48 protein-coding genes and 1 pseudogene (1 of these 49 cut by a window edge) are annotated in these 57,671 nt (G+C 43.5%); 40 read left to right on the forward strand and 9 right to left on the reverse strand.

Features of this window, described 5'->3' with window-relative positions:
* Positions 1-6 precede the first annotated feature (6 nt).
* The 10 genes from R8O70_RS06545 (at position 7) to tssG (ending at position 12,278) form a co-directional block, all read left to right on the forward strand.
* Positions 7-1,326 (forward strand): hypothetical protein, encoded by a 1,320-nt coding sequence (locus R8O70_RS06545; protein WP_017633761.1) that lies wholly within the window; start codon positions 7-9, stop codon positions 1,324-1,326.
* Positions 1,307-2,299 (forward strand): DUF2169 domain-containing protein, encoded by a 993-nt coding sequence (locus R8O70_RS06550; RefSeq protein WP_017633760.1) that lies wholly within the window; start codon positions 1,307-1,309, stop codon positions 2,297-2,299. Before R8O70_RS06545 ends, R8O70_RS06550 begins: the two co-directional genes overlap by 20 nt.
* The gene (locus R8O70_RS06555; protein ID WP_017633759.1) at positions 2,292-3,236 is read left to right on the forward strand and encodes a hypothetical protein; all 945 of its coding nucleotides are present in this window, start codon (positions 2,292-2,294) and stop codon (positions 3,234-3,236) included. Before R8O70_RS06550 ends, R8O70_RS06555 begins: the two co-directional genes overlap by 8 nt.
* A gap of 237 nt (positions 3,237-3,473) precedes the next feature.
* Positions 3,474-5,474 carry a serine/threonine protein kinase gene (locus tag R8O70_RS06560; protein WP_258480599.1) on the forward strand — a complete coding sequence of 667 codons (2,001 nt, stop codon included), beginning with the start codon at positions 3,474-3,476 and terminating at the stop codon, positions 5,472-5,474.
* Positions 5,461-7,035 carry a type VI secretion system protein TssA gene (gene tssA / locus R8O70_RS06565; protein WP_318184092.1) on the forward strand — a complete coding sequence of 525 codons (1,575 nt, stop codon included), beginning with the start codon at positions 5,461-5,463 and terminating at the stop codon, positions 7,033-7,035. The genes R8O70_RS06560 and tssA overlap by 14 nt, the downstream gene beginning before the upstream one ends.
* A 26-nt stretch (positions 7,036-7,061) precedes the next feature.
* Positions 7,062-7,568 carry a type VI secretion system contractile sheath small subunit gene (gene tssB / locus R8O70_RS06570; RefSeq protein WP_005373381.1) on the forward strand — a complete coding sequence of 169 codons (507 nt, stop codon included), beginning with the start codon at positions 7,062-7,064 and terminating at the stop codon, positions 7,566-7,568.
* A gap of 8 nt (positions 7,569-7,576) precedes the next feature.
* A complete protein-coding gene (gene tssC / locus R8O70_RS06575) occupies positions 7,577-9,052 on the forward strand; it encodes a type VI secretion system contractile sheath large subunit (protein ID WP_005373378.1) in 1,476 nt (491 codons plus the stop codon).
* 61 nt (positions 9,053-9,113) lie between these two features.
* On the forward strand, positions 9,114-9,524 hold the full coding sequence (gene tssE / locus R8O70_RS06580) for a type VI secretion system baseplate subunit TssE (protein ID WP_033906409.1): 411 nt from the start codon (positions 9,114-9,116) through the stop codon (positions 9,522-9,524).
* 10 nt (positions 9,525-9,534) lie between these two features.
* Complete coding sequence (gene tssF / locus R8O70_RS06585; RefSeq protein WP_042523535.1) at positions 9,535-11,283, forward strand: type VI secretion system baseplate subunit TssF; 1,749 nt, start codon at positions 9,535-9,537, stop codon at positions 11,281-11,283.
* Complete coding sequence (gene tssG, locus R8O70_RS06590; RefSeq protein ID WP_182015868.1) at positions 11,280-12,278, forward strand: type VI secretion system baseplate subunit TssG; 999 nt, start codon at positions 11,280-11,282, stop codon at positions 12,276-12,278. Before tssF ends, tssG begins: the two co-directional genes overlap by 4 nt.
* A gap of 54 nt (positions 12,279-12,332) precedes the next feature.
* On the opposite strand, the gene R8O70_RS06595 is transcribed toward tssG, so the two are convergent.
* Genes R8O70_RS06595 through R8O70_RS06605 form a run of 3 tightly spaced genes read right to left on the reverse strand, consistent with a single transcriptional unit; the run spans position 12,333 to position 17,547 of the window.
* On the reverse strand, positions 12,333-12,785 hold the full coding sequence (locus R8O70_RS06595) for an Lrp/AsnC family transcriptional regulator (protein ID WP_005373369.1): 453 nt from the start codon (positions 12,783-12,785) through the stop codon (positions 12,333-12,335).
* A gap of 31 nt (positions 12,786-12,816) precedes the next feature.
* Entirely contained in the window at positions 12,817-16,206 is a 3,390-nt protein-coding gene (tssM, locus tag R8O70_RS06600; RefSeq protein ID WP_005373365.1) for a type VI secretion system membrane subunit TssM, read from the reverse strand.
* 27 nt (positions 16,207-16,233) lie between these two features.
* Positions 16,234-17,547, reverse strand: a complete 1,314-nt coding sequence (locus R8O70_RS06605) for a type VI secretion system ImpA family N-terminal domain-containing protein (protein WP_005386112.1) — start codon at positions 17,545-17,547, stop codon at positions 16,234-16,236.
* A gap of 503 nt (positions 17,548-18,050) precedes the next feature.
* Between R8O70_RS06605 and R8O70_RS06610 the strand changes: the two genes are divergently transcribed.
* From R8O70_RS06610 to R8O70_RS06655, 10 genes and pseudogenes are all read left to right on the forward strand, one after another.
* A complete protein-coding gene (locus tag R8O70_RS06610; protein ID WP_132937161.1) occupies positions 18,051-18,650 on the forward strand; it encodes a hypothetical protein in 600 nt (199 codons plus the stop codon).
* A gap of 9 nt (positions 18,651-18,659) precedes the next feature.
* Entirely contained in the window at positions 18,660-20,153 is a 1,494-nt protein-coding gene (locus R8O70_RS06615) for a type VI secretion system-associated FHA domain protein (protein ID WP_151515686.1), read from the forward strand.
* Positions 20,146-20,646, forward strand: coding sequence for a type VI secretion system lipoprotein TssJ (gene tssJ, locus R8O70_RS06620; protein ID WP_005386118.1), 501 nt, complete (start codon positions 20,146-20,148; stop codon positions 20,644-20,646). The genes R8O70_RS06615 and tssJ overlap by 8 nt, the downstream gene beginning before the upstream one ends.
* Positions 20,647-20,657: 11 nt before the next feature.
* The gene (tssK, locus tag R8O70_RS06625; RefSeq protein ID WP_005373357.1) at positions 20,658-21,983 is read left to right on the forward strand and encodes a type VI secretion system baseplate subunit TssK; all 1,326 of its coding nucleotides are present in this window, start codon (positions 20,658-20,660) and stop codon (positions 21,981-21,983) included.
* A complete protein-coding gene (icmH, locus tag R8O70_RS06630; protein WP_005373354.1) occupies positions 21,980-22,771 on the forward strand; it encodes a type IVB secretion system protein IcmH/DotU in 792 nt (263 codons plus the stop codon). Before tssK ends, icmH begins: the two co-directional genes overlap by 4 nt.
* A 147-nt stretch (positions 22,772-22,918) precedes the next feature.
* A pseudogene (locus R8O70_RS26480) lies at positions 22,919-23,366 on the forward strand (DUF4150 domain-containing protein); the annotation flags it as partial.
* A 1,022-nt stretch (positions 23,367-24,388) separates the two neighbouring features.
* On the forward strand, positions 24,389-26,545 hold the full coding sequence (locus R8O70_RS06640; RefSeq protein WP_318184093.1) for a hypothetical protein: 2,157 nt from the start codon (positions 24,389-24,391) through the stop codon (positions 26,543-26,545).
* Positions 26,538-27,296 (forward strand): hypothetical protein, encoded by a 759-nt coding sequence (locus tag R8O70_RS06645; protein WP_005373345.1) that lies wholly within the window; start codon positions 26,538-26,540, stop codon positions 27,294-27,296. The genes R8O70_RS06640 and R8O70_RS06645 overlap by 8 nt, the downstream gene beginning before the upstream one ends.
* Positions 27,297-27,327: 31 nt before the next feature.
* Positions 27,328-27,831: a hypothetical protein gene (locus tag R8O70_RS06650; protein ID WP_005373343.1), complete on the forward strand. Its 504-nt coding sequence runs from the start codon at positions 27,328-27,330 to the stop codon at positions 27,829-27,831.
* Between the two features lie 203 nt (positions 27,832-28,034).
* Entirely contained in the window at positions 28,035-28,445 is a 411-nt protein-coding gene (locus R8O70_RS06655; protein ID WP_318184095.1) for a hypothetical protein, read from the forward strand.
* Positions 28,446-28,559: 114 nt separating this feature from the next.
* Here R8O70_RS06655 and R8O70_RS06660 read toward each other — a convergent pair whose 3' ends face one another.
* The gene (locus R8O70_RS06660; RefSeq protein WP_318184096.1) at positions 28,560-29,696 is read right to left on the reverse strand and encodes a multidrug effflux MFS transporter; all 1,137 of its coding nucleotides are present in this window, start codon (positions 29,694-29,696) and stop codon (positions 28,560-28,562) included.
* A 99-nt stretch (positions 29,697-29,795) separates the two neighbouring features.
* Between R8O70_RS06660 and R8O70_RS06665 the strand changes: the two genes are divergently transcribed.
* Positions 29,796-30,569: a helix-turn-helix transcriptional regulator gene (locus tag R8O70_RS06665; protein ID WP_318184097.1), complete on the forward strand. Its 774-nt coding sequence runs from the start codon at positions 29,796-29,798 to the stop codon at positions 30,567-30,569.
* A gap of 90 nt (positions 30,570-30,659) precedes the next feature.
* On the opposite strand, the gene R8O70_RS06670 is transcribed toward R8O70_RS06665, so the two are convergent.
* Positions 30,660-31,568, reverse strand: a complete 909-nt coding sequence (locus tag R8O70_RS06670) for a LysR family transcriptional regulator (RefSeq protein ID WP_005373334.1) — start codon at positions 31,566-31,568, stop codon at positions 30,660-30,662.
* Between the two features lie 135 nt (positions 31,569-31,703).
* Between R8O70_RS06670 and R8O70_RS06675 the strand changes: the two genes are divergently transcribed.
* The 9 genes from R8O70_RS06675 (at position 31,704) to mnhG (ending at position 39,770) form a co-directional block, all read left to right on the forward strand.
* Positions 31,704-32,423: an SDR family oxidoreductase gene (locus tag R8O70_RS06675; RefSeq protein ID WP_005373333.1), complete on the forward strand. Its 720-nt coding sequence runs from the start codon at positions 31,704-31,706 to the stop codon at positions 32,421-32,423.
* A 393-nt stretch (positions 32,424-32,816) separates the two neighbouring features.
* Complete coding sequence (locus R8O70_RS06680) at positions 32,817-33,752, forward strand: universal stress protein (protein WP_005373330.1); 936 nt, start codon at positions 32,817-32,819, stop codon at positions 33,750-33,752.
* 109 nt (positions 33,753-33,861) lie between these two features.
* On the forward strand, positions 33,862-34,053 hold the full coding sequence (locus tag R8O70_RS06685) for a hypothetical protein (RefSeq protein WP_005373328.1): 192 nt from the start codon (positions 33,862-33,864) through the stop codon (positions 34,051-34,053).
* Between the two features lie 164 nt (positions 34,054-34,217).
* Positions 34,218-36,887: a hydrogen gas-evolving membrane-bound hydrogenase subunit E gene (mbhE, locus tag R8O70_RS06690; RefSeq protein ID WP_017820361.1), complete on the forward strand. Its 2,670-nt coding sequence runs from the start codon at positions 34,218-34,220 to the stop codon at positions 36,885-36,887.
* On the forward strand, positions 36,887-37,240 hold the full coding sequence (locus R8O70_RS06695; protein ID WP_017633704.1) for a Na+/H+ antiporter subunit C: 354 nt from the start codon (positions 36,887-36,889) through the stop codon (positions 37,238-37,240). The genes mbhE and R8O70_RS06695 overlap by 1 nt, the downstream gene beginning before the upstream one ends.
* Complete coding sequence (locus tag R8O70_RS06700) at positions 37,237-38,733, forward strand: Na+/H+ antiporter subunit D (protein WP_318184098.1); 1,497 nt, start codon at positions 37,237-37,239, stop codon at positions 38,731-38,733. The genes R8O70_RS06695 and R8O70_RS06700 overlap by 4 nt, the downstream gene beginning before the upstream one ends.
* Positions 38,730-39,206, forward strand: a complete 477-nt coding sequence (locus R8O70_RS06705) for a Na+/H+ antiporter subunit E (protein WP_054865529.1) — start codon at positions 38,730-38,732, stop codon at positions 39,204-39,206. Before R8O70_RS06700 ends, R8O70_RS06705 begins: the two co-directional genes overlap by 4 nt.
* On the forward strand, positions 39,199-39,477 hold the full coding sequence (locus tag R8O70_RS06710; RefSeq protein ID WP_005373317.1) for a cation:proton antiporter: 279 nt from the start codon (positions 39,199-39,201) through the stop codon (positions 39,475-39,477). Before R8O70_RS06705 ends, R8O70_RS06710 begins: the two co-directional genes overlap by 8 nt.
* On the forward strand, positions 39,477-39,770 hold the full coding sequence (gene mnhG, locus R8O70_RS06715) for a monovalent cation/H(+) antiporter subunit G (protein ID WP_054865530.1): 294 nt from the start codon (positions 39,477-39,479) through the stop codon (positions 39,768-39,770). The genes R8O70_RS06710 and mnhG overlap by 1 nt, the downstream gene beginning before the upstream one ends.
* A gap of 19 nt (positions 39,771-39,789) precedes the next feature.
* Here the strand turns inward: mnhG and R8O70_RS06720 are convergent, their stop codons facing one another.
* Complete coding sequence (locus R8O70_RS06720) at positions 39,790-40,497, reverse strand: GntR family transcriptional regulator (RefSeq protein WP_053307578.1); 708 nt, start codon at positions 40,495-40,497, stop codon at positions 39,790-39,792.
* Between the two features lie 180 nt (positions 40,498-40,677).
* Between R8O70_RS06720 and R8O70_RS06725 the strand changes: the two genes are divergently transcribed.
* Both R8O70_RS06725 and R8O70_RS06730 read left to right on the forward strand, forming a co-directional pair.
* The gene (locus R8O70_RS06725; RefSeq protein WP_151515680.1) at positions 40,678-42,006 is read left to right on the forward strand and encodes a 6-phospho-alpha-glucosidase; all 1,329 of its coding nucleotides are present in this window, start codon (positions 40,678-40,680) and stop codon (positions 42,004-42,006) included.
* A gap of 55 nt (positions 42,007-42,061) precedes the next feature.
* Complete coding sequence (locus R8O70_RS06730; protein ID WP_258625199.1) at positions 42,062-43,612, forward strand: alpha-glucoside-specific PTS transporter subunit IIBC; 1,551 nt, start codon at positions 42,062-42,064, stop codon at positions 43,610-43,612.
* 178 nt (positions 43,613-43,790) lie between these two features.
* On the opposite strand, the gene R8O70_RS06735 is transcribed toward R8O70_RS06730, so the two are convergent.
* The 3 genes from R8O70_RS06735 to R8O70_RS06745 form a co-directional block, all read right to left on the reverse strand.
* Complete coding sequence (locus R8O70_RS06735; protein ID WP_258625202.1) at positions 43,791-45,821, reverse strand: acetoacetate--CoA ligase; 2,031 nt, start codon at positions 45,819-45,821, stop codon at positions 43,791-43,793.
* An 87-nt stretch (positions 45,822-45,908) separates the two neighbouring features.
* Complete coding sequence (locus tag R8O70_RS06740) at positions 45,909-46,835, reverse strand: electron transfer flavoprotein subunit alpha/FixB family protein (RefSeq protein ID WP_017820355.1); 927 nt, start codon at positions 46,833-46,835, stop codon at positions 45,909-45,911.
* The gene (locus R8O70_RS06745) at positions 46,832-47,584 is read right to left on the reverse strand and encodes an electron transfer flavoprotein subunit beta/FixA family protein (protein ID WP_318184099.1); all 753 of its coding nucleotides are present in this window, start codon (positions 47,582-47,584) and stop codon (positions 46,832-46,834) included. The genes R8O70_RS06740 and R8O70_RS06745 overlap by 4 nt, the downstream gene beginning before the upstream one ends.
* A 155-nt stretch (positions 47,585-47,739) precedes the next feature.
* Here R8O70_RS06745 and R8O70_RS06750 point away from each other — a divergent pair, with 155 nt between their 5' ends.
* From R8O70_RS06750 to R8O70_RS06785, 8 genes are all read left to right on the forward strand, one after another.
* Positions 47,740-49,377: an electron transfer flavoprotein-ubiquinone oxidoreductase gene (locus R8O70_RS06750; RefSeq protein ID WP_064354685.1), complete on the forward strand. Its 1,638-nt coding sequence runs from the start codon at positions 47,740-47,742 to the stop codon at positions 49,375-49,377.
* Between the two features lie 242 nt (positions 49,378-49,619).
* Entirely contained in the window at positions 49,620-50,420 is an 801-nt protein-coding gene (locus tag R8O70_RS06755) for an ABC transporter ATP-binding protein (protein WP_005373297.1), read from the forward strand.
* Positions 50,420-52,372: a long-chain fatty acid--CoA ligase gene (locus R8O70_RS06760; RefSeq protein ID WP_213885482.1), complete on the forward strand. Its 1,953-nt coding sequence runs from the start codon at positions 50,420-50,422 to the stop codon at positions 52,370-52,372. The genes R8O70_RS06755 and R8O70_RS06760 overlap by 1 nt, the downstream gene beginning before the upstream one ends.
* Positions 52,372-53,265: a branched-chain amino acid ABC transporter permease gene (locus R8O70_RS06765; protein ID WP_005373295.1), complete on the forward strand. Its 894-nt coding sequence runs from the start codon at positions 52,372-52,374 to the stop codon at positions 53,263-53,265. Before R8O70_RS06760 ends, R8O70_RS06765 begins: the two co-directional genes overlap by 1 nt.
* An 11-nt stretch (positions 53,266-53,276) precedes the next feature.
* Entirely contained in the window at positions 53,277-54,344 is a 1,068-nt protein-coding gene (locus R8O70_RS06770) for a branched-chain amino acid ABC transporter permease (RefSeq protein WP_005382737.1), read from the forward strand.
* 45 nt (positions 54,345-54,389) lie between these two features.
* Positions 54,390-55,634 carry an ABC transporter substrate-binding protein gene (locus R8O70_RS06775; RefSeq protein ID WP_005373285.1) on the forward strand — a complete coding sequence of 415 codons (1,245 nt, stop codon included), beginning with the start codon at positions 54,390-54,392 and terminating at the stop codon, positions 55,632-55,634.
* 80 nt (positions 55,635-55,714) lie between these two features.
* Positions 55,715-56,536 (forward strand): ABC transporter ATP-binding protein, encoded by an 822-nt coding sequence (locus tag R8O70_RS06780; protein ID WP_005373283.1) that lies wholly within the window; start codon positions 55,715-55,717, stop codon positions 56,534-56,536.
* 9 nt (positions 56,537-56,545) lie between these two features.
* Positions 56,546-57,671, forward strand: partial view of a phenylacetate--CoA ligase family protein gene (locus R8O70_RS06785; protein ID WP_170890151.1) — the 5' portion only. 77 nt of this gene lie beyond the right edge of the window; 1,126 of the gene's 1,203 nt are visible here — the first part of the coding sequence; its start codon is at positions 56,546-56,548; its stop codon lies off the right edge, out of view.

Below are 57,671 nucleotides of genomic sequence, written 5' to 3' on the forward strand. Positions count from 1 at the left end.
AACTAGATGCGACAAAGAATCGGTGTCGAGCACCTAAAGGCACCCATAACCAATCAAGAAGTCGAAGGCGCGTTAGCAAAAGCTGATCGCGCTGTGAATGACCTTTCCCAGTTGCCAGTAACATGGCTGGATTTCTGTAATGAAAAGCTGTCCATTGCTTCTGAAAGTATCGGGTTTTTAATCAGGCAGCGAGTTCAAATTCACAAAAGGGGTTATCCAAGTCGTGAGTTGGCGTATCTCAAGCTGATCGAACGCCAAATTGAAGAACTGAAGCAGGTGTACTTGTCGTTTTATCGGCTAGCACCGGGGTTGATTCATCAGTTAAGAGGCCAGGAGCCAGAAATCTACAGCTGGCTGATGCTACAGGGCGAGTTGGGCTCAGAGTTGGATAACCTTTTGTGCGGATTGAGTTTACTCGAAGATATTGACGCTAAAACCGCAATGGTCATTGCCGTACAATCTCCGGTTGAATCTATGGATAGCACGCTTTCGGAGCTTATTGAGGGCAATGCGACATCCAGTGCGTTTTACTTTGAATGCTTACGTGTACGTCAAACATTAAGTGTTTCTCTCATCAAGCGCTGGCACAAAGCCAGCATCATTAGCTCTCAAGTTGCTTTGCCACTGCTCGTTTTACAAGACGTAAAAGAGGGGATTGATTGGCTTAATGACAATGCAGGCAGCGAACAATATCTATTTGAACGTTTGATTACCAAACGTGACAGAGGCACTTGGTTCCGTCAGTGCTTTGGCATCGAACCAAATAGATTACCATCAGCGCAAGTGCTCACTTACGCCAAGTTGCTTGAGTTAAAAGAGTTTGAGGCGTTTGATATCTCTTCTTCATTAGCACCTGTTGATTTTGCGCTGAGTGGTGATTGGAAACTGGTGCCCCAAATCATCGAGCACTTGGAAAGTCTGGAGGAAGCTGAAGGTGAAATTTGGCTTCAAGCCTTGTATGTCGTCTACGGAAAGCTTCTTCCTCTGACTCCGCAAGATGTTGGTGTCGAGTATGAATGGGAAGAGATCGTCGATCTGCTCAATGAGTGGGTGGAAGATGAAAAATATATCCAAAATCTACCAAGCCGCTTGGGTTACGCATTGAGCTTCGAGTCTACGTTAGCTGCGATGCAAGATTCTAACGTTGATGTGCTGTTCCGCGACTGGCTATGGCGCCAAATCTGTATTCAATCCAGAGCCTACGTGCCTTGGGATATGGCAATGCCGATTCATCAACAAGACTGGAACTTTAACAATTTAAAGGCCGCACCTTCTGCGAGCGAACGATTCAACTTAAGGAATAGCAATGCAGTTATGGGATATTGAGGCGCACCCTGAGCTATCACTTAAAGGTCGTTTTCAACGTGACGAAAACGGCGATGAAGTGTGGGTTGTGGTCGCCAAACGCACATGGCAATTCGATGGTGTGGTTTGGCACGAATTAGGTGAAAGTGAAATCTTCGATGATCCCCAATATTTGGGCGAAGAAGGCTTCTCTGCGATGAAAGTTGACCACGAGTTCGCGTATACCAAAGACAACACAGATGTACTTGTTTACGGCAAAGCGCGCAGTTACGCGAAAAAGCCAGTGACATACCAAGAGTGTCGCGTGTTGATTGATGGTCATATCGATAAGATTCTCGCTATTCACGGGGAACGCGTATGGGTTGAGCATGCTGGCAGTATCACGCTGAGCAATCCAGTCCCATTTATTGAAAAAGACATTGATTACACTTGCGCGGTAGGCGGTGATTTACGTAACCGAATAGGTGGTGGGGTTGCCGACTCCAACAAAGAATTGCTTGAACAGAAAGTACCCTCGATTTTTTATCCCCGAGAGGACTGGAGTGCCGCCGCGAAAAAGCTACGCGTTGCGGGGTTCGGGCCTGTGCCTCCGTTCTTTGAGTCGCGCCAGAAGCTGGCCGGCACGTTCGATGACGATTGGATTGAGAATCGCAAGCCAATGTTGCCACTCGATTTTGATAAGCGGTTCTTCCAAAGCGCGCCTATTGATCAACAGTGCAAAGGCTTCCTTCGTGGGGGGGAGCGTTTGATGATGAGTGGTTTTTGTCATGATGACACGCTTTCATTTCGAATTCCTAAAGAAAAATACCGTGCGATCGCGACGTTCAAAGATCAAAGTTATCAAGCTGATATGGCGATGTACACCTTATTCGTTGATGCGGAAAAGAAAACTATATCAATCAGTTACACCGCTGCGTTTCCTTGTCAGGGCAAGGAGCATTTGTTGGTGTCGACATCCATCACTAAGTTGGAAGAGGTAAGCGAGCATGCATAATTCAACAGGCCGTTACGTGCTAGGGATGGAAGTGATGACGCCAACCGGTATGAATTTAGATATTGCTAGTGCAGTTTCGTATGCTGACTTAGGAAGATTCGACCAATGTGTAGGGGATGATGGTATCGAGCGTTTTACTTACGCCAAAATCGAATACACCAAAGAAAGTGAGCAGTTTGAAAAAACGTGTGAGTTAATCACCCACTTGCTTGATTCATTATTAGCACAGTTACCACGTTCATTGAGACCAATACCTTTGCTTATAGCGGTGCCTGTGTCTGTTTCTCTAGTAAAGGTGCAAGAATGGCTTGGTGAAAGTAACTATGCTGAATTTCTCTCTGTGGTGAATGCTGTTCATGCCAGTGGGCCCAGTTTCGTTCTCCAGGCCATGAAATCATTGGATAAATATGATGCTATGATGTGTATCAGTGTCGATTCCTTGGTGAGTTCGATGCAAACACTCATCGACGATGCGATGGTAATGAGTACCAATAATCCATGGGGCGTTATTCCGAGCGAGGGTGGGGCGGGTTTAATTCTTTGTCGAAAAAACACCGTAGAAACATTGAAACTTAAGCCTCAAGCGCAGCTTGGCTACATTGATACGGAATTAAACACTTCAGACCGAAGAGGCATGTTTCGACTTGTTCAACGTGCGAGTAAAAAGCTCGATTCATTTGGTGAAGTGTATTCCGATATGACGAACCTGCGCATGCATTCGGAAGATTACGGCTTTGCTCTGGGGGCGAAAGCAGAACGATTCACGAACCCAGAACAACCGCAGCTTATCAATGAGTTGTGGGGCACAATGGGTAGTTGTTCTTCTCTCGCTTTAATTGCCTTTGCGGTCAGAGAGCACCACTTTAAGCAACCAACTACATTGTTAATGTTCGACTTTCATGGTGACAAAGGAGTTCTCCAATTACTGCAATGTTAGTGGGCACTCATCGATCAAATGGCAATGAAAATATACTCATATTATTAGGTTGAAGTTTGTAACACGAAAAAGCGTATAACTCATGCAGTGAAAGCGTAAGTAAAAAGGTCTAATAAGTTAGTAATAATAACTAAAATAATAGGCTTACTGTTTGTTTTAAATACCAACCTTGATACAAGTACGTTCAAGAAAATATTATTCAACTCTAATAATATTTATTCTATGAAAGAGTACTAAGTGTCTAATAATCAGAGTACAGCCAAAGGATATATCGATCAGTTGGTTGTTAAAGCTATTGAGAAAAAGAAACTGAATGAGCAAAGGCTAGCAGAAAAAAATAAGCCGAAGCTTGAGTACGTGCTTTTTTCACAGTTTGATGTATTAGACAAGCTTCCTTCTAAAAATGGTAAGACAACGGTTTACCATCTTGCAAAAAAAGGGCAGCCAGAGAAGCAAATCTGTTGCAAAGTTATCAATGATGACTCGCCAGAATTTGCGAGCAAAATGTTGATTAACGAAGCGAGCAGGCTGGAGCTTTCTCAACACCCTAGCGTGGCTAACTTTGTAAAAATCGGCAACGAATTCGAACGCCCATATTTGATGTACGAGTGGATCCAAGGTGAATCACTGGCAGAAAAAATGGAGCGTCATTCTTCTAAAGGCTTTCGCCACGACCACATCGCTTGGTTGGTGTATCAACTCGCTGGCGCTCTAGAGTTTATGCATACAAGAGGTATCTGCCATCTTGATATTAAACCATCTAACGTATTAGTGAGTGAAGGCGATTACGTTAAGCTCATTGATTTCGGCGCTGCTCGTTACATTGGAGAGACAGAACCTTACGCAGAAGCAAGCTTGAGCTACGCTTCCCCTCTTTATATAGAAACTGGCATCGCGGAACCGCAAGATGATGTTTACTCTCTCGCTTTGCTCGCTGGACACCTATTTTTAGGATCAATATTTGGTGATGCATGGAATAAGCAGTTAAAAGATCGAAAGCGTCCGGCTTTGATCCCGGCTCATATTTGGAAATTGCTGAAAGAAGTCATCAACAAACCAAGAGGGCATAGCTATACCGCTATTTCTTTTGCTCAACAGTTAGCGCGAATCGATACGCAATCAATTAGCTCAAATTCTAACGCACCAATTTTCAGTAGCTTGCGTAACGCGGACTTGCTGCTTACACACTGTAAGCCAAATGATAAAACGGCGTATGGTCGCTTTAAAATATTAGAGGCGAGCTTAGTGTTGAGTGTGCTGGCAACAGCAGGAAGTTATTTATATCAACAGAATAAAGATCAATTGGATGCCATTTTTTCCCGAGGTGTCACTACTGTAACTCACGTTATTACGCCCTCTGAAACGGCTTCTTTTTTGGCTCAGCCTCCATGGAAAATCAAAGAAGAACTGTCTCAAGCTACTCAGAGTATTGATATGACAGAAGCTTATCGAACAGCATATCAAGCTCAGCAGTTAAGCCTCTCGAGTTTATATGAAGAAAAACAGGCTCAGTTAACGTCGTATCAATCGTTAGCGGATGGCTTACCAATGGCATTAGTCGAATTACGTAAGGAGCTTGTCACCTTGCGAGAAACCCTTGTTCGTGACGGTGCTCTGTTTCCATATGCGGATGAGGCGTTGACTAAAGTGATGTCTGGATTAAATGTCGCGTCTATCGATTCCATGAAAGTATCTGCCATAGCTGGCAGTCGAGATAAGCAGATTGCTCGCTTAATTTTAGATGGTGAAGCTAAGCTCGCAGAAAATGAAATGAAAGAGGCATGGTTGTTAAACCAGTCACAAGCCTATTTCTACAACCAAATCTTACCAAAGGCTGTGATGGAAAATATTAATGACTCCATCGATAAACATGCAGAGGCGCACTTTTACACCAAAGCAATTGAAGAAGCTGAATTAGCCAAAGCCTACTTCGGTAATACGCCAGAACTAGACAAAAAAATAAAGGATTTAATCGTCGCAAGAAGCGAATTTATTTTGTTTAGCACCGTGATGGAGCAATCCGTTTACGACAAACAAAAGCTACATGAATCCCTTGCCGATTTAGAACGGAATGCACCAAGTAAATTTACGGAAATCACGAAAATTCTAGATAGCATGGCGTCGGATGCGATAGAGCAGAGCCATCGATTATCTAAGCCAGCAAATGGCGCAATTGCGGTAGCGCGTGCGTTGAGAGATTACTTGACTGAAGGAGACGTGAATTTTGTCCAACATTGATATCGACCGTCTGCTTAATCCTATTTCTGATGAATCTCCAGTGGGAAACGATGCCCGTTACGAGTTTTGCTATGAAATGATGGAGTCCGAAGTGAAGAAATTCGGTTCCTTGTTTGGCGAAACAGTAGATTGGAGCGTGGTAAAAACGCACGCGACCGAAGTTCTAGAGCACCACAGCAAAGACTTAAAAGCCATTTGTTACTTCGTTCGCGCGCTAACAGAAGAGTTTGGTCTGCAAGGCTTTGAACAAGGTCTAAAGCTGCTTAGTGAGGCGTTAAGTCGCTTTGGCGTTGAATTGTATCCTTCCCGAAAGCGGGGTCGAGATGGCGCGGTCGAATGGTTGAACCATCAGTTTAAACTGGTCAGCAGCAAGTTAGCGGAAAGCGCTCAGTCATGGGATTTGGTATCAAACTGCATTTCGACTATTGAAGAAGTGCAGCGTCAATACGACGAGGTTTATCAAGACTCAGAAGCGGATTTCTTTGAGATTCGCACTCAACTCAATGTTTTATCTCAACAAGCGGCGGCTGATGAGCAGAGCGATGATGCAGTCGTTAACGTCGAACAAGCGGCGCCTGCACCAGCTACGCAGTCTGCTGCCGAAGAAACGCCAGCGCAGAGTGAAGTGCAAACCGCACCGGTGAAGGCGGTTCCGCCGGCCCCTAAACCTGCGCCAGTTAAGAAAGCGGTGGCAAAAGAAGTGGATGTCGATACGGACTTCTCTTCGCCGACGGCTTCTAAGCGCACCTTGAAGAAGGTTGCGGAAGTCATGCTTCATGCGAACCCAAGTGATCCGCTGGCTTACCGGATTTATCGTCATCTGACTTGGGATGACATTGATGGTCTACCCGACCACCAAAATAATCAAACGCCTTTGAGCTTGGCAGTGTCGTCCGATCAACAAGCGGAATACCGAGATAAAGCTGACCAAGAAAGCGACATCGACACCATTAAGCGTTTGGAGCGCACATTAACGGATGCGCCGTTTTGGCTGACGGGCCATTACTTCGTGTATTCGATGCTTAATAACTTGGGCTTTGATGATGCAGCGCTTGCTGTGAAACAAGAAGTGACGCGTTTTGTTGAATCGCTAGAGGGCATCGAGCACCTCTCATTTAAGAATTCTATACCATTTGCAGATGAAGCGACCTTGAGCTGGTTATCGACTCAAGATACTACTTCTTCGACTTCTCAACCCGTTGTTCAAACGGTTGTGATTTCGCAGGAAGACTCGCTGCCAATGGAGGATATCACTCTAGAAAATCTAGGGGAATGTGCCGCAGAGCTTGCCCGCAAACTTGAGCTGGATAGCTCGGGACGTGGGCAGTTCATGCTGTATTTGCAATTGATAGCAGCTTACCAGTCTGTTGGATTATACCCGTTGTGTTTGCCGTATCTTGAGAAGGGGTGGGAAGTACAAAAAGCGTTTAATCTCGCGAGCTGGGAACCCCACTTATCGTCACAGTTAGAAGACCTAATTCGAAAAACACTCCATCGGTTATTTGGAAGCAAGGATCTTCTACCTGAGAAGTATGAAGAGTGGAAAGCAATTTACGACTAATTAAAGAGTTAGATAAGGAACGAATTATGTCACGTGACGGCTCGGTGGCTCCTAAAGAGCGAATTAATATCCGTTATGTTCCAGCAACTGGCGATACGCAAGAAGACGTAGAGCTGCCGCTAAGCATGATGGTAGTTGGCGACTTTACTGCGCGTGCAGATGAGACACCAATTGAAGAACGTACTCCAATTAACATCGACAAAGACAACTTTAACGAAGTGCTAGAGGGCATGTCTCCAAACGTTAAAGTCAACGTTGAAAACCGTCTTTCTGATGAAGAAGGCGGCCAGATTGGTGTTGATCTGACCTTCCAAAACATGAAGGACTTCTCTCCTGAAGCGATCGCGAAAAGTGTACCTGAACTAAACAGCCTACTTGAGCTTCGCGAAGCCTTGGTTGCACTTAAAGGTCCTCTAGGAAACGTGCCTGCGTTCCGTAAGAAGATCGCATCGGTTCTTCAAGATGAAGAAGCGAGAAAGAAACTGTTGGATGAACTAAGCATTGGCAACGACCAAGACGCGAAAGAAGAGTAAGGGATATCATGTCTGCAGAAGCACAAGCGCCAGAACAAGAAGCAGCCTTAGTTGAATCAGGCTCACTTCTGGATAGCATTCTTAACGAAACACGTTTAAAGCCAAGTGATGAAGGTTTTGACGTTGCAAAACGCGGCGTAGAAGCATTCATCAGTGAGCTACTAAGCAGTTCGAACACAGAGAAAGTCGACCAATCTCTGGTTGATCTGATGATCTCTGAAATCGACCAAAAATTGTCTAAGCAAGTTGATGCAATTCTTCACAACGAAGAAGTTCAAGCGATTGAATCAACGTGGCGTGGCCTTAAGTACCTGGTTGATCACACTGACTTCCGCGAGAACATTCAAATTGAACTGATCTCTGCGAAGAAAGACGAAGTTCTTGATGACTTCGAAGACGCTCCAGAGGTGGTGAAGTCTGGCCTGTACAAGCAAATCTACACACGTGAATACGGCCAGTTCGGTGGTAAACCTGTTGGCGCCGTCATTTGTGATTACGCTATGTCTGCCTCTTCGCCTGACATCAAACTGATGGAATACATGGCGAACGTAGGCGCAATGTCTCACGCACCATTCATCACGTCGGCATCGGCTAAATTCTTTGGCCTAGACAGCTATGAAGAGCTGCCAAACCTAAAAGATCTGAAGTCTGTATTCGAAGGTCCACAGTACGCGAAATGGCGTGGTCTGCGTGAGCACGAAGATGCACGTTATTTAGGTCTATGTACGTCTCGCTTTATGTTACGTACGCCTTACTCTGTAGAAGATAACCCAATTAAGGCGTTTGACTACGATGAGCAAGTGACAGACAGCCATGATAACTACCTATGGGGCAACTCAGCGTACGCGATGGCGTCTAAGATCAGTGAATCATTTGCTAAGTACCGTTGGTGTCCGAACATTATTGGTCCTCAAAGCGGTGGTACTGTACAAGATCTACCGGTTTACAACTTTGAAGCTATGGGTCAAATCGAGACTAAGATCCCAACCGAGATCCTGGTTTCTGACCGTCGTGAGTATGAGCTAGCAGAAGAAGGCTTCATTGCGCTAACCATGCGTAAAGGTTCTGACAACGCGGCGTTCTTCTCTGCAAACTCTGTTCAAAAGCCGAAAGTGTTTGCGAATACGCCGGAAGGCAAACAAGCAGAGATGAACTACAAGCTAGGTACTCAGCTTCCTTACATGTTCATTATCAACCGTTTAGCGCACTACATCAAAGTGCTACAGCGTGAGCAAATTGGTTCTTGGAAAGAGCGTTCTGACCTAGAAATCGAATTGAACAAGTGGATTCGTCAATACGTTTCTGACCAAGAGAACCCGCCAGCGGAAGTTCGTGGTCGCCGTCCGCTTCGTGCTGCGAAGGTTGAAGTATCAGACGTAGAAGGCGATCCAGGCTGGTACAAAGTATCGATGTCTGTACGTCCTCACTTCAAGTACATGGGCGCAAGCTTCGACTTGTCTCTAGTTGGTAAGCTAGACCAATAACCCATTACTGAAACCATCAAGCAGCCAGTGAAGACTGGCTGCTTTTTTCGTAGGACCGCATATGGAAAAAGGTTACCGTCTTTTAGAGCGGATCGAGCTAGGAGAACCAAAAAACTGCTACGAGAAAGTGGTGTCTCATAAGCATTTGATTGAATCCATTCACTCGCATCTCGCTGACTTGTTGAATACGCACTCCGGCAACGCAATGATCGACAATGAGTATGGTCTGCCAGATTTTAACGACGTACTTTCTAACAACACAAACCTCGTTCGCCATATTCAAAAAAACATCACGTCAACCATAGAACGCTTTGAGCCCCGACTGTTTAATGTCGAGGTTCATTACCGTGAAGACCACCATAATCCATTACAACTCGGCTTTGGTATTCGCGGCGAAGTTTCCCATAACGGCGGTAAAGTCCCAATGTCGATCGATGTCTACATGGGAACCGACGGCCAATTTAACGTTTAGTAGGTGCCACTTGAGTAACAGTAAATACTTTCAAGATGAACTCACGTATTTACGCGAGTCGGGTAGTGAGTTTGCCAAATATCATCCGAAGTTAACTCACTTTCTCTCTGAAGGAACTTTTGATCCAGATGTCGAACGACTGCTGGAAGGTTTTGCTTTTTTGACCGGACGCATCCGCGAAAAGATTGACGATGAACTTCCTGAGCTAACGCAATCTCTGATGACTTTGCTGTGGCCACATTACATGCGTTCGATTCCGTCTTTGTGCATTAGCGAACTAAAACCGCATACCGGAAGTGTTACTGAGAAAACCGTGGTGAAACGTGGTGCGGAAATGGCCAGCGAACAGGTAGAAGGCACGCAGTGTTTGTTCCGTACTTGTTATGACGTCAATCTATACCCAGTTACGATTACTAACATCGAACAAACTAACAGCCGCACCAGTTCGATGATTGATGTGACGTTATCGACGGAGCATGGCCTGGAATTGTCTCGTATCGGTTTAGATACGTTGCGTTTGCACCTGCATGGTGAGATTCATATTACTCGCACTGTCTTCTTATGGCTGTTCCGTTATCTAGATTACGTCGAGTTGGATGTTGGTGGCGGCTACAAACATCGTTTAGGGCCAGAATACGTTAAGCCAGTCGGGCATGAAGAGGACGAGGCGCTGTTGCCTTACAGCAAAAATTCCTTTGCAGGCTACCGTTTGCTGCAAGAATTCTTCTCTTTGCCAGATAAGTTCATGTTCTTCGACATTAAAGGCTTAGAGTGGCTAAAAGGCATTCCGCAACGCAGCACGGTCAAAATCAAATTCCACTTTAAGCGTGCTTTGCCTTCAGAAGTGGTACTTAAAGATAAACACTTAAGGTTGCACTGCACACCTGCGGTTAACTTGTTTGAAAAAGACGGCGATCCAATCCGTTTAGAGCATCGACGAAACGAGTACAAGGTGCGTCCACAAAGTAACACTCAGGAGCATTACGAGGTTTATTCCATTGAGCAAGTGGAGAGTTGGAGTAAAGACGAGCGTCGCCGAAAACCACTGATTGAATTTGAATCGTTTGAGCACCAAATCAACCAGCGTGATAAGCGAGAGTTCTACAAATCCAAAGTGGGCGAGCGAGTAAGCGGAAGAGGGTTAGAGCGCTATATCTCATTCCATACTCACAATGGCGACATTGCGGATTTAGGGACTGAAACAGTATTGATGAAACTGCAATGCAGTAACGCGGACTTAGCGGAGCGCCTGTCAGTAGGAGATATCACGTACGCGACGCACAAGTCGCCAACGTATGCGACGTTTAAAAACATTACTAAGCCAACACAGTCAGTAAGTCCTCAGGTTAATGGTGAACTTCAATGGCAGTTGATTGCCAACATGTCGCTCAACTACTTGTCTTTGGCCAATATCGATGTGTTGAAAGTGTTGCTCTCGACTTACGACTTCCACTCTCGAGTCGATAGACAAGCCCACCGCGCGTCGATTCATCGACTTGATGGCATTATTTCTTCAGAGATGAAACCAATCGATCGCGTATTTCGTGGTGTATCTGTGCGTGGTAACCAATTCAAGCTCGTGACGGACTCTAAGTTCTTCGTAAATGAAGGCGATATGTTCCTTATGGCCACGGTATTGAATGAATTTATCCGTTTGTATTCGAGTGTGAACTCCTTTACCGAACTAGAGGTGTTCGATGAAGCGACGGGCGAGGTTTACAACTGGGCAAGCCTAATCGGGCAGCAGACGATACTATGATTAACACACTTTCTGATAAGTCGAATGAGTTTAGTTTCTACCAAGCGGTGTTGCTGTTAGAGAAACACTACCAGTTGGAGCCAAACTCAAATTTTGTTGCCGTGGGCGAGAACAAATACTTCCATCAAGAGCGAATTGAGTTCAGCGTGTCGCCAAACCTGTGCTTTCCAAAGAGTGATATGGATTTTATTACTCATATGGAAAGAAACGGACAGCAATATTCACGTATTGAGACGAACTTTCTTGGCTTGCATGGTTCAAGCTCGCCCCTGCCAGCGTCTTACACTGAGAAACTCGTCGGTCGTGATCCCGATGATAACCCAGTGAAGGATTTCTTCGACTTTTTCCACAACCGCTATACAAGCTTACTGTATCGTGTTTGGAAGAAATACCGATATCACGTGCAGTACAAAAGCGGGGCAAGCGATGCTTTTTCTGGGCGCATACTGCATTTGGCTGGTCTTTCTAGCGTTATGCAAGATTGTGAAGTAGCGGAGTTAGATCGAGCGAAGGTTCTGTCTTACGTGAACCAGTTATCTACGCGTACACGTTCACCTAAGCTTATTTCCGGTATTGTTTCGCACTACTTTTCACTGCCGAATGTGCGAATCGAAGAATGGGTTTATAGACGCGTAGAAATCGCTGAAAGCCAGCGTAACAAACTCAATCGTTCCAATTGTATATTGGGGCAAAGCTTACACTTGGGACAAAGCATTGCGGATTTGAACGGCAAGTTTAACTTGTGTATCGACAACATTGATTTTGAAACGTTTAAGCAGTTTTCCTACGATGGTGAGTTACATAAGACGCTGGTGGGCTTGATGCGCTTTATTCTGCGTGACCCAATGTCGTGGGACCTAAAGTTGGCAGTTAACCTAGACAGTATTCCAGAAAACAAACTGGGTAATGGAGAAGGGAACCAACTAGGTCAAACGTTCTGGCTAGGCAACCCAGGGGATAAAGACGCCAAAATTCGACTTATCGGAAGCATATAAGAAAGCCGCTCAACGAGCGGCCCTTTATGTTTTCCTCAAAGAGGTCAGAAAAGCTTAACGACTGATCGGCTGGTGCAGTACAACGGTAGTATCAAGCCTTTGAATGCCGTTAAATGATTCAATTTCATTACAAAGATGATGAATAGACTGCAGGTCGGGCGCTTCAATTAGGGCAATAATATCAAAGTTGCCACCAACAACGCTCGTTAAGCGAACCTCAGGGATTTCTTTAAGTGCATTCGTTACATCATTCTTCTTACCCTTTTCACAAGAGATCAGTAGATAACTAGCGGCTTTTCGCCCTTCATTTTCTACACGAATCTGTGCGGTATAGCCTTTGATAATACCGGTCTTTTCTAAACGATTAATTCTTTCTGCTACTGCTGTTCGAGACAAACCAATGTTTCGGGATAGATTCGCAATCGACTCTCGCCCATTCGACAATAGACTTGAAAGTATTTTTCGATCTAATTTATCTAAACCTTGTAAAGTCATGTTTGAAATCATGTGTTCTGCCTATTTTGTTTTTATATTGTTATTAAATCGACTCTGGGAGCGTAAAGTTATACAGCTCAGCAAGAGTGAATGGGTTTTTCTGTGTCAACGGAGTGATGCGTAAGCTCAAGTCCCTCCCTGACACTTTTATGTCACTGACAAAGCTGCCGTTATGAGTGTTTGTCAAGGTCGAGTCACCTAGCAATCTGTATATCGCCCATTGACCACTCTTATTTAAAACGTGCTGTCTGCCTTCATCGGTTACATCCTGGAGTGTGATACTAATATTGAAGTCACCATTTTGCGGTGGCCATGCCATTTCACGAATGCGGCTTGGACCGTGGTAGTAACTTATATTGGTATCTGCAATTTTTAAGCTCGCTCTAATCGCACTAGAATCAAGATCGAGTACTCTTGCACTAAACGGAATATGAACGCGGTTAGTGCTTTTATTAATTAATGTGTCTCGAATAACGTTATAGTTACGCAGTTGCACTAACAGAGCCGGAGAGATTGGCATCGTCTCGCCATCCACCTGTTTTGGCGTCCACAAATTGGTATCGTAGAACGGTGCAAAATTTTTCTGAATAAATGTGTCTAACAAGCCACCTGAAGCAAACAGTAATTCAAAATCTTCAATTGAGATTTCCTCGGTCGCTGTTAGATCAAATGGGTATCGTCCTAGCCCTATCTCTTTAAACTTGGTGTAAATCTCGCTGTACCATTGGGTTTGAATGCCTTTAGCGGACTCTTTAATCATGACTGACCAGCTTTGTTGAACCACATCTAACAACCAGCTACGAACGGGTTCCGGTGATTTTTGGGCAATCTGTTTAAGTTTTATTAATGGGTCAGCTTCACTGCTGTTCATTCGATGCTGAGCTGCCGCTAGCGCCGCCATTTGCGGGTCAGGTGCATCAGCAATGTCTTTCATATACGTGCGAACACGGCTTAGCGCTGTTACGGTCTCATCCCAAGGAGTAGGGGAGTTTGGTGTTTCACTGACCTGAAGTTGGTTTAATAAGTGAAAAGCTTGTTCAACACGTTTCATCAACAAGTAATCAGGCTTAACTACTTCCTCTACTGCGTCTGATGCGGAGTCTGCCGCTGCCACGAGTTTCGGGTCTAGCTTTGAAATCAGAGCATTTTTTTCACCAACGGGTGAAAATTGTGTGTTGGCATAGACCTGCTTCAGTACGGTTGTCATTGGTGAAGAAGGGCCTGAGATTAAGTCTATCGCGTTCGTTAGATCGCCGACATTGTCATAGTTCTGGACTTTTAGTTCACTCAGCGCATTGCGCCAATTACTGATGTAGTCGTCAGTATATTTTTTACGTACTTCCTCTTTGAAGGCTTCTTGTTCTTCACTAGTAGGAATAACGTGTTGTGACAGACCTAAAACCCAGTTGTCACTGATGACTTGTTGTGACATTAGGTCCACGCGTGGTCGATAAAAAGTGCTAAAACCAGTGGAGGTATAGATCTTATCTACGATCAAGCGTTCGCTATCGATTGGTGTGTTGAACACATTGCTAAACTCAAAACCCACAGCTCGTTGCAGATCTAGGGTTCCTAAATCAATCGAATTTGCTTCGTTTAAAATGCCTGCATAAACGAGATCAACATTCGAATTTGCTAGCAATGAGCGACGTGTTGCGCGAACAAGATCCATATTGATATCAATTGGATCAAACTGTGTGCGAAAGTAAGCGTCCAAATAGCGCATCGCCTGATTGACGACGTCATTTTGGTTGCTCAAGTCGTTCATCATTTGGAGAGTTTGATGACGCAAAAAACGGATATCACGCTTTGTTGGATCGTTTAGCATTAGATACCCCTTCAATAGAGGTAAAGCGCGTGTAAAAGTGTTTTGATTTTGTGTCAGTTGTAGACGGTAACCTTTCTCAATGAGAGGTATCAACTGTTGAGCAACGTCCTTAAGTAATGCTTCGTATGCGATGCGAGTGCTTTGATCCAAACGGCTAATGTTGAGTGGTAATATCTCTTCATCCAAAGCCTTAGAACCTTTAAGCCACGCCCCATAAGAAGGCTCTATTGCTTTCGTCGCCTTCGCTAAAAGCTCATTGAATCTTGCATCTTGCTCCACTTGCGATTTGTCATCGATACTCAAGAGTTGATTCATCACATGTAAGTTACTGTCTAATGTCGTGAAAAAGAAGTAACTGCCCCCAGTAAGCAGGATAATAGAGCCGAGTATTGCCAAACGGCTTTGTCTCTGAATTAGACGAAGATACGTCTTGTTTTCGCCTGCAAAGTCGCTTTCCGGCAATATTTGTGAATCAATCAGAAAGCGAGAGAAATAAGGCGTTTCTGTTAACTGTGTATGCTCTGACGCGATAATAGGTAAGTTGAAGTAATTACTACAACTTTTTGCAAGTAAATTGTACTTGCGACCGCCTTGCAGACTCGAACTAAAGAAAATCTCACGGATGTCTAGTGAATAGACACCGTTGTTAACATCACATAGACGCTCAAGCACATAGCTGACTTCAGACTGACATAGCTCAAACTGCTTAGGGAAAGCGAGTATTGCTTGTTTCTCATCAATGTCCGTTGAATTAGCGGATGCATCTAGCGCATTACTTTCAAGCACTCTCACTAGATTTCGATAGCTATCGCGGTAGTACTCTGCAAATACACCCTTGGCTTCTTTTAGTGGGATAGAGAGGAACTCAACACGTGTCTTGAGAGAGCTAAAGTGCATGTATTCTTTAAAGCCATCTAACTTGTCTAGCTTTGACATAATCAAATAGATTGGCAATGCTGAAGACGTTTTAGAGTTGATGGTACTCAAGCGCGCCAATAACGACGAAATGGTGTACTCTTTTTGTTCTGGTTCAGAGACGATCATGAACTCGAAATCGATGAAGAATAGACACCCAGAAAATGGCTTTCTAGGTCGATGATGAATAACTTCTTCAATGAACGTATTCCATAAAGAAGCATCACTGCTTGATACTTCCTGGAACACTAAGCGTTGGTCTGGTTTGATGTATACAGCGCTGTCAGATTCGTACCATTCAAAAAAGTCATTCTTAGCGGTTCTAGTGCGATCCATCGGTTTGATTGCACTAGAATTAAATAAAAATTGACGTCGCCCTGACCCTTTATTACCAAGCATCAGGTAAATTGGTTTCTTGCCTGAGTTAGCAAGAAGAGGCTGGATAACCATAGAAAGTGCTTCTTCCTCGGTTTCCAAATGTTGAGCTTTAGCGTTGTTCTTTTTCTTCAACCATAATGTGAATTGAAAAATGACGTAAACAATGGCGATAGCACCAAGGGTCAGCCAAAGATAAAGTTGATCGATTTCGTCAAGAAAAAGCAGATAAATAGTGGTGATAATTGCAGCCACTAAAAACATTAATATGGTAGAAATCACCACTGGATTTCTAAACAGTTTTTGTTTGAACATAAGCCTAAAACTTCTTTAATTGTATTGTTATTTATTGTCAGTTTTTTCAGCTTGTAGCTGACTCAATTTATATAGGTAGATGTTCAGTAAAAGGGTTGCGCGGTCAATTTCCTTCTGCTGTGAATACTTTTCAGCGTATTCAATACGACCTAAAAGCGGGAATAACGAGTTACTGTATTCGTACGCCTTTTCAGAGTTCTTATCTACATTCTGTCTAGCTACGTTGGCAAACACCGTTCTTGCGTCTGAGAATCGCTTATAAACATCCATAAACTGGTCTTCTAAATGGGCGCTCTGTGTCAAAAAGTTTTGACGTAGCTGCTGTGCAGAAGACGAATCCGGATAGATCGCGATTAATTCATTGGTCAAGCTATCGAGCTCGCTGACGTTACTTACTTTTGCCGAGTCCAAAAACCAGTTATTCATCATAATATCGACACGATTAATCGCCTGCGTTTTCAATGACTGAGCATATTTTTTATTTTCGTAATCTAACGAGGCGACCAAATTTACAAGTTCATTAAGTGAAGCTTGATTAATTTTTTGTTCCAATGTTCGATAACGTTGTTGCTCGTACATGAAATGTGAACATATCGCAGTAACAATCAAACCAATAACGAAGTAGATCATAAATCGACCAGACTTTGCCGGTGATGCTTTCTCTTGGCTATTTAGGTTGGGTGATGACACCGGTGCCGGAGAGGGAGACACATTCACTTTAATTTCAGGTGCCTTCTGCGTTGCTGCAGGAGCGCTAGTGTTGGCTTGTTTTTTCTCGCGTAACTCAGCCGCAATTTGTTGTTCTTTTATCTGCTCAATCCATTGATTCAAAATACGGCGAATGCGACCTAATGACGGTGCTTCAATACCGTAATGAAGACGAAGCTCTTCCTCAATCCTCAAGCATAATTGATGTGCTGCCTCTATCAATGGAAGCTCTTCTGGTAACGCTCGATGCTTATTAATTCGTTTTTCAGTATGCTCTACCATCCATTCAATAGCGCTCATTCGTGCCTTTGACTTTGAATGCTCTGGATACGCGTTGAACCAATATACGACACACACATCAAGTATTGAGTTTAACCCTTCAACAAGGCCTCTTAAGCCGTCGTTATAGGTTGACGCAACGGTAAAGTAACAGCAACAACGTAGGTCTTTCGCTTGGGTACTCAAGATCTTTTTTGAGAGTGTTTGAACCGTTTTCCACGAGACTCTCCCTGTGACTTTATTCAGGTTGTTTATTTGACGTTTAATTTCGTCAAAATCCTCAGAACCATTAGGATTAGAGCCGCTTGGGTTATTTTCATCGATTGGTCTTCGAGCGAAGTCGGTAAAAAACATAAGGAAAGTTCCAACTGATCATATAGAAGTATTAAGTTATATAGGATTTCACTACTGTTATATTAAATTATAAGCAGTGCACATCTGTCGCAATTCTATAGACAAAATAAGCGGATTAGATAATAAAAATTCATTAAAAGAAATTAAATTACTTTTAGTGTGATCTTTGTTCATAATATTAATATCAATAGTTAAGTCTATTTATAAGAAGAAACTTATATATGAAGATGAGAACGTTGATTAAAAAGTAACTAAATTGTTATCGGAGATTACGTTTTGTCCAATTAGCAATCAAATTCTGTTACTTCTATTTAAATAGAAAGATTTACTGTCTCGTCACTTAATCTGTAGTCGGTTCTTTAGTTTTTGTTTGTAGGTAAAACAACCAACCTGATAGTTGAAATGTATTAAATTATAGGTGTTTTTTTAGGCTTATTGAAAAAGAGAATATAATTGATATCTTTCGCCTCTAAGTAGAATATCGGTTTTCCTAGAGGGACGAAATGCTAAAACCAAGTCAAATTGGGCTGATTTCAGCCATGTGTCTATTTTCTTCTGTTGTAATGGCAAAAGGGGAGCGATATGGACTCTCTACCAGTATGTTGACTATCGATAGCATTAAATACGATGAAGGTAAAAGTGGTGAGCAGGATACGCTTAGGTTCGGCTTGGTTCATACTCGTCCTATTGATGAAAACAATAACCGTTGGCGTTGGTGGTTAGGGCTAAACTATCTAGCAGAAGATATTGAAGCGCCAGCAAACGGCTTATATCAAGAAGCGACGAACTATGAACTTCGTGTTGTTCCTCAATATGCGTTGACTTCTTGGAGTGTTTTCACGCCATATGTTGGTGCGGGCTTGTCTGTCGGTTACTCGCAATATTCTAATCGCTGGCAAGTAGACCAAGAGGGCTATCGTTATGAGAGTGTTGAAGACATCGACCAGTTTGAGTTAGGTGCGGTTGTGACCCTTGGTACTGCTATAAAGTTAGGCAGTAATCCTGACGCCCATATACAAATTATCCCGCAGGCCTCTTATATCCTTCCGGTTGTAAATGATGGAATTGGTGGGCTTGAACTATCAGTTTCTTTGCTCTTTTGAGGTTCGTAAATGTACTCAAATCAGCTAGTTTTATTTATCTCAAAGTGTCCAGAGGAATACACCGGTGCAAAGCATATTGAAATGCCTGAAAGTGGTGGTTCGATAGGTCGTTCCCCAAGCTGTAGCGTGTCTTTAGCCGATCACAACCGCTTTATATCGGGCACTCATTGTTTGCTCAGCGTGTATGGAGATACCTACTATATAAGTGACGTATCAACTAACGGCACAATGGTAAATGGGAATAAAATACTAAAAAATCAACCCGTTGCGATAGTTGATGGCGACATCATTTCTTTAGGGCAATATGAGATTGGTGTTTCTCTTGAGCACGTTACCTCAACACTAGACATCGCCGCTGATATTGCTCCTGAGCGAGTATCTAGCGATCCTCTGGTTAGTCTAGGAGATGCGGTTGTCGAAGAGGAAGAAAAAGTCGGTGCCTTAGAAGATTTGTTTATGGAGACTAAACAGGATGACATTGATTGTCATGATCCTGTTGCTCACCTTAACTTTTCGATGCAGCGAGATGACGATTACTTAATTCGTGATAATGAGCGTACAGAATCTGAACAACCTAGAACCGTGGAAAGCACGCGTCAGGTGGTCGATGACAGTTTCAGCATATATTCCGAATTCGATCAGCCAAGCCTCATCCCTGAAGACTGGATGGCTGCGGAAACCAAGAGTAACGCATCAGTCAATGATGCATTAGCGCCAGAAAGCGGTAAGGCACATAGAGCCGATATTGCCTCAGCTGAGGTGATGCAACCTGGCACGGTAGCCCCAGATAGCACGATTCAAAGACAACATCGTACGCATAATGTTACTGAGATGGTCGTAGAACAGGCTAATACAGGGTCAAAATGGGAAGAGATGACCCAATCTTTTACGCCTTCTCCAAACACTAATCAGCAACTTCAAATACCTACGGCAGAGCATGCGATAAACACTACGACGAAAGCACAAGTCGATACTGATGCGGCCGTTTGCTCTCAAGATATAGCGCAAGCGTTTTTTGATGGTTTGGGTATTCGAAATCCAGAGTTGATGACAAACGAGGCGCAGTTATTCAAGCAAATGGGCACTTGCTTGCGTTTATGTATTGATAACCTACAGAAAGAGTTGCACGAAGTGGAATCGTTAAAAGATGAGCAGAGTGCGAGTGAGGCTAACTCGAACATTGCAGAGCTAATGCTCACTTTGAATAGTCAGCAATTACTGGCTCCAAATGAACTGGTTGAACAAATGCTCGATGAGCTGAACGATCACCAAGTTATGTTTAACAAAGCACTGAATGAGCTCGTTTTAGAACAGTCAGAAACGAACGATCCCGTAGCATTTGCTAACAGGGTCGCTAGCCAGTCTTTGTTCTCAACTAAGTCAAAGCTGTGGGCCGAATACCTAGATTTCTACACTAATAATCGTCGCCTGCTTAATGAAACATCCTTAAAAGGGCTGATTAAGAAAAACTATAACAAAGTGATTAAGGGAAACCATGCGTAGTATCGCCGTATTACTCGGATTTGCCATGTTGTCCGGTTGTTCCATGTGGGATCAATTTAAAGAGTCCACTGGTATCACACCAGAAACTTCGTCGATTGAATTGGTTATTGAGGCATCACCTGTACTCAATGTGAGAAATGGGGGCCAGTCATCTCCAGTTATTCTCCGTCTTCACGAATTAAGTTCGCCAGTATTGTTCCGAAGCTTAGATTTCTTTGCCTTGTTTGAGAGCGATAAAGCGTCGTTGGGTGATGAGTACATCAAACGTTACGAATATCAAATACAGCCAGGTGGAAAAGTTCATGAAATGCTAACGCTAGACCCTGACACTCGTGCCGTCGGTTTTTCAGTGGCTTTTCGTGATATTGATGGTTCGTCATGGCGAAAAGTGGAAGTTATTGAAGAGAAGAGCGAGTACTACATCAAGCTCAAGTTAGAGGGCAGTGAGTTAATTTCTGATAACACTCGCGGCATTGAACAGGTTTACTTTTAAGGGATAGAAACATGTCTTTATACAATCCAGTTGTTTGGCAAGATGGAATGTTCATGAAGCCGCAGCATTTTCAACAACTCGATCGTTCGCAAAGTAAACTATCGAGCCTACTGAGTGCCAATGCATCGCCTTTGCATTGGGGAATTAAACGTTTAGAAATCAACTCTCAGTTACTAGCACTGGGTAAAATCGGTATTACTCGTGCTGAAGGTATTTTACAAGACCGGACACCATTTGAGCTTCCGTTGCTTGCTGAGCTGCCTGAAGTGAAAGATGTAGATCCTTCGATTGCCGATAAAGTCGTTTATTTGTGCTGTCCGTTACCATCGGAACGTTCTGAGTTATTTGGTACCAAAAAAGACGGTGCGCGCTATACGATGGAATCTCAAGAAGCGGTTGACGCTTGTTATGATTCGGAAGACATGGCAAATATCGTCGTCGGTAAGCTTAACTTTTGCTTAATGTACGATCATGAAGATAAGAGTGCTTACACGTCTATTCCGATCTTAAAGATCTCAGAAGTGAAGCCTGATGGCAGCGTGATCTTAGATGATAGTTTCATTCCTACCTGTATCGATATTCATGCGTCGACAGTACTGAGTAAATTTGCGACCGAGTTTGCTTCTATGTTGAAGCATCGCGCGGAATCGATAGTCCAGCGATTAGGGGTGGTGGATCAACAAGGTGTATCATCGGTTTCTGACTTTATGCTATTGCAAGCGCTCAACCGATACGAACCCTTGTTTTGGCATTTCGCCAGCACAGAAGCTGTGCATCCTGAGTCTTTGTATCGAATTCTTCTTCAGGCAGAGGGTGAGCTTTCGACGCTGTGCTCAACGACACGCCGACCTATTGAGTTTACGAAGTACAATCATGGTGATCTTACTAGCTGTCTTTCTCGCGTCCTAGACAGTGCGAAAATGACATTGAGCGTGATGTCTGAGCAAAGAGCAATTCCACTGACCTTAAAAGATCAGAACTATGGCATCAGAACGGCAGCAATCCCTGACAATAAGATCATTGATACGACAACCTTTATCCTCGCAGTTAAAGCCGACGTGACCTTGGATGTTCTGCATACCCAGTTTGTCAGCCAAACGAAGATCGGTTCTATCGATAACATACGTGACTTGATTAACCTTCAACTGCCTGGGATTGAGATCAAACCAATGCCAGTTGTGCCACGCGCGCTGCCGTATCACGCTGGCTACACCTATTTCGAGCTCGATAAAACGGGCGAAGAGTGGATGGCATTGAAGAACACTGCTGCGATTGCGATTCACGTTGCGGGCGATTTCGCTAACTTATCATTGCAACTTTGGGCCGTTCGTCTATGAGTTACGCAGAAACCGACGTCACCGTAGTCTTATTCCAACCAGAGCCTGGCAAACCAATGGAGGTAATGCCAGCGCCTGACTTGTCGAGAAACATCGCAGTACAAGATCTATCTATCGACAACATGGGTATTAACCCGCTAGTGGACCAGTTCTCATGGTTGATCGCCAGTCTGTCTTGTATGTCTTCGATCCCTTGGCTTGATGACCCGATGCCATTTCGTGAACAAGTGGCACGTGAGATTCGAAAAGGTGAACGAAAACTTAATGAAATGGAGCTCGATCGTGCTTCGGTTCTTGTTATTCGTTACTGCTTGTGTGCGGCGATTGATGAATCTGTTTGTCGACAAGAGTGGGGGGCAAATAGTCACTGGAGCCAGAACAGCTTACTGTCTGAATTCCACAACGAAACATCTGGTGGTGACAAGTTTTTCGTTATTCTCGACCGCTTAAAAGCCGACCCTCGCAAATACCGTCACGTTATAGAGTTTCTCTATTTATTGCTTCAACTTGGTTTCCAAGGCAAGTACGGCCGTGAAGAGCGTGGCAACGAAAAGTTAGCGGAAATTGGCAGCACCATTTATCGATTAGTGCGAGATGACCGCCTAGCAGAACAAGAAAAAGTTTCTTTAATCAACCTTAAAGCTAAATATCTAAAGAAGCCGTTAAAAAGGGTAATTTCACCCAAGCTGATCTTAAGTCTTAGTGCGATGACGTTTGCGCTTATGTATGCGGCAACCTACATCGTCATAGACTTAAAATTTCAGCAACTGCTTGAAATGTATAGATAACCAGAGATCTAAAATGAGATCTTCTGCCAGTTTTAGGGCTTATTGCGAATATCACTGGTCTTTTAGTGAAATTCACTAGTCATTTAGAGAGGTTGCAGTTTGCGATCTCTTTTATCATTCAATCAATAAAATTCAAATGGATTGGTTATGGGCGTAACAGTTGGTGCGAATGGACTTTCGATAGTTCATAAAGGCTCAGGTGGTGAAGCGAATGCAACGCTCCCAGATGTTTGTTTAACTAAGGTCGGCAAGCCAGTCGTCCCTATCCCTTATGGCAACAATGCTAAATCAGCAGACCTTGCAGGTGGGACTACGACGGTCTCTATGGATGGCGGTAACAGTGTCGCTATCAAGGGCAGTACGTTCTCAAAAAGTACTGGCGATGCGGGCGGTGACAGAAAAGGCGTTGCCTCAGGCACGATAGAAGCCGAAGCAAAATTCATTTCAGCCTCACCAACGGTTAAATTTGAAGGTAAGGGCGTATGTCGCCTGTCCGATCAAATGACCATGAATAAAGCTAACACTATGTGTTTGGGTGGCGCACAAAACCCATCGGTTTCTGTGACTGAAGAGCAGGAAGGGACGTATACGCTGGATATAGAATGCAAATATCCAAATGGGCTCCCTTACTCTAATGCACAATTTTCTTTAGTCGAACCTTCAGGTGCTGTCATTGGGAGTGGAGTGCTGGACTCTAGCGGAAAAGCATCTGTTAATGGTCTCGCTCTAAAAGAATGCAGGTTAGTGCTCAGCGAAACTCAAGACTCTTACACCCCGAACCAATCTTTAGCTGAAAATATTGTTACGGAAACTTACCCTGATCCGAATGATTTTTGTACGTTTGTCGCAGGTCGCCGCTCGCCATTTTGGGAAGATCGTGTTGGGGTTGCTAATGACTGGGGCATATTGATGTCCCCATCCTTCAGTGATGATGACTTTAAAGATATTGTGTTAGAGCAAAGCCGTATATCGTCTCCTTATGCGATTAGTCAAAATCACTCTAAAGATTTTTCTGATGCTTATGTTTCGGCACTTTATCACATCCAAACTGATACTACTGCGCTAGAGAAATATGAACCTTTAGTTGAACTGCTCTTGGAGCAAGTGCACGAAAATGGCGATATATTGAGAGTCTTATATCAAGCTGATGTGTTTGAGCCTCCCTATGAATTATTAGCGAAGCTTCGCTTTTTAGGGACTGGGAATACTGTGAAGTATTTGCAGTTTGTTTTATGGACGTTGATAAACAATCAAATCTGTTCATACATCGATGAGCTAAACAGTGAAATCATCGGTCGTTTAGATTTCATACAAAGCCAAGCTTCTGCAAGATCGTTGAGTTCTGTTGAAGAGGGTATAAACGGTTATAAAAAAGCACTTAACCACTTCAAACAAGCACTTCCTGACGTCATTAGCCAAATTTTCGAAACCAAAAATGACACCCTAATTTCTATATCGGCAATGGCCCTTGGGAGTACCGTTAACATAGCGAGCCAATCTAGCTTTGCTACTAATTTAGGTAGGGTTAATGCGGTGGTGTACACGAAGTCAAACAACTTGAACCGCCCATCATTTGTCACTTTTGACGATAACTTTTCTGACTAGGACATTTAAATCATGGATGCAGTTTTTCCGATAGCGCAACGAGAAGGTGACGCTTACTACACGCTCAGTGATTTTACGAAATTGTTTGATCAAGCTAAGAGCGGTCGTTATTTAATAGGACAAGGGTACGGTTGGCATAGTGGCATTCACTTAACATCAAAAATGTTACCGTGGGGGAAAGGGCTCAGACCTATTCAAGCGATGCTTGATGGAAAAATAGTGGCATTTCGCATAAATCCTGATTACCTAACATCAACGTACCAAGAGCAAGAGTTTAAGTATAGTAATAACTTTGTGCTTATCGAGCATGAGGCTGTAAACCCCGAAGATAATGAAGATGTATTTAAGTTCTATACACTTTATATGCACCTTGCGCCACCTTCAGATATTGGCGCCAATTCATCTATAACCACGCGTTACCGTTTACAAGAAGCGAGAAATGTACGCACTTTCAAACATAGTGATGTGCCTACTAATTCTGGTGAAAAAAAACAGTCGATGTCTAAAGGAACATCACTTGAATACCTGTATGCAGAAGAGAAGGAGACCCATCCATACCAGATCGACAAAAATACCTACAAAATGATAAAGTGTCGTGTGGTAGAGAATGGTAAATCGGCAAGTGGTAGCGAAAAAGCACTGTTAAACAAGATTGTTTGGTTTGCTTCGGGTCTCAATAGTGACTTTGACATTTTAGAAGATTCCTCTGCTGTCCTATCAGAACCAGTTTCAGAACCTAAATGGATGTCGGACAAGGCGGCAATGATTAGGGACGGTAGTGTGGTTTCTTTACTCCCACTCCTATTTAGAGAGGGGATAAAGGTTTCAGCTGGGGAAGATATCGGTTACATGGGACTGCATGAGTACAGTAACGATGCAATTGGAACTAAGAAAGAAGATAATCGTGTGCATATCGAGATGTTCTCTTTTGAGGAGCCGCCCGAATTTTTCAAAAAACAGATTTCTCCCAAAAATGCGGAAGAAAATCCACTTGTTGTTCTCGATGGGGCCGATAGTAGCGGTGCCGTTGATATGAGTAATTCGTTTATTCAGCAATTACTTGAATCTGTGACAGAAGATCAAGTAACGGACTTCTCCTCGTTCACTGCTCGCGATGCCAAAGTATACTTAGACGGTAAGCGTAAACACTTTGAGCGATTTATTGTGAAACATCCTACAGATTGGCATACAGAGTCGTCACAAAGTCTTTATGAATCAATCCATCAGACCGCAAAGGAAGCTCTAGATATTAAGTGCTCCGCTGGTTTTGTGACTATAGAGGACTACCGTAACTCCCCATGGCGCGATCAAGTGATGGATAGCTTTGATCTTTTCTCGCAATTCGAACTGGAAAGAGCAGATAAGTTCTCATGGATGCAAGATTTACAAGGTGATTTGCAACTAAGCGATGATAAGAGCCTTTGGCATTATTGGCCTTTTGTAGGAAATCACACCCAAAGTAAATGTTTCTGTAATCGTGATATTTCCAAGAGTTTTTTACTTGAAGTCTTAGGTGGAAAAGAAACTATTTTTGAGAACTCTCATTATGACAGTATGAGAAATGTTTCTTTAGATGAGTTATTAAATAGCTTGAATGACATGTTTAGGACGTATGAAATCGATGATTGTTTGAATAAAATCCACTTTCTGTCTCAAGCATTTCAAGAAAGTGATTTTTTCAAAACGACGGAAGAGTACTATTATAACGGGAAATATCCAGAGAAATGGAATAAGTACAGAGGTGGTGCATTCTATCATGGACGTGGTTTATTACAGATAACACATATAGAAAACTATGCTAAATACTTTGGTGTGAATACTAAAGATCTTACAAAAGAAATGATAGAAAGCGTTGCTAAAGATTTACACACGGCAGTAGATTCTTCAGGGTGGTTTTGGGTAAAAGGTAGTGCTTGGGGAGATATTCGTCCATTCGCTACCAAGAATGATCTATTTCGTGTAACGATCTCAGTAAATGGTGGTTACAATCATTTGTTAGAGAGAAAAAATAACTTATTAAAACTTTCAAAGTTGATTAATTGTAATTCAATATCCGATAACTATGACTTTAGTAAGTTTTATCTTAAGGATAGTTCAATGATCAATAAAAATTACTATAAAAGAAGTAAGAGTGTACATCACAAGCTGGAGTTAATGATAAATGAATAAAATGATTACATTTAGTTTAATCTTTTTATCAACATATTCTTTTGCGGAAAGCAGTATTACGCAAGAGCAAAAATTCACAGAGGCTGAGGGGCCTTTTTGTCAATATTCTCTAAAAGCAAATGGAACTTCATATGATTTTAGCTTTTTTGACTCATGTGGCACAAGCGATTTAATTAAATTGAATGAAGAGCTTTATTTGGTTGACTTGACTAATGGTAATATAAATAGCGAAGCATACTTTATTTTTGACACAGAAAAAAAAGAAGTTCCAAAAGAGATTGGTAGTTTGAACCTTAGTTATGACATTTACGATTATGGTTTTGATATTATCGATCATACATTATTGGACAGAGATAATGGTAAAATAATAAAAAACGCTAATAATAATTATACTGGCGTGTTGTCTTACATTTTCCAGAGAGATAATTTTAATATGAATATACCTAAAGATAGGATTTTGTATTGGAATAGAAATGGAGAAGAGAATTATTGTTCTTCTACAATAGTTTTTTCTGCTAATTATGACGAACATAGGCGAGATGTTTGCTGGAATAGTTTTTCATCAAGATATGAATATGTTGAGATTATTGAAGGTAGAGTAAGTTTAAGGATAAAGGGAGAGTTTGATGGAAGGCAGTTTAAGTTTGATAATAATGGTGAAGAACTGACGATTAATCCATATAATGGAAAGTATAGTACTAACAAAACCAACGAAAAATTCCCTGATGAAGACTATTTTAATATAAAGTGAATATATTGTTTTTATTTTTAATGTAGTTGAAATGCTTAAATTCAATGAAATTTATAAATCAATTGTGATGGTCGGGTTTTCATTTATTGTGTCGTTTTCAAATTTTGTAAGTGCAAGCTGCAACCAAAATTCTGTCATATTTACGTGTGATTTAGAAAATAAAGGTGGCAGTTTGAAAGCTTGCTTTAATCAAGCTGAGAATTCGATGTACTTCGTTGTTGACGAAAATGGGTTGAAAACAGTTTATGCCCCACGAAAGGGGAAGAGTTTAGATAACTATAAATGGATAGATATTTCTCTTGAAGAACCTGAATTCATTCCTTTGAAATTTGAAGTAAATGAAAACAAGAATGCGTACTTTTCATTGACTAGAGGTGGTGGACGGTTGAGTGTCGTTGCTAGCTTCGTTGACATGATTGAAGATGAAAATGCTGTTGAGTACTACTGTGAATTGGGAACTGAAACAGCTCTGGATCCCAACGTTAGATTAAAAATAAAACACGTAAAGCCTAATGAGTTTGAAGCTTGGGGTTAAATAGCAATAGATTCCGGTGAGAGCCTAAATAAAATTCATTGTAATAAAAAGTTAGCTTTTCTAGAAAATCTACTCGAGACGTTTGGATAAGAAATGTTCAGATAAAAAGCGCCGAAAGGCGCTTTTTATTTTCTTTAAAATAAAGTATGGTCTCCCTCCTTTTAAAATGGTAAGTGTTGAATAATTATACAGTGGTTAGGTAAATGAATAAAATAACTAAACTCGCTTTGGCTTTGTCCGTATTGACATCTGTTGTTGGGTGTCAACTGGTCTCAAATACGCCGATGCAATCGACAGCAACGAAGGAAATAATTGAAAAAGCAAAGGCAGAGTTTGATGGACAACGTTTTTATAAGTTGAATGAATATGATGAAGAAATCAACGTTTCAGATGACGGGGTCATTACCTTCAAGTCTTACTTACCACGCAGTGGCGGCTATGAATGGGTACCAATTGTTATACGCGATACTAGTTTTCGTGTTTCTTGCGATTATTTCAGTGAATATGTTGAAGCTGGAATGGTTGTTCAGGTTCAGTTTGTAGGTAAACGCAGGCGCATTGAAAATTACGACAAGCAACGTTGTGAAGAGTACGGTGAGCCAACATGGCAATAAGATCTATGGATAATTAAAGCGCCGACAGGCGCTTTTTATTTACGTTTTAGTTAACCGTTAGAAAAGATGTAGACCAATCTTCGGAAGATTAGGCAAGCAATGCGTAGTATCTGGTCACAAGTTGGTATGAACTTGCTTTTTAGAAAACGCTAATAAAATCGCTAAACAGCTACATGATAATAGAACGACACCTAAGTTTTGTACTGTTCCAGCCATCGCTAATCCCGTCCCGATCATGATGTAGTACATGAGCCCAAATAAAGCGCCTGCGCTGCCAACCTGTTGTTTATAATTAACGAGTGCATCACTGAGTATGTTGGGTATCGCAATCCCGTAAGACATGACGACTAACACCATTGGAGCAACAAACCAGATTGATTGGTTCAGAATCAACACACCGACTGATCCAACGCTAATCAATATTGCTGAGAACCAAAGTAGCTGGCTTTTTTGAACATTTTTGGACACTAGGGATTTGTTTAAATAACTCCCAAGCAGAGTGCCTAACCCCAGTACCATGCCACTGTATCCAAATTGTTCGGAGTTATACCCAAGTGCTGAGAAAGTAAATGCGCCAAGCTGGTAATAAGAAAATAGAGCAATGTTATACAAAGCAACCAGTAATCCTGAGCGCCAAATTTGCGCGTCTCTTACCATTTTCCAGCTAAGTTGATGCAACCGTACTGGTGTCTGTTCCTTCTGTGTTTCAGGAAGCTTAATAACGTTATAAGCGAACAATACTAACGCGATTAAAAACAAGGCAAAAAATACATAACGGTATCCACCAAGCGCTGTAAGCTGCCCGCCTAATAGCATGCCAACTACCGGGCTGATTGATATACCCATCCCCATTAAGCTGAAGACTTTACTCAGTTCTTGACCGTCAAACGCGTCACGAAGCATGGTCTGTGTGACAACGGATCCTACCGCGATACCAAATGCGCTTAGGGCTCGCGCGGCCATGACAACAGCAAAGCTTTCGGTTTGAGTTGCGAGTAAAGATGCGCAACCATAGATAAAGAGCCCAATAAGCATGGTGGGCCTTCTTCCCAGTTTATCTGCGAGAACTCCCCAAACTACAACGCCAATGGCAAAAGCTAGGAAGTAAATCGACAATGTTTGGGCTGCTTGTGCGTGGTTTACATCAAATGATAGAGCGATTGAGCTCAGCGCTGGGCTATAAATAGTTTCTACAATTTGCGGAAACATCAACATAACCAGCATGAGCCATAAAGAGGGCTTAGTATTCATATTGTTACCCATCGTTAATGAAGTTGGCGGGCAGTATAAATGAGGCTATGATTGATCTAATAACAACATAAAAACCAAATACATCAACATTCGGACAAAATGGCGCTTATTAACGAAAAAACACAATTTGATGCAGACAAAATTTCTAATTGTGTAGTGGGAATTGCTGCGGATATTGGCAAGCACGACTCAGGTATGCATATGCACAAGAAAGGGCAGTTATTGTACGCACCTCAAGGTTGTATGAGTTTTGCTCTGGAAGACTCGATTTGTACTTTGCCACCGACAAAGGCGGTTTGGATCCCACCTAATACGCCGCATCGCGCACTAATGACGAATGTGGTGGCGTACCGATCTTTGTATTTTGATTGTGAGGAGCTTGCCTGTCCGAGTAAGATCACGATGATAGAAGTGAATAATTTACTCCAAGCTCTTATTGATAAAATGTCATTTTGGGAGTGGGATAAGCCTAGCAGCGAGATGGTAAATACGACGGCGCTTTTTTGGGAGGAGTTTTATGCTGCGAAACGTTATTCGTTTCAGTTGCCTTTGCCATCACATCGGCGCTTAACAACGTTTCGTCGAGAGTTGGTTGAACCTTCATTTCTAGCTCCTTCGCTTACTACTCTTGCAAGCACAGTTGGGGCAAGCACCAAGACGGTAACACGATTATTTAAGTCGGAAACGGGAATGAACTATCAAGATTGGCGGCAACAGTGGAGGCTTTTAAAAGCAGTTGAATTGTTATCAACGGGCATGCCAGTCAGCGCAGTTGCCGATTGGCTGGAGTTTTCGTCAGACAGTGCTTTTATTGCATTTTTCAAAAAGCAAACTGGACAAACACCTCTGACGTTTATGAAAACCAAGCCTTAAGCGTCAAAATGCTCACACTCTTTCTAGAACAAACCCCAGGTTCACAGGCTCAGCCTATAAAGCATACATAGACAGGTACCAACGTGCAGGTTACTTGTCTTTACTCTGCAGTTTGCGAAAGTATTGCGTAGTAAAATCAACAAAGGCTCGGATGCGTTTTGGTTGATGTCGGTCGTGATGATAAAGGAGTGAAAATTCCACACTCGGAATGCTCCAATTGGTAAACACTTCTTTTAGCTTGCCTGTCTGGAGTTCTTGTTGACAATAAAGTGCTGGCACACGGATGATGCCATTTCCCGCCAAGGCTGCTTTTATCATTACTCTGCCACTCTTACATCGTAACTGTCCACGTATCTGGTGTTCCGTTGACTGCTTTGTATTCGTGTTCTCAAATGCCCACCGTGTCACACTACCTGTCAAACAAACGTGTTTTTCTAAGTCCTTTGGATGAGAAGGATAGCCATATGTTTCTAAATAGTTTGGGCTTGCGTATGTCCCCATTTCCACATCGATCAGTTTGCGAGCGATAAAGTTGGAGTCGTCTAACTTTCCCATTCGAAAAGCGATATCGAATTCATCCGCGATTAAATCGACACGATGGCTACTAAAATCTAAGTTAATGCTCACTTGTGGGTGTTGGATTAGAAATTGAGCAACGATATCTGCGACAACGTCTTCTCCTAAATAGCCCCCCACACAGTTGATACGAATGTCACCTCTTAAGTCTTCTACATCATCAACCACTGCCATAACAGCTTGATCAATATTGTGAAGGGCAGTTTCACACTGTTTATACAGAACCTTGCCTGCTTCGGTGAGGTTCAGTGTTCGAGTGGTCCTTTGTAGCAAAGTGACACCAATCTGTTGCTCCAGATTTGTTATTTGACGTGAAACGTGTGAGCGAGAAACGCCAAGTTGCTCTGCTGCTTTCGTGAAGTTTCCTAGTTGAGCGATTAGGACGAAAGAGCGAATATCCGCAAGGTTGATGTGTGTTTGCATGATGATTTCTTCATAATTCAAAAAAGTATTGTTGCAGTATAACAACAGTGTTTCAACCAGGTCGGTATATATCAACAAACAAAGTTTTCTTAAACTTACCGCCACTGATGTAAACCGTTCGATTAAGGATTCAAAATGAAAAAGTTAATTGTTATTACAGGCGCTAGTTCAGGCATTGGTGAAGCGATTGCACGTCACTTCAGTGAACAGGGCCATGCTCTTCTTTTGTTAGCAAGACGTGTAGAACGTTTGGAAGCATTAAACTTACCAAATACGCTTTGTGAAAAGGTAGATGTGACCGACAAAGCTTCTTTTGAGGCTGCAATTGAGAAAGCTGAAGCGTTGTATGGTCCGGTAGATGCACTTGTAAATAACGCAGGCGTTATGCTTCTAGGTCAGATAGATACTCAGGAAGCATCGGAGTGGAAGCGCATGTTTGATGTGAACGTAATTGGTTTGCTCAATGGCATGCAGTCCGTCCTAGCACCTATGAAAGCACGTAACAGTGGTACGATCATTAACATCAGCTCTATCGCGGGCAAGAAAACATTCCCTGATCATGCTGCTTATTGCGGTACCAAATTTGCGGTTCATGCTATTTCTGAAAACGTACGTGAAGAAGTTGCGTCATCGAATGTTCGCGTTACGACGATTGCACCTGGTGCAGTGGAAACGGAATTACTTTCACATACAACGTCTCAAGATATTAAAGATGGTTATGACGCCTGGAAGGTGGATATGGGCGGCGTGTTGGCAGCAGACGACATTGCACGAGCAGTGCTGTTTGCTTATCAGCAACCGCAAGGTGTATGTGTTCGTGAAATTGCTTTGGCACCGACAAAACAACAACCTTAACATTGAGTTACGGCGATTTTAGGTCACTAAAGCCGTAAAACTTTGCATATCGATTCGTGATTGAGATGGCATCTTTAAACTAAGTTGCGTGAAAATTTAGGTCATCCATTTAAATCCGGACACTAAGTGTGTTATTGCTTATACCCAAGTTACTCAAGGTGAGAAAAAACTTTGAGTAATTTGGGTTTTTATTTGGTCTCAATTTTAGGTAGCGGAATTTATTTAGGTCGAAGGCGATAGTTGTGAAGAAAGGAGAGTGTGACGTAAAACAAAATGAAGCAATATCCGTCTCTTAATGAGAATTGATTTCATCAACGTCACAAGCCGTTACAATTATCCGTTAGGTATTATACTTTGTGGATGGTTAATATTTAACCAAACAAGGAGGTGTGTATGAAACGATTCGCAAACATACTTTTTGCAACACAAGGATTGCCAGGCCATAGTGACGCCCTCGAACAAGCGATGAGGATTGCATCTAGCAACAAAGTGCCTGTCTCAGGGCTAATAGCGTGTCCTGATTTCCCAACAGACATGATCCAGTATCAGCAAAGTTATGAGCAATCGCTGCAAGACTCCCTCAAACAAAGTATTCACGAATACAGACAGAAGCTGGGACTCTCTGAAGAGGATCTCGCATTTCCTCTTACTGTGAAAAGCAGTGAAAAGCCCGCTGTCTGTATTATTCAAGAAGCATTAGCTGATAACAAAGATCTCATCATCAAAGAAGCTGAACCGCTCGGTGAAGGTGCTGAGGGTTTCAAAGCTATTGATATGACTCTGTTACGAAAATGCCCTTGTCCGCTTTGGTTGCACCGACCAATTGATAAGCCAAGAGATAAGCGCCGTGTTGCTGTGGCTATCGACCCATTAACGGCAAGCGATGAACAGCACTCATTAGCCGTGCGTTTACTCGAATTATCGCGTTCGATAGCCGACACCTGCGATAGTCGTTTACACGTGATTTCTTGCTGGGAGTATTACTTAGAAAACTACCTTAATGGTAACGCTTGGATTCAAGTCGATGATGCTGAGTTGAAACATGAACTCGACAAAGCAAAAGCCGATCATAAACAAGCTCTGCAACAGCTGTTGGAGGAGTCTGGGATTACAGGTGAAATTGTGATTCACCACCTGCATGGAAAACCCGACGAAAAGATTCCAGATTACGTAGAGAGTATTGAGGTAGACGTGCTGGTAATGGGAACCTTAGCGAGAACTGGTATATCTGGCTATGTCATTGGTAATACGGCTGAAAATATTTTGCAATCGATTAACTGTAGTTTGGTCGCTCTTAAGCCCGATGGCTTTGTCTCACCGATTCAGTAATTGGGGTGTAACAAAGTTGGGTTTAAGTGATGTTTTAGGTAAAGGAGGGAGATGGATCTCTAGAACATGGAATTATCAATGTATCAATAAGTTATCAGAGGAGAGTGACATGAAAAACCTATGCCCGAAATGCCACACAGAAATGATAGAACGTTCGAATGTTTATGTTTGTCCGAGAAATGATATCGGTGACTGCACCTACGATGCATTCGAGTTAGCTGATGACGATAATCCATATACATTCAGCCAAGAACACGTAAGTAGTGACCTACGTTCTTATGCCGTAGCAGACAGCAAATAGCGGTTTGTATCGGCGTTCCTCTAAGTAGCACTCAGTGATTACTGTTTGCTACTTTTCCCTTGGTTTCATGATCGTTTTTGAAGCGCTTGGGTTAAAACAATACAGTGGAGTTTGTCATTTGCGCCGAATAGGGCGTACCTTCTTATAATAACGAATGGGCTGCGATGTTGAATAACATAACGGGTAAAGAAAACCTGCCGAAAAACCTAGATAATCAGTTGGTCTTACTGATTTTCCCTGCGCTGCCAGTTTTAATCTTCTCTTTTCTCTTCTATATCTATACTCCTGCAGGCGTGAGCTGGAATGCGGAATGGATACCAAGCCTCGATATCAACCTTAGCTTTAGATTAGATGGTCTTTCATTTCTTTTTGCGGGACTGATCAGTGGGATTGGCGCACTGATTCAAATCTACGCTTTGGCTTATTTACGAGAAAGTGATAGCCGGTTTTCCTTTCATTTGTATCTAACCCTATTCATGCTTGCCATGCTAGGGATTGTGATGAGCGATAACATTCTGTTGTTATTTGTTTTCTGGGAACTCACCACCATCACTTCTTATTTACTGATCGGGTTTAATCACGAAAATAAAACGTCTCGGAAAAACGCCTTGCAGTCGCTGATTGTTACTGGTGCTGGTGGACTAGCGTTGCTAGCTGGTCTTATCTTGCTGGGAGCAATGGCAGGGAGTTATGAGCTAAATACCATTATCGAGCAGGCAGACACTATTGCGCAGCATGAATGGTTTATCCCATCTCTAGTGCTCATACTACTCGGTGCATTTACTAAATCTGCGCAATTCCCGTTTCATTTTTGGCTACCTAACGCGATGGCAGCTCCCACTCCGGTCAGTGCGTATTTACACTCGGCAACAATGGTAAAGGCAGGCATTTACCTATTAGCACGTTTATCGCCAGTTTATGCCCACAGCGAGATCTGGTTTTATGCTTTAGTCATCACTGGGAGTATCACGGCCATTTGGTGCACATTTGTCGCATTAAAACAAACTGACTTGAAGCTGATGCTAGCCTACAGCACGAATGTTGCTTTGGGTAAATTAACATTATTACTAGGTATGGGCACAGATTTGGCCGTTAGTGCAGTATTGATGTTTATTCTCGCTCACTCTTTCTATAAAGCTGCGCTGTTTATGGTGGTGGGTAATATCGACAAAGCGACAGGAACACGAGATATTGATCAATTGTACGGCCTGAAGTCAGTTCTCGTCATCAGCATGGTTGCGGGGAGTTTGGCTGCATTGTCTAAAGCGGGGTTCCCGCCGTTGTTAGGCTTTTTGAGCAAAGAATACATGTACAAGTCCGCAGTAGAGCTCAATAACTGGATCGCCTTTGTACTTTTAATCGTGAATATACTGATGGTCGCGCTAACCATTATGCTTATTGCGAGACCATTCTTTGCTCGCCGTGATCTCGTGCCGATTGAAACTAAGCCAGTTGAGACAAAAAAAGCCATGTGGATCTCGCCTTTGCTCTTGGCAGTTGGCAGCCTCCTAGTTCCGTTATTCGGTTTGAATTGGTTAGATCGCAATATTATTTTTCCGGGCTCTGCTGACATTCTGCCCACAGCAACTCTTAAAGAGACATCACTATGGCATGGCGTGAATGTACCGTTAGTGTTAAGCGTTATTACGCTAGCGTTGGGGTATGTGGTGTACCGTGTTTATCCTACTGTGTCTGCATTTTTTCAGCGGCTACATCTATTCGTCCCCAAAGCGGAGAATATTTTTGAACGACTATTAGATGGCATGATGACAGTGGCGAAGTGGCAAACGGCGCGGTTACAGCAAAAGAAATTGAGTCGCTATGTCCTATTATTTTTCACGGTACTTGCCGTTGCGTTACTGAGTCAGGTAGCGCTTATTCCTCTGCCTTTGGTTGGCGAACTTTCAAGTGTCACTTTCTATGAGATTGGTATTGCATTATTGTTGATTGGTGCTGCGCTCGTATGTACGTTGTCCCACGCAAGACTTCTTGCGATTTCTGCGCTTGGTATGATTGGCTTCATGACCACGCTTGTTTTTATGATTTATAGCGCCCCGGACGTTGCGAAGACTTTACTGTTAGTGGAAACATTAATGGTGGTCTTTCTTGCATTGTTAATGCGTCATATGCCACGTCTAACCACCGTGCCTAAGCATTCAATAAAACGTAAAGTAGCGAATATTTGCATAGCAGGTGTGATAGGTGTTTCGGTTACTTTACTTTTGTTAGGAATCACGTCTCAGCCGATGGACTCTTCGGTGTCAGATTTCTTTGCAGAAAACAGTGTCCCGGGTGGACATGGGCGAAACATTGTTAACGTTATTCTGGTCGACTTTCGCGCATTTGATACATTGGGAGAAGTTGTTGTCGTTGTTATTGCAGGGATTGCTGCAGTGAGTTTGCTTAAGACAAGAGCGAAAAAGCAAAATCGTATCCAATCATTAATTTTTGCAACCACGGCACACATTGTTTCGGCACTCATGCTCGTATTTTCAGTGTATCTGTTGTTACGTGGTCATAACGAACCGGGTGGTGGCTTTATTGGTGCGTTGATTGCCGTTATTGGTTTATCACTTCTCATGTTCGCGGAATCACCGAAATACGTTCGTTCTAGGTTGTATTTCAAACCGTTTCTCATTGCGTTATCTGGCATCGCATTGAGCTTAGTTTCTGGTGCTTTGAGCTTTGCGTTTGATAAACCGTTTTTGACCGGACTGTGGTGGAAAGACGTGATACCACTAGGGACGCCATTGGTTTTTGATGTTGGTGTTTACCTTGCCGTTATAGGTGGCGTGATGGGTATGCTGCTTCGTATTAATGAGGAGCTAGAGTGATGGAAATAGTCTGGAGTGTTGTCGTTGGAGTATTTGTCGCAGCAGGTGTTTATTTAATGCTTGAAAAGCATATCTTGCGCCTTTTGTTCGGCATCATGTTACTCAGTAGTGCGGTTAACCTTGCTATTTTTACCGCTGGAAGGCTGACGCCCGGAGAGCCGCCATTGATTGGCGATAATGCTCTTTTACCACCAGATAGCGCGGCAAATCCTTTACCTCAAGCGCTTATCTTAACTGCGATAGTCATCGGTTTTGGACTACTTATTTTTGCTTTAATGCTGTTCTATCGAGCTTATAAAGACACTGGAACTGCAAACGTCGATGAAATGCAACGTTCTGAGGAGGGTCAATGAGTTCGATTTTGCTTACGTTACCGGTTGTTCTCTCGCTGAGTACGGCGTTGACTATCTTCTTCGTCCGTCGCTCAACAAAAAGTGTTGAGTGGTTGAGCGGTGTAAGTGCGACTTCGAACCTTTTCGTTGCGGGCTTTCTCACAGAAAACATCATAAGTAATGGTATTCAAGCCGTTGCTTTTGGTCAGTGGAGTGCGCCATTTGGTATCGTGTTTGTCGCAGATTACCTCAGCGTTGCTATGGTGATGATAACGGCGGTGATTGGTGCGATATGTGTTTTCTACGCGATGGCGGACCTTCACCGAAAGCCCTCCTATAGCAATTACCATGCGTTAATGCACGTGTTGCTTGCTGGCGTTTATGGTGCTTTCCTGACTGGAGATATTTTTAATCTGTATGTTTGGTTTGAGGTCATGCTCATTTCATCATTTGGTTTAATGGTGTTAGATGCAACGAAAACTCAAGTTGATGGTGCGGTAAAGTACGTGATGTTGAACCTGATTTCGACGCTGGTATTTTTGCTTGCTATCGGCTTGTTGTATGGCGCAACGGGCACCTTGAACTTGGCCGATCTCTACACCAAAGTAGGGGAAAATGAATTGAGCATCAACATGATGCTGTCCGCGCTATTTTTGTTTGCCTTTTCTATTAAAGCGGCACTCTTTCCTTTATTTGCTTGGTTGCCAGCTTCTTATCACACGTTACCAAGCGGTGTGGTGGCACTGTTTGCCGCGTTGCTTACTAAAGTCGGTGTATACGCGTTGATAAGAGTCTTCACCTTAGTATTTCCGCTCGCCGAGAGTGGCTGGCAACCGACGTTAATTTGGGTCGCAGGGCTAACCATGTTAACGGGCGTTTTAGGAGCGGCTAGCCAATTCGACATTAAGAAAATTCTTTCTTTTCATATTATTAGCCAAATAGGCTATATGATCATGGGGTTGGCTATTTACACTCCCTTAGCTTTAGCCGGTGCCATTTTCTACATTGTTCATCACATCATTGTAAAAGCGAATTTGTTCTTAATAGGTGGATTCATCGAGCGCAAATATGGCTCTAGTCAACTTAAACATTTGGGTGGGGTATATAAAGCTATGCCTTGGTTGGCGTTCTTGTTTCTTGTGCCTGCGTTTTCTCTGGCCGGTTTTCCACCGCTATCGGGTTTCTGGGGAAAGCTATTGGTCATCAAGTCGAGCATACAGGCTGAATATTACTGGTTAGCAGGTACCGCGTTATTGGTGGGGTTGCTTACTGTCTACTCGATGACGAAAATTTGGAGTGAGGCATTTTGGAAAAAGCCATTTAGAGAGAAGCCAGAACAGACTCTGCAGGCCAAAGTACATTGGTTGTACTGCGTTCCAATTATTGTATTGACGACGTTGACGCTAATCATTGGCTTAGTGGCGGAGCCTTTTTATCAATTTTCCGTTCAAGCTGCAGAACAACTGTTAAATCCGACTGAATACATCAGAGTGGTGTTAGGAGGAAATACATGATCTATCTATTCCTCAATTTTTTCTTAGCGTTAGCGTGGATGATGCTTAATGGCAGCTATTCGAGTCTGAATTTTGTTGTCGGATTTACGGTCGGTTTTTTTGCTTTAAGGTTGAGTCAACCATTTGGATTGAAAACGAGCTATTTTCAACGTTTTGCATCTGCATTGAAGTTATTGATGTACTTCGCTTATGAAATGGTTATATCGGTTGCGAAAGTGGTGTGGGACGTTGTGACACCTACTCATTTGAGTCAGCCTGATATCGTTTATGTCCCTCTGGAGGTCGATTCTGATCTAGAAATCTCATTACTGGCGAACATGGTTTCTTTAACACCGGGCACGCTTAGTTTGGATGTTACGGCTGATAAAAAGTATCTTATCGTTCATGCCATGTTTGCACCTGAACATGAAGAGGTTATTCGCGGAATTAAAGATGGGTTAGAGCATCGAATTTTGGAGGTGACGCGTGGATAGTTGGCTGCAAATAACGGTCACTTTTGCCTATTCTGGGCTACTACTCAGCTTTGTTATGGCTTTTGCTCGTTTAATTCTAGGACCAACGCTAGCTGATCGAGTTGTGGCGTTAGATCTGATTTCATTTATCACTATCGGATTTATTACGGTTTACACCTTAGACAGCGGTGAGGACGCTCTGTTAGATATCGCCATTACATTAGGTTTGGTTGCATTTCTCGGCACGATCGCATTTGCACGTTTGATCGTTAAAAGAAAGGAGAAAGAATAATGGACGTGTTGATTGGACTATTTTTATGCTTAGGAACATTGTTGACCTTGATTGCAAGTCTAGGTGTTCTGAGGCTTCCGGATTTGTATACCCGAATGCATGCAGCGACCAAAGCTGGGACCGTCGGAGTGAGCTGCTTGTTATTAGCGGTCGCTTTCTCACTCCCTGAAGTTACCGTGATCTCTCGGGTTATGGGTACGATGTTGTTTATCGTTCTCACTGCGCCAGTCGCCTCCCACCTGCTCGGCAGAGCAATGCGAGAGGTCGGATATAAGATTTGGCGCAATGATTAACCATTAGCGTCGAATAGTACTACGTCCTAGTTGAAATAAACTCGAAGCTGTATTGATGAAGTCGGAAGTAATTGACGGTATATTCAAATGCACGACCATCTTCTAGGTAACCAGTGGACTCAACTTTTAGAATAGGGGAAGCTTCTGATTCATTCAGGTATGAGGCCGTCTCTGCATCTAACAAGTACGGTTTGACAGACTGACTGCTTTTCGCAATTTTCAATCCTTTGCTATTTTCAATGTACTCATATTTAGAACCATTCATTATGGCTATGCTCAAGTCTGGAAATAACATTGCTGGCATATGAGTGACTTCGTAAATTTCAGGCTCATCATTAATACATCTGAGTCTATGTATTTCATATGTATCATCATTGGGCGAGAGATTTAACTGCTTAGCAACCTGCTCATTCGGCTTTTTAAGTTCGAACTTTATGACTTGAGAGCTAGGCGTTTTCCCCTGTTTACTGACTTCCTCGATAAAACCCAGCAAATGTAAGGCATCATGTTGGGCTTTTAGATCGTTTACATAAGTTCCACTACCTCTTGTCCGACTAATTAAATTATTGTCGACCAGAATTTGTAAGCTTTTTCTGATGGTTACGCGGCTTACGGAAAACTCTTCTTGCAAATCACTCTCTTTTGGAAGCATCGATTTCGGTTGTAGTTCCCCATCTTTGATCTTTTTTTCTAATCGTTCCGCAATGTCTATGTATTTGGGTTTCATAATACCTCGCTAAGTCTTGGATCATGATAGCAAGAATGTGATCTGAGATGTAGTTAATACTTTTCCTTAGGATCTTTGTGTGATTTTTATCTCGTATCTTTGTGCTTATACTTTAAATGTATCATAAAAGTATTAATACTTATTTTATGCATTTTCAGGATAAACATTTGAGGTAGCGAAATGAAACGTCAAAAATTAACGATTGTTGGTGCTGGCAGTACATACACACTTGGTATGATGAACAGCCTTATTGCCGAAAAAGATAACTTTCCACTCGCAAAAGTCGTGTTTTACGACATAGATGAGAAACGCCAAGAGTCGAATGCATTAGCTACTGAAATTCTATTGCGAGAACACTATCCAGAAGTTGAAGAGTTTGTTTATACAACGGATAAATCTGTCGCATTCGCAGATTCGGACTTTTTCTTTATCCAGATCCGCACTGGTGGGTTGGCCATGCGCGAGCGCGATGAACAAATCCCGCTATCCAACTCTTGTGTTGGGCAAGAGACATGTGGCGCGGGAGGAATGGCATATGGACTTCGCTCTATCGGCGACATGATCCAGCTAGTGAACGAGATCCGACAAACGTGTCCAGATGCGTGGATTCTTAATTACACCAACCCGGCGGCAATTGTCGCTGAAGCTTTAAATCGTGAATTTCCGCATGATAAGCGAATTCTAAATATTTGTGATATGCCAGCAGCGATTATGGTCAGCTATGCGCAATTGTTAGGGTGTGAAATTTGGGACTTTGTTCCTGAATATTTTGGGCTTAATCACTATGGCTGGTTTACCAAAATTCGTAACAAACAGGGTGAAGACTTAACGGATAAAATTAAAAATATCATCCTAAAAGAAGGGATCAGTGCGGTTGATGCGGAAATAGCGGATGACCCATCGTGGCAAGCCACATTCAAAAACATGAGAACAATGCTTGCTGATAATCCAGAGTTTTTGCCGAATACGTATCTTCAATACTATTTGTACCCTGAAAAAATGGTGGTGAAAGAGGATATCAATAATACTCGCGCAAGGCAGGTAATTAACGGCCGTGAGAAACGAGTGTTCGAATTGAACGCAAGAATAATTGAAGCGGGCACCACGAAGCACGAAACACTGCATGCCGATATCCATGGTCGATACATGGTGAGAGTCGCGGCTTCGCTAGCCTACAACTTGAGCGATGTGTATCTCGTCATCGTACCGAATAATGGTGCTATTACAAATTTACAAAATGACGCCATGGTAGAAGTTCCAGCTGCGCTAACTAGTGATGGACCGAAAGCTTTTACTGTAGGAAAAATCCCAACCTTCCAAAAAGCCATGATTGAAAGCCAACTTGGTTACGAGAAATTAGTCGTGGATGCTTGGTACGAAGGAAGTCAGCAAAAGCTGATTAATGCACTCACACTTAACCGTACCGTGGTTAATGTGCCAAAAGCTAAAGAAATAACAAAACAATTACTAGAAGAAAATAAAGCCTACCTTCCTCAATTTTTTCAATAACAACTGGACGTTCGGGGCCTACTTGTAGGCTCCGTGAATGAAACAAGAGGTTTATATGAAAGACATTATTCAAAGGTTCGGAGCCGCGATGTTTGTTCCCGTTCTATTATTTCCAGCAGCGGGCATGTTATTGGGTTTCTCTGTTGTGCTGTTAAATCAAGAAGTGTTTCCTTGGGCACTAGAGGGGAGTGCTTGGGTTAAAGTCTCGACGATCATTTTACAGGCATCTCTCGCTGTATTTAAAAATATGGCACTTATTTTTGCCGTTGGGTTACCTATCGCTTTAGCTAAAAAAGCATCTGGTCGCGCTGTACTTGCAACACTCGTTTCCTACATTACGTTTAACTACGTTATTGGTGGAATCCTTCAATTTTGGGGACCAGAACTGGGCGTGAACTATACGGAAGGTGAGCGAGGTTTGACTGAAGTTGGTGGCATTCTAACGCTTGATACCAACTTACTAGGTGCCATTTTAATTGCAAGTCTCTCTGTTTGGGTTCACAACCGATTCTTTGATAAAAAGCTACCGGATTGGGCGGCTGTATTTGGCGGAACGCCATTGGTTGTGATCATTAGTTTCCCCATTATGGTCGTGATGGCAATTCTAACTTGTTTGACTTGGCCAAGTATTCAGCATGGTATTAACAATCTGCAATCATTTTTGGTTTCTGCTGGATCGTTAGGGGTATGGCTATTTACGTTTTTAGAGCGAATCATGATACCAACGGGGTTGCATCATTTCGTATATGGTCCCGTTTTTTATGGGCCAGTTGCAGTCGATGGCGGAACGGTTGCCTATTGGATTCAAAATATACAGACATTCGCCCAGAGCTCGGAAAGTTTAACGACACAATTTCCTCAGGGTGGTTTGATGTTGACGGGAATGGGTAAAGTGTTTGGTTGTACGGGTATCGCACTAGCACTCTATTCAGTTGCGAAAAAAGAAAATAAAAAGATGGTGATGGGGTTAGTGCTCGGAGCCGCAATCACAGCAATTCTTACAGGGATAACCGAACCAATAGAGTTTACATTCTTATTTATCGCACCTGCGCTGTTTGCTTTGCATGCGTTGTTATCTGCGACAATGGCAACGATCGCCTTTATGTTTGGTGTTTCCGGTAACTTTCAGACTGGCTTGATAGACTTCATTTTCCAAAACTGGTTGCCTTTGGCTGGTAACCATGCAGGAACATACGTGATTCAGATTATTATTGGTCTCATGTTTACTGGTGTTTACTTTGCTACGTTTCGCGCGCTTATTTTAAAATACAACATACTTACTCCGGGACGTGAAGGTGCAGATAGTAAGTTGTATTCCAAAGCTGACTACAAAGAAGCGAAAGCGGTCCATAACAGTAGCGCAAGTCCGTCACAAGCTAGTGCCTTTATTGAAGGTTTGGGTGGAAAAGAAAACATTGACTTGTTAACTAATTGCGCGACGCGTCTGCGTGTTAAAGTTAAAGATGTCTCTCTTGTAAAGGAGAACGCATTTTTCACACAGCACGGAGCGGTGAATATTGTTAGAAATCAAGAGAGCCTTCAAATCATCGTTGGTTTAACGGTGCCACAAGTTCGCGAAGATATGAGCCAACTGATAAAAGCTTAACCCCCAAACTAATGCTCCAGCTCATATGGCTCAAAGGTGAGATAGAATTATCTCACCTTTTTTGTGTACATGAAGCATATTTCGCGCAGTTTCCACGAAAGTGGGGAGGAGTTATCGAGCGAGCTAAAAATACAGTTAGGTTATACCCGTCTGTATTGTTGGAAGACTTGTTGAGTCTCTAAGTGACAGTGGCGCCACTTTCTATGTTGAAAAGCGTTTTAATTTCTTCCAGTACTTCTGGGTTAGCAATAGCACCAATGTTTTTTACAGCTTGTCCGTTTACCAATTGTTTCACTGCTAGCTCAACCAATTTGCCTGAGCGCGTTTTAGGAATATCACTGATAGCAAAAATTTGTCGTGGGACATGGCGCGGTGAACATTTTGTTTTCAATGTTTGGCGAATTGAATCGGTGAGTTGTTGGGTTAACTCGACGTTGTGAGCGAGTTTTACTAGTAACCAGATTTCTTCAGACTGCTGGTTTAACTTGCCGACAGCGATGGAGTCTTCAACCTCGGGTAACGCGTTCACTTGCTGATAGATTTCAGCGGTACCGATGCGTACGCCGCCTGGATTTAAGGTTGCGTCACTACGGCCATAAAAAATGAAGCCGCCATGTTCGGTTTGCATCACATCGTCGCCATGGTGCCAGATATCGGTAAACTTGCTCCAATAAGCGTTGTGATAGCGTTCGCCGTTGTCGTTCCAGAAGCCAATAGGGAAGTTAGGTAGCGAGTTATTACAAGTCAGTTCGCCGCGTTTTTGCGTAATAGTATGTCCACCATCCTCTAGAACACGTGCGTCGATTCCCAGCCCTGCGCCTTGGCATTCACCTTTGTAAACTGGTGAAATAGGGTTTCCAAGTACAAAGCATCCGCAAATATCTGTGCCGCCAGCGATAGAAGCGAGATGCAAGTCCTGCTTGATGTGCTGATAGACATAATTAAATTGTTCTGGGTAAAGCACCGAACCAGTTGAGCAAAGAGTTTTGAGTGACTTCAGGTTATGTTCTAGTTTTGGAGAGCAGTTTGCCTGTTCCAGTGCTTCTAAGTATTTCGCTGAAGTACCAAACAGCGACACGCTATGTTCTTCTGCTAATTGCCATAAGACGGAGTGATCAGGGTAAACCGGACTACCGTCGTAAATCACTAAGGCTGCACCACTCGCAAGAGCGGAAACATGCCAGTTCCACATCATCCAACCACATGTTGTGTAGTAGAAAACCTTGTCTTGCGATTTGATGTCGCAATGCAGTTGATGTTCTTTGAGGTGATTGAGCAAGGTACCGCCTGCGGAATGGACAATACACTTAGGTTGACCTGTTGTACCAGAAGAATACAAAATGAATAACGGGTCATTAAACAGCGTTGGTTGATATTGAATTGATTGTGGAGAAAAGTGGTGAGTAATATCGGACCAAGAAACAAACTCAGAAGTGCTAGCACTCTCAGCGTTTTGTAAATATTCGATTTGGCATACGCTAATAGTAGTCTCTTCGGAGGCACTGCTTAACTTACTACTAAGAGTGGTGTTCTTGTTCGTCATATCGAAAGCTTTGCCTCCGAACTGGTAGCCATCACAGCAAAAAAGAACTTTCGGTTTGACCTGACCAAAACGCTCTACGACGCTATCGATACCAAAATCAGGAGAGGTTGAAGTCCAAATGGCACCAAGACTGGTGGTGGCCAGCATGGCAATAACGGTTTCAGGAAGGTAGGGCAAATAACCCGCAACGACATCGCCTTTACCGACACCACAATTGAGTAGCCATTGTTGAATGGCAGAAACTTGTTCAAGCAACTGTTTACCGGTGAGTTGTCGGTGTTCACCGCTTTCATTGCTAAAAACAATAAACTCACGCTCTGGTGATTGTTCAGCCTGAGATAGGAGGTTCTCTGCGTAGTTCAGCGTGGCGTCAGCAAACCATACTGTGTCTCTATTTACATGATGATGATTAGAACCTGTTGGTGTCCATTTGGGACTGCCAAGGCTCTTGACTTGCGAACCTATATCTCCGATTACGTTGCAAAACTGCCAAGTATGTCGCCAAAATTCATCATTGTGCTCAATGGACCACTGGTGTAGAGACGTGTAATTGTTGATTACGGTACCTTCGGCTTTGTCTTTATTAACCTTTTCGATGAACCGTAATAAGTTGCTATTGCTGACGCGCTCAGCAGATGGTGACCAAATAGGTGCAGAATTTGGCATAGGTCCCTCTAATTTCAATTCTTTTGAATATGACCAAAAACAAAATAAAGGGGCGAACATAGCAGTGTTCGCCCCTTATCTGATCGTTTAAAGTTGTTCGGCAAGCTGAGGTAGTACCTCAAATAAATCACCAACCAATCCATAGTCGGCAACTTCAAAGATAGGAGATTCTGGATCTTTGTTGATCGCGACAATCACTTTGGATTCCTTCATTCCTGCAAGATGCTGGATGGCACCGGAAATCCCAACCGCTATATAAAGCTTAGGTGCAACGATTTTACCGGTTTGACCCACTTGTAAGTCGTTGGCAACAAACCCGGCATCAACCGCCGCGCGAGAAGCGCCAATGGCAGCACCTAGTTTATCGGCCACTTGTTCGATCAACGCGAAGTTCTCTTTGCTACCGACCCCGCGTCCACCTGACACAACCACCTCTGCCGCGCTTAATTCAGGACGTTCTGACACGGTTTTATCGACAGAAACCAATTCAACCATTGGAGCTGAGATAGTGACCTGCTGATGCTTAATATCAGCTTGGTTGTGACAAGTAACCGGCTCAAACGCAGACGCGCGCACGGTGATGACGCGAACCTTGTCGCTGGTGGTCACTTTGGCAAATGCGTTTCCTGCGTAAATAGGGCGGATAAAAGTGTTTTCATCGATAACTTGGACAATATCGGAAATTTGCCCAACGCCGAACTTCGCTGCTACTCGAGGTGCAAGGTCTTTCCCTTTTGATGATGAGCTAGCCCAGATTGCGTCAAAACCTTCAGCAATACTCACTACAATAGGTGCGATACTCTCGGCAAATTGATGCTTAAGTTGCTCATCATCGACACAAATTACGTTTGATATACCATCAACGCGACAAGCTTGCTGAGCGACTTCTTCACACTGGTGGCCCACTACGATCAAAACATTGTCTTGGCTGACTTGTTTTGCTGCATTAACCACTTTGAGTGTGTCCGCATGCAATTGGTTATTGTCATGCTCTGCTATGATTAAGTTCTTCATGAAATCACCTTCGCTTCGTTACGCAGCTTATCGAGAAGCTCTGAGACAGATTCAACCTTGATGCCACCTTTTCTTTGCGCTGGCGGTGTGATTTCTTGAATGGTTTGGCTAAATACCACTTCAACACCCAGACTGTCAGGTGTGATGGTATCTAACGGCTTGCGCTTAGCTTTCATGATATTAGGCAAAGAGGCAAAACGCGGTTCATTCAGGCGTAAGTCAGTACTGATCACCGCAGGTAAGTTCATCGCGACCGTCATCAAGCCGCCGTCCACTTCTCTCACGACCTGAACTTTTTGATCTTCAATCTTCACGTCGGAAGCGAAAGTTGCTTGAGGCCAGTCAAGTAGGGCGGCCAGCATCTGAGCCACTTGGTTGTTGTCCGTATCAATGGATTGTTTACCCGTAATCACAAGCTGTACTTGTTCTTGCTCAACTAGAGCTTTGAGCAGCTTAGCAACAACTAATGGCTCTATTTTGTCTTCAGTATCGACATGAATAGCGCGATCGGCGCCTAATGCAAGCGCGGTACGTAGTTGCTCCTGACACTGGCTACCGCCGGCACTGACAACGATGACTTCATCTGCAATACCTTGCTCCTTTAGTCGTACGGCTTCTTCAACGGCTATTTCGCAAAATGGATTAATCGTCATCTTGACGTTATTGGTTTCAACATCGCTATGGTCCGCTTTCACGCGAACTTTAACGTAGGGATCAATGACCCTTTTGATTGGCACTAGTATTTTCACGTTAGATTCCTTTTACAGTGAAGACTATGTGTTAACAGTGAAGACGATGTGATGACGTCTTTAAAATGATGTTAATTTACCTTTACGTTTGCGTCAACTTTAAATATATTGTTGATTAACAAGTTGGCAACATGCAAAGAAAAAGGAATGCAATCATGGAAAGAGACTGCATGGAATTTGATGTTCTGATTGTAGGCGCAGGTCCCGCAGGCTTGTCTGCGGCATGCCGAATCAAACAATTAGCAGCAGAAAAAAAACAAGAGCTCTCTGTTTGCGTGGTAGAAAAAGGTTCTGAAGTTGGAGCGCATATTTTATCGGGTGCGGTGTTTGAAACGCGGAGTTTGGATGAGCTTTTTCCCGACTGGGAAGAGAAAGGCGCTCCGCTCAATACCAAAGTAAACCAAGATAAAACCTACTATCTAGGCAATGACATCAATGGTCATGAACTGCCTTCTTGGGCGGTGCCTAATACGTTACATAACAAAGGTAATTACATCATAAGTTTGGGCAGTCTATGCCGATGGATGGCGTTGCAGGCTGAGAACTTGGGGGTGGAGGTCTACCCAGGTTTTACCGCCAGTCAAGCGATCATCGATGAAGATAGTCGTGTTTGTGGCGTGATCACGGGCGATATGGGATTAGATAAAAATGGTGAACAAAAAGGAAATTTCGAACCTGGTATTGAACTACGAGCGAAGTTTACTTTATTTGCTGAAGGCGCACGGGGGCATATTGGTAAGCAGTTGATTAACCGATTTAATCTTGCTGAAGAGAAAACGCCTCAACACTACGCTATCGGTTTTAAAGAGCTGTGGGAAATCCCATCAGAGCAGCATCAGCAAGGTTTAGTAGTGCACGGATTAGGTTGGCCGTTATCAAATGAAGCTACAGGTGGCAGTTATCTCTACCATTTAGAGGGAAACCAAGTTGCCGTCGGGTTGATTGTTGACTTGAATTATAAGAATCCGCACTTGAGTCCATTTGATGAGTTTCAACGTTTTAAACACCACCCGTTGATTGAGCAATACCTCAAAAATGGGAAGCGTATTAGCTATGGCGCGAGAGCGATCACCAAGGGCGGCTTTCATTCGCTTCCCACGCAGCAGTTTGCTGGTGGCTTGTTAATTGGCTGTGATGCAGGAACACTTAACGGCGCTAAAATCAAAGGCACACACACCGCAATGAAATCTGGCATGCTTGCCGCTGAAGCAGTATGTGAAGCCCTTGAGAGTCAGTCAGTTACTGCTGATTATCAAAAGCATTTCAAACAGTCTTGGCTGTATGAAGAGCTTTATCAAGCACGTAACTTCTCAAGTGGTATTCACCGCTTTGGATCGTGGCTGGGCGGTGGTTTAGCGCTGCTGGAACATAACGTATTAAAAGGCAAAGCTAAGTGGCATATCCGCTGTGATAAGCCTGATCATCAGTCTCTGTTATTGGCGGAAAACAGCAATGAAATTGTCTATCCGAAGCCTGATGGCGTGTTAAGTTTCGATCGCCTCTCTTCTGTTTATCTATCCAATATCTTCCATGAGGAAGATCAACCATGCCACTTACGACTGGAGAACCAGCGGATTCCTATTGAGCAGAACCTTGAATTATATGCAGAGCCAGCACAGCGCTATTGTCCGGCTGGCGTGTATGAAATCGTACAGGGGGAGCAGCAGCCAGAGCTTCAAATAAATGCGGCCAACTGTATCCACTGTAAGACCTGCGACATCAAAGATCCAAGTCAAAATATTACTTGGACTCCGCCAGAAGGTGGTGGTGGTCCTAACTATCCAAATATGTAAGCGTTTGAGAATAATTTTTATTAACAATTTATTTACTTAAAGTTTGCGTTAGTTCAAATCTTTCTCGATGAACTCGATTGCAACTTAATCTTTCAGGCACTATTCTGATTTTAAATTGACGTTTACGTAAACTGAATACAAAGTTGATGCATAGGTGTAAAAGCGGTTACCAGTATCAAAGTTAGGTTTGATCAAATAGTGCTCAATGGAACGCACTTAAAATAACGAAAGGGAGATCAACTATGGTATCGGAATCGCCTCTGTTGCAGGTAAACGATATTTCATTGGCTTTTGGTGGGGTGAAAGCTTTAACTGATGTGAGCTTCCATGTGAATGAAAAGGAAATCTTTTCAATCATTGGTCCAAACGGTGCAGGTAAAACCTCAATGCTCAATTGCATCTCTGGTCGATACACACCAAACAAAGGCTCTGTAATCTTCGCTGGAGATGACGTAACTAAACGTACACCAAGCCAACGAGCTGAGTTAGGGCTGGGAAGAACCTTCCAAAACTTAGCGCTCTTTTCTCATATGTCGGTACTGGACAACATCATGGTTGGCCGACACCACCTACTGAAAAATAACTTCGTCACGGGGCCACTCTATTGGTTCTCTAATGCGCAGAAAGAAGAGATGGCGCACCGCAAATATGTGGAAGACGTGATCGATTTTCTAGAAATCCAGCACATCCGAAAAGCGACTGCAGGCACCCTATCTTACGGCTTACGTAAGCGTGTAGAGCTTGCTCGTGCCATTGCCTTAAAACCTAAGTTATTGCTGCTTGATGAACCAATGGCAGGAATGAACTTGGAAGAAAAGGAAGACATGGCACGTTACATCATGGATCTGAATGAAGAATTAGATATCACGATCATCATGATTGAGCACGATATGGGCGTGGTCATGGACATCTCTAATCGCGTTTTGGTTTTGGATTTCGGTAAACACATTGCTACGGGTGAGCCTGAAGAAGTGATGGCCAACCCACATGTGAAACAAGCGTACTTAGGCGAAGAGTTACCGACATTAGAGGAGAGTGCATAATGGCACAGCAACATAATGATTGGGCAGATATAACCCGCTTAGATACCTTTCCAAAAGTGTTGCAACACAATGCCAAGAACTGGCCCGAACAAGTCGCAATGCGTGAAAAGGAGTTTGGTATATGGCGAGAGTTCACTTGGAAGGATTATGAAAACCGCGTCAAGTGGATGGCACTGGCACTACAAGATTTAGGTATTGGTGAGCAAGATGTCGTTGGTTTGCTAGGTGATAACCGCCCGGAATGGGTATGGGGCGAGTTAGCGGCACATGCGATCAAAGGTTTCTCGCTGGGCATCTATCAAGATTCTATGCACGAAGAGGTGGCGTACCTTATCAACTATGCCAAAGCAAAAGTCGTGATTGCCGAAGATGAAGAGCAATGCGACAAGCTGCTTGAGCTTGGTGATGAAATTCCTAGCGTTGAATACATTATTTACTGCGATCCTCGTGGAATGCGTAAATACGATGATCCAAGATTGATTGATGTTGAACAGGTCTACAAAAAAGGTCAGCTGATTGATAAAGCGGACCCAGACAAATATCTCAATATGGTTGTTGAAACCAAAGGCAGCGATCTTTCAATTCTTTGTACAACGTCGGGTACGACTTCTAAACCAAAATTGGCTCAGCTACACAGTGGCACGTTCTTGGATCACTGTGCGGCTTACTTGCGTGCAGACCCTCGTTCCCCAGGCGACAACTACGTTTCTGTTCTGCCTTTGCCTTGGATTATGGAGCAGGTTTACGTGGTTGGTCAGGCGTTGATTTCTCGTCAAATCGTTAACTTTGTGGAAGAACAAGAAACCATGATGTCCGACTTGCGTGAAATCGGTCCAAACTTTGTGCTGTTAGCGCCGCGAGTGTGGGAAAACATTGTGGCAGACGTGTCTGCACGAATGATGGATTCGACACCGTTTAAGCAAAAGATGTACAAACTGGGCATGAGCTTAGCCAACAAAGCGTTAGAGCAGGGCAAACGTTCTAAACTCGCCGAATGGATTCTTTTGCGTGCTTTGCGAGACCGTTTAGGCTTTTCGAACCTAACATCTGCTGCAACGGGCGGCGCGGCGATGGGGCCTGACACTTTCCGTTACTTGCAAGCGATCGGTGTACCACTCAAGCAGCTTTACGGTCAAACCGAAATGTGTGGTGCGTACACCGTCCACCAAGCCGATGACGTGGACTATGATTCGGTTGGCGTTGCGTTTGATAATGCAGAAGTGAAAGTCATCAACCCAGACAGCAATGGCGTTGGTGAAATCATCGCGAAAAGTACAGGCATGTTTACTGGCTACTTAAACAACCAAGCAGCATATGATGAAGATGTTCAAGATGGTTGGATGCACACAGGCGATGCGGGCTATTTTAAAGATTCCGGTCACTTGGTGGTGATTGATCGTCTGAAAGATATGTCGGAAACCAGCCACGGCAACCGCTACTCTCCGCAGTTCATTGAAAACAAACTCAAGTTCTCGCCGTTTATTGCAGAAGCCGTGGTGGTAGGTAAAGGTCGACCTTGGCTGTCTGCCATCATCTGTATTCGCTATGCGATCGTCGCGAAGTGGGCAGAGCAACGCGGCTTGGCATTTACCAACTACACCAACTTATCTGCTCAACCAGAAGTGTACCAAGCGATTCGTGAAGAAGTTCAAAAAGTGAACGAATCCCTACCGGATGCACAGAAGATCAGCAAATTCATTCTACTTTACAAAGAGCTGGATGCCGACGATGGCGAGTTAACTCGTACGCGTAAAGTGCGTCGTGGTGTGGTTGCAGAGAAATACGGAGACATCATCGAAACCATCTACAGCGACGATCCAAAAGTCGATGTCGATACAGTGATCACTTATCAAGATGGCACTAAAACACGCATTCAAACGTCGCTAGTTATTGAAACGCTTATTGAGCATGAGCCAACACTAGTGGATAGCGAACAACGGAGGATCGCATAGTGAATACGGATTTATTACTGCAACTCGTCATTAATGGCGTGATCGTTGGCATGTTGTATGGCGTTGTCGCCATGTGCTTTGTATTGATTTACAAATCGACCCAGGTGGTCAATTTTGCTCAGGGTGAGTTCTTGTTGATTGGCGCGTGGGTATGTTGGGCGGCATTGGTGCACCTACAGTTACCGTTCTTTATTGGCTTTTTACTCACGCTCGCGTTCATGATGATTTTTGGTATCGCCGTGCAAACCATTGTGCTCAGACCGTTGATTGGTGAACCGATTATTTCTGTGATCATGGTGACCATCGGTCTATCGATGTTTTTCCAAGCGCTGATGAAGTGGATATTTGGCGTCTCTGCTGTGTCGTACCCGCAAGTGTTTGAAACCAACGTGGTGAATATCGGAGGTTTGAATGTTGAGTTTGCTTACATTCTGAGTTTGATCTTCTCAATGCTCATCATGGGCGCGTTTTACTGGTTCTTCAAATTCAGCAAAATGGGTCTGGCAATGCGCGCAACGGCATTTAACCAGCAAGTAGCCCAGAGTCTTGGCATTTCCATCAAGAAAGTGTTCGCCATCAGTTGGGCCATTTCGGCAATGGTATCTGCAACAGCAGGGATTGTTATCGGTATCGTTAACGGCGTATCTGACGCGCTATCCATTATTGGTATCAAAGTTTTCCCAGCCGTTATTTTAGGTGGCTTAGATTCGGTAGTCGGCGCAATTGTCGGTGGTATCACCATCGGGGTGCTAGAAAACTTGGCTGAGTTTTTTGATAGCCAATACCTGCAAGTGGGTAACCTGTACAACATCGCACCATTCTATGTGCTGTTAATCATTCTTGCCTTCAAGCCATATGGCCTGTTTGGTACCAAAGATATTGAGCGTATTTAAGGAGAAATAACATGGCTCAACTTAGCATGCGCCCATGTGGGGATTTTCGAACCACATACAAAAGCGATACGCCAATTTTTGAAACCAAAACCATCAGAAGCCTTGCGATTGCTGGTGTCATCGCCATGCTGGCAGCACCGCTGGTCTTGGATATTTACTTCCTAAACCTGTTTATTCAGATTGCATACCTCGGTATCGCGGCATTGGGCTTAAACATTCTGGTTGGTTTTACCGGACAAATCTCGCTAGGTCACGGTGCGTTCTTTGGCTTTGGCGCCTTTGCATCGGCTTGGTTAAATAACCAGTTTAACATTCCAGTCGTGTTTGCGATTCCGCTCGCGGGTTACTTAACCATGATTGTGGGGATGCTGTTTGGTCTGCCAGCGGCTCGAATTAAAGGTTTATACCTAGCTATCGCAACGTTGGCGGCGCAGTTTATTCTAGAGGACTTCTTTGCTCGCGCAGATTGGTTCAGTGGCGGCTCATACGGTGCTAGCGCGAACCCAATTAATTTGTTTGGCTTTGAGTTTACGACTGACGAAAGCTTTTTCTATATCGCTCTGTTTGCGCTGATCTTCATGTATATGTGGGCATCAAACTTAATCCGTTCTCGTGACGGTCGCGCGTTTGTCTCAGTACGAGATCACTATCTGTCAGCAGAGATCATGGGCATCAACCTAACTAAGTATCGTCTGCTCTCATTTGGAGTGTGTGCATTCTATGCAGGCATCGGGGGCGCACTCTACGGACATTATCTAGGGTTTGTATCAGCAGAAGGCTTCACCATCATGATGTCTATCCAGTTTTTGGCAATGATCATCATTGGTGGCTTAGGCTCAGTCAAAGGTACGCTGATGGGGACGATATTTATCGTACTGCTGCCTGAAGTTTTAGAGTTTGGCGTAACGGGGCTTTCAGCGTTTGGTGATACCACCGCTTTCACTGATGGTCTGGCTTACTTCAAAGAAATGGCGATTGGTTTAGTCATCATGCTGTTCCTCATTTTCGAACCTCAAGGATTATCGCATCGCTGGCAACAGATTCGAGCATATTGGAAACACTATCCGTTCTCATATTAACGTGGAATTAAGTGGAATATACCTCAATAACAAGGACAACGAGTTATGAACAAAGGACATTTAGCGACAACGTTGGTGCTGTCATCTGCACTGTTTACTACCGCAACTTGGGCAAAAGATTCTGTGTTTGTCGGGCAATTAGTCGATTTTTCTGGACCAACGGCCTATGTGAGCAAGCCCTATGGTTCTGGCGTGCGAGATGCATTGCGTTGGATTAACCAAAACGGTGGCATTAACGGTACCGAGCTCGAATTTGAAACAGTAGACATGGCGTACAAAGTACCAGTGGCGATTTCCAACTATAAACGTTGGGTGGCGCGTAAAGACATGGTTGCGCTGCAAGGTTGGGGTACGGCGGATACCGAAGCACTTATTTCGTTTGTTACCAAAGACAAAGTGCCGGTGTTCTCTGCTTCTTATTCTGGTCACTTAACTGACCCAACTGGCAAAAACCCAAAAACCGCGAAACCAGCGCCTTATAATTTCTTTTATGGTGCGTCGTACTCAGATGCGTGCCGTGCGCTAGTTAAGTGGGCGAAAGAAGATTGGGAATCTAAGGGCAATCAAGGTGCGCCGAAATTTACGCACATTGGCGATAACCATCCATTCCCGAATGCGCCAAAAGAAGCGTGTGCAGAGTACGCTAAAGAGCTTGGTTTTGATGTGCAAAACCCAGTCGTTGTGTCACTAAAACCAGGGGACTTCAAAGCGCAATGTTTGTCGCTGAAAGAGTCAGGCACCAACTACGGTTACATTGCTAATATCGGTAGCTCGGTTATCTCACTAGTGAAGTCTTGTAACACGGTTGGGACAGAGTTCCAGTACATGGCAAACATTTGGGGCGGCGACAAGCCAGTGCTTGAAGCAGCAGGCGATGGCCTTAAAGATTACGTTTTCCCGGGTATGACGGCGTTTTGGGGAGATGATAATGAGGGCATGAAGCTGGTTCGTGAGATTTCTAAGCAGTCTGAATCAGAGCCGGGCGAATTCAGAACTCACCATTACATTCGCGGTATTTGTTCTGCGTTCTATATGAAAGAAGCAATGGAGTGGGCGAAAGACAACGGTGGCATCACAGGTGAAAACATCAAGAAGGGCATGTATGTCCATGACAACTGGGTACCACAAGGCTTAGAAGGTGTTTGTGTCCCTGCGAACTGGAAACCGGAAGATCACCGAGGCACAACAACTGTGAACGTCTTTATGGGCAACAACGATGGCGGCGCAGTTGATATTAAGAAAGTATCTCAGGTGACATTGTCACGTCGTGACGATTGGCTAGGTTACTAATTTACGACTTATTAATAACAAAGCCTACTGAAAATAAGGATGGGTGAGAGAACACTCTCACCCTAGCAAGGAGTAGTTTGATGGCTGAATTAGCAACGAATATCGAACCGGCAGAAATACTGCTTTCAGTGAACAACATTGAAGTCGTCTACGACGAAGTAATACTAGTACTTCGCGGTGTGAGTTTAGAAGTTCCAAAAGGGCAGATTGTGACCTTACTGGGCGCCAACGGTGCGGGTAAATCCACAACGTTGAAAGCCATTTCTGGTTTATTGAAAACCGAAGATGGTGAAGTGACGCGCGGCGAAATCAACTTCATGGGCGAGCGTATAGACAACAAAAGCCCGGAAGAGATCGTCCGTTCGGGCATCTTCCAAGTTATGGAAGGGCGCCGAATTGTTGAAGATATGACGGTAATAGAAAATCTTCGCTTAGGCGCTTATACACGCACTGACAACGAAGTTGAACAAGACATCGAAATGGTGTTTGACTATTTCCCGCGACTCAAAGAGCGCACTGGCCTGGCGGGCTATTTGTCTGGCGGTGAGCAACAAATGTTAGCGATTGGCCGAGCATTAATGGCTCGACCGAAGATGATTTTGTTGGACGAACCGTCTATGGGGCTTTCTCCACTGCTAGTTAAAGAAGTATTCAGCATTATTAACAAGATCAACAAAGAGCAAGGTATTACCATGCTTTTGGTTGAGCAGAATGCCAACTTCGCTCTTCAAGCGGCCGATTACGGTTACATCATGGAATCAGGCAAAATCGTACTAGATGGCAGCAAGCACGAATTGCTAAACAATGAGGACGTAAAAGAATTCTACCTTGGCGGCGGCGATGAAGATCGCAAGAGCTTTAAGAATCTGAAATCTTACAAACGTCGTAAGCGTTGGTTGTAAGGAGCAAGGATGAACGAACTATTTGATGCGAAAGAATCGTTGTCTCTACAGGCGCGAGAAGAGTCGCTGTTTCAACGTTTGCCAGCACTGATTGAGAATTCGAAAGCCAATAGCGAACATTACGCAGCGCATTTTTCTGAGTTAGATCCTACATTGGCAAACAATCGTGAAGGGCTTGCTCAGCTCCCGATTACACGTAAGTTCAATGTACCTAATCAGCAGCAACTTAAACCGCCGTTTGGTGGCTTAAATAGCGTTGCCATTGGTCAAATGGCGCGCGTATTCCAATCTCCTGGGCCGTTATATGAGGCTCAAACGGATGAGGCCGATTTCTGGCGTATGGGGCGCGCGTTTCACGCTGCTGGGTTCTGTGCGGGTGATTTAGTGCATAACACGCTCTCTTACCATTTCTCTCCTGGCGGATTTATTATGGATGGTGGCGCAAGGGCTTGTGGCTGTGCGGTATTTCCGGCTGGAGTAGGCAATACCGAAGCGCAAATAGAGGCAATTAAACAGCTTCAACCTAATGGTTACACTGGCACACCTTCTTATTTGCTGACGTTGCTACAAAAGTACCAAGAGAAATACAATGAGCTGCCTAGCTTTGAGAAAGCTCTGGTCTCTGGTGAAGCGGTTACAGCAGACATGCAACAGATGTTTGAGGAAAAAGGCATTGCAGTCTTTCAAGCCTACGCAAGTGCAGAGCTTGGTTTGATTGCTTATCAAGTGTCTGGTGAACAAGGATTAGTGATTGCCGAAGATATTATTGTTGAAATCGTTGATCCTGATGGTGTTCCTGTACAACCGGGAGAAGTCGGTGAAGTCGTTGTAACGTCGCTCGATGAGAAGTTCCCGCTGATTCGCTACGCAACGGGAGATTTATCGGCATACCTAGAGACAAGTTCTGATTCTTCACGCACGAATGCACGAATTAAGGGCTGGATGGGACGAGCAGACTCCGCGGTGAAAGTAAAAGGGCTGTTTGTTTATCCGCATCAGATCCAAGAAGTCTGTCGTCGCCACGATATTAAAGGCTCCTTGAAAATTGAGCGCGATGGCTTCAACGATGCCATTACTTTCTGTTGTCATGATGTGCATGTATCAGCAGAGGACATTCAAGCAACACTCCAGTCTG

Source organism: Vibrio sp. 779(2023) (assembly GCF_033344285.1).
GTDB classification, from domain to species: Bacteria; Pseudomonadota; Gammaproteobacteria; order Enterobacterales; family Vibrionaceae; genus Vibrio; species Vibrio alginolyticus.

Coding starts and splice junctions, on each gene's coding strand:
- R8O70_RS06735 (WP_258625202.1), bottom strand. CDS start 45,821: ATGCCAAATTCTGCACCTATTTGGTCACCATCTGCTGAGCGCGTCAGC.
- R8O70_RS06615 (WP_151515686.1), top strand. CDS start 18,660: ATGTACTCAAATCAGCTAGTTTTATTTATCTCAAAGTGTCCAGAGGAA.
- tssE (WP_033906409.1), top strand. CDS start 9,114: ATGGAAAAAGGTTACCGTCTTTTAGAGCGGATCGAGCTAGGAGAACCA.
- R8O70_RS06595 (WP_005373369.1), bottom strand. CDS start 12,785: ATGATTTCAAACATGACTTTACAAGGTTTAGATAAATTAGATCGAAAA.
- R8O70_RS06550 (WP_017633760.1), top strand. CDS start 1,307: ATGCAGTTATGGGATATTGAGGCGCACCCTGAGCTATCACTTAAAGGT.
- tssB (WP_005373381.1), top strand. CDS start 7,062: ATGTCACGTGACGGCTCGGTGGCTCCTAAAGAGCGAATTAATATCCGT.
- R8O70_RS06705 (WP_054865529.1), top strand. CDS start 38,730: ATGATCTATCTATTCCTCAATTTTTTCTTAGCGTTAGCGTGGATGATG.
- R8O70_RS06610 (WP_132937161.1), top strand. CDS start 18,051: ATGCTAAAACCAAGTCAAATTGGGCTGATTTCAGCCATGTGTCTATTT.
- R8O70_RS06750 (WP_064354685.1), top strand. CDS start 47,740: ATGGAAAGAGACTGCATGGAATTTGATGTTCTGATTGTAGGCGCAGGT.
- R8O70_RS06645 (WP_005373345.1), top strand. CDS start 26,538: ATGAATAAAATGATTACATTTAGTTTAATCTTTTTATCAACATATTCT.
- tssC (WP_005373378.1), top strand. CDS start 7,577: ATGTCTGCAGAAGCACAAGCGCCAGAACAAGAAGCAGCCTTAGTTGAA.
- icmH (WP_005373354.1), top strand. CDS start 21,980: ATGAGTTACGCAGAAACCGACGTCACCGTAGTCTTATTCCAACCAGAG.
- R8O70_RS06695 (WP_017633704.1), top strand. CDS start 36,887: ATGGAAATAGTCTGGAGTGTTGTCGTTGGAGTATTTGTCGCAGCAGGT.
- R8O70_RS06665 (WP_318184097.1), top strand. CDS start 29,796: ATGGCGCTTATTAACGAAAAAACACAATTTGATGCAGACAAAATTTCT.
- R8O70_RS06660 (WP_318184096.1), bottom strand. CDS start 29,696: ATGAATACTAAGCCCTCTTTATGGCTCATGCTGGTTATGTTGATGTTT.
- R8O70_RS06780 (WP_005373283.1), top strand. CDS start 55,715: ATGGCTGAATTAGCAACGAATATCGAACCGGCAGAAATACTGCTTTCA.
- tssK (WP_005373357.1), top strand. CDS start 20,658: ATGTCTTTATACAATCCAGTTGTTTGGCAAGATGGAATGTTCATGAAG.
- tssG (WP_182015868.1), top strand. CDS start 11,280: ATGATTAACACACTTTCTGATAAGTCGAATGAGTTTAGTTTCTACCAA.
- R8O70_RS06670 (WP_005373334.1), bottom strand. CDS start 31,568: ATGCAAACACACATCAACCTTGCGGATATTCGCTCTTTCGTCCTAATC.
- R8O70_RS06675 (WP_005373333.1), top strand. CDS start 31,704: ATGAAAAAGTTAATTGTTATTACAGGCGCTAGTTCAGGCATTGGTGAA.
- R8O70_RS06720 (WP_053307578.1), bottom strand. CDS start 40,497: ATGAAACCCAAATACATAGACATTGCGGAACGATTAGAAAAAAAGATC.
- R8O70_RS06740 (WP_017820355.1), bottom strand. CDS start 46,835: ATGAAGAACTTAATCATAGCAGAGCATGACAATAACCAATTGCATGCG.
- R8O70_RS06555 (WP_017633759.1), top strand. CDS start 2,292: ATGCATAATTCAACAGGCCGTTACGTGCTAGGGATGGAAGTGATGACG.
- R8O70_RS06775 (WP_005373285.1), top strand. CDS start 54,390: ATGAACAAAGGACATTTAGCGACAACGTTGGTGCTGTCATCTGCACTG.
- R8O70_RS06605 (WP_005386112.1), bottom strand. CDS start 17,547: ATGTTTTTTACCGACTTCGCTCGAAGACCAATCGATGAAAATAACCCA.
- R8O70_RS06725 (WP_151515680.1), top strand. CDS start 40,678: ATGAAACGTCAAAAATTAACGATTGTTGGTGCTGGCAGTACATACACA.
- R8O70_RS06545 (WP_017633761.1), top strand. CDS start 7: ATGCGACAAAGAATCGGTGTCGAGCACCTAAAGGCACCCATAACCAAT.
- R8O70_RS06770 (WP_005382737.1), top strand. CDS start 53,277: ATGGCTCAACTTAGCATGCGCCCATGTGGGGATTTTCGAACCACATAC.
- R8O70_RS06760 (WP_213885482.1), top strand. CDS start 50,420: ATGGCACAGCAACATAATGATTGGGCAGATATAACCCGCTTAGATACC.
- mbhE (WP_017820361.1), top strand. CDS start 34,218: ATGTTGAATAACATAACGGGTAAAGAAAACCTGCCGAAAAACCTAGAT.
- R8O70_RS06755 (WP_005373297.1), top strand. CDS start 49,620: ATGGTATCGGAATCGCCTCTGTTGCAGGTAAACGATATTTCATTGGCT.
- R8O70_RS06655 (WP_318184095.1), top strand. CDS start 28,035: ATGAATAAAATAACTAAACTCGCTTTGGCTTTGTCCGTATTGACATCT.
- tssJ (WP_005386118.1), top strand. CDS start 20,146: ATGCGTAGTATCGCCGTATTACTCGGATTTGCCATGTTGTCCGGTTGT.
- R8O70_RS06685 (WP_005373328.1), top strand. CDS start 33,862: ATGAAAAACCTATGCCCGAAATGCCACACAGAAATGATAGAACGTTCG.
- R8O70_RS06650 (WP_005373343.1), top strand. CDS start 27,328: ATGCTTAAATTCAATGAAATTTATAAATCAATTGTGATGGTCGGGTTT.
- R8O70_RS06640 (WP_318184093.1), top strand. CDS start 24,389: ATGGATGCAGTTTTTCCGATAGCGCAACGAGAAGGTGACGCTTACTAC.
- R8O70_RS06700 (WP_318184098.1), top strand. CDS start 37,237: ATGAGTTCGATTTTGCTTACGTTACCGGTTGTTCTCTCGCTGAGTACG.
- mnhG (WP_054865530.1), top strand. CDS start 39,477: ATGGACGTGTTGATTGGACTATTTTTATGCTTAGGAACATTGTTGACC.
- R8O70_RS06730 (WP_258625199.1), top strand. CDS start 42,062: ATGAAAGACATTATTCAAAGGTTCGGAGCCGCGATGTTTGTTCCCGTT.
- R8O70_RS06680 (WP_005373330.1), top strand. CDS start 32,817: ATGAAACGATTCGCAAACATACTTTTTGCAACACAAGGATTGCCAGGC.
- tssM (WP_005373365.1), bottom strand. CDS start 16,206: ATGTTCAAACAAAAACTGTTTAGAAATCCAGTGGTGATTTCTACCATA.